The organism is Desulfovermiculus halophilus DSM 18834 (genome assembly GCF_000620765.1).
GTDB classification, from domain to species: Bacteria; Desulfobacterota; Desulfovibrionia; order Desulfovibrionales; family Desulfothermaceae; genus Desulfovermiculus; species Desulfovermiculus halophilus.
This window is the reverse complement of sequence record NZ_JIAK01000012.1, coordinates 1-56,270: the sequence shown is the minus strand read 5'-3', so window position 1 is coordinate 56,270 and position 56,270 is coordinate 1. Positions and strand designations below refer to the sequence as shown.

57 protein-coding genes (1 of these 57 running past the window's edge) are annotated in these 56,270 nt (G+C 54.7%); 30 read left to right on the top strand and 27 right to left on the bottom strand.

All coding sequences use genetic code 11. The features are described from left to right. From N902_RS0107440 to N902_RS0107425, 4 genes are all read left to right on the top strand, one after another. Positions 1–879 carry the 3' portion of a double-cubane-cluster-containing anaerobic reductase gene (locus N902_RS0107440; protein ID WP_051564415.1) on the top strand. The gene continues 288 nt to the left of window position 1, outside the view, so 879 of the gene's 1,167 nt are visible here — the last part of the coding sequence; the start codon falls outside the window, past its left edge; its stop codon occupies positions 877–879. Further along, positions 809–1,990, top strand: coding sequence for an ABC transporter substrate-binding protein (locus tag N902_RS0107435; RefSeq protein ID WP_244147388.1), 1,182 nt, complete (start codon positions 809–811; stop codon positions 1,988–1,990). Before N902_RS0107440 ends, N902_RS0107435 begins: the two co-directional genes overlap by 71 nt. Positions 1,991–2,224: 234 nt before the next feature. Further along, positions 2,225–2,899, top strand: a complete 675-nt coding sequence (locus N902_RS0107430) for an ABC transporter permease (protein WP_244147387.1) — start codon at positions 2,225–2,227, stop codon at positions 2,897–2,899. After that, positions 2,856–3,671: an ABC transporter ATP-binding protein gene (locus N902_RS0107425; RefSeq protein ID WP_208596281.1), complete on the top strand. Its 816-nt coding sequence runs from the start codon at positions 2,856–2,858 to the stop codon at positions 3,669–3,671. Before N902_RS0107430 ends, N902_RS0107425 begins: the two co-directional genes overlap by 44 nt. 78 nt (positions 3,672–3,749) lie before the next feature. Here the strand turns inward: N902_RS0107425 and N902_RS0107420 are convergent, their stop codons facing one another. After that, positions 3,750–4,181: a PIN domain-containing protein gene (locus N902_RS0107420; protein ID WP_027370424.1), complete on the bottom strand. Its 432-nt coding sequence runs from the start codon at positions 4,179–4,181 to the stop codon at positions 3,750–3,752. Beyond that, positions 4,171–4,392 (bottom strand): hypothetical protein, encoded by a 222-nt coding sequence (locus N902_RS0107415; RefSeq protein ID WP_027370423.1) that lies wholly within the window; start codon positions 4,390–4,392, stop codon positions 4,171–4,173. Before N902_RS0107415 ends, N902_RS0107420 begins: the two co-directional genes overlap by 11 nt. A 290-nt stretch (positions 4,393–4,682) precedes the next feature. On the opposite strand from N902_RS0107415, the gene N902_RS0107410 reads away from it, so the two are divergent. From N902_RS0107410 to N902_RS0107395, 4 genes are read left to right on the top strand one after another with little or no spacing between them, the layout of a single operon-like run. Then, a complete protein-coding gene (locus tag N902_RS0107410; RefSeq protein WP_027370422.1) occupies positions 4,683–5,522 on the top strand; it encodes a phosphate ABC transporter substrate-binding protein in 840 nt (279 codons plus the stop codon). Continuing rightward, positions 5,519–6,412, top strand: coding sequence for a PstC family ABC transporter permease (locus tag N902_RS16895; RefSeq protein ID WP_051564413.1), 894 nt, complete (start codon positions 5,519–5,521; stop codon positions 6,410–6,412). The genes N902_RS0107410 and N902_RS16895 overlap by 4 nt, the downstream gene beginning before the upstream one ends. Beyond that, positions 6,399–7,271, top strand: a complete 873-nt coding sequence (locus N902_RS0107400; RefSeq protein WP_027370421.1) for a PstA family ABC transporter permease — start codon at positions 6,399–6,401, stop codon at positions 7,269–7,271. The genes N902_RS16895 and N902_RS0107400 overlap by 14 nt, the downstream gene beginning before the upstream one ends. After that, the gene (locus N902_RS0107395; protein ID WP_051564412.1) at positions 7,262–8,023 is read left to right on the top strand and encodes a phosphate ABC transporter ATP-binding protein; all 762 of its coding nucleotides are present in this window, start codon (positions 7,262–7,264) and stop codon (positions 8,021–8,023) included. The genes N902_RS0107400 and N902_RS0107395 overlap by 10 nt, the downstream gene beginning before the upstream one ends. Before the next feature lie 23 nt (positions 8,024–8,046). Here the strand turns inward: N902_RS0107395 and N902_RS19655 are convergent, their stop codons facing one another. Together N902_RS19655 and N902_RS16890 are read right to left on the bottom strand one after the other, a co-directional pair. After that, positions 8,047–8,619, bottom strand: a complete 573-nt coding sequence (locus tag N902_RS19655) for a hypothetical protein (RefSeq protein WP_153304165.1) — start codon at positions 8,617–8,619, stop codon at positions 8,047–8,049. Between the two features lie 213 nt (positions 8,620–8,832). Beyond that, positions 8,833–9,459, bottom strand: coding sequence for a PHP domain-containing protein (locus N902_RS16890; protein WP_051564411.1), 627 nt, complete (start codon positions 9,457–9,459; stop codon positions 8,833–8,835). Between the two features lie 326 nt (positions 9,460–9,785). Here N902_RS16890 and N902_RS0107385 point away from each other — a divergent pair, with 326 nt between their 5' ends. After that, positions 9,786–10,370 (top strand): nucleotidyl transferase family protein, encoded by a 585-nt coding sequence (locus N902_RS0107385; protein ID WP_034622160.1) that lies wholly within the window; start codon positions 9,786–9,788, stop codon positions 10,368–10,370. A 31-nt stretch (positions 10,371–10,401) separates the two neighbouring features. Continuing rightward, positions 10,402–11,733 carry a BPG-independent phosphoglycerate mutase family protein gene (locus N902_RS0107380; RefSeq protein ID WP_027370418.1) on the top strand — a complete coding sequence of 444 codons (1,332 nt, stop codon included), beginning with the start codon at positions 10,402–10,404 and terminating at the stop codon, positions 11,731–11,733. 148 nt (positions 11,734–11,881) lie between these two features. On the opposite strand, the gene N902_RS0107375 is transcribed toward N902_RS0107380, so the two are convergent. Then, entirely contained in the window at positions 11,882–12,457 is a 576-nt protein-coding gene (locus N902_RS0107375) for an outer membrane beta-barrel protein (RefSeq protein WP_027370417.1), read from the bottom strand. An 852-nt stretch (positions 12,458–13,309) separates the two neighbouring features. On the opposite strand from N902_RS0107375, the gene N902_RS0107370 reads away from it, so the two are divergent. Next, positions 13,310–13,495 (top strand): hypothetical protein, encoded by a 186-nt coding sequence (locus N902_RS0107370; RefSeq protein ID WP_027370416.1) that lies wholly within the window; start codon positions 13,310–13,312, stop codon positions 13,493–13,495. Between the two features lie 76 nt (positions 13,496–13,571). Next, entirely contained in the window at positions 13,572–14,309 is a 738-nt protein-coding gene (locus N902_RS0107365) for a hypothetical protein (protein WP_027370415.1), read from the top strand. A gap of 83 nt (positions 14,310–14,392) precedes the next feature. On the opposite strand, the gene N902_RS20575 is transcribed toward N902_RS0107365, so the two are convergent. Together N902_RS20575 and N902_RS0107355 are read right to left on the bottom strand one after the other, a co-directional pair. Then, positions 14,393–14,806, bottom strand: coding sequence for a CD3072 family TudS-related putative desulfidase (locus tag N902_RS20575; RefSeq protein WP_341830623.1), 414 nt, complete (start codon positions 14,804–14,806; stop codon positions 14,393–14,395). 34 nt (positions 14,807–14,840) lie between these two features. After that, on the bottom strand, positions 14,841–15,590 hold the full coding sequence (locus N902_RS0107355; RefSeq protein WP_027370414.1) for an acyl-CoA dehydratase activase: 750 nt from the start codon (positions 15,588–15,590) through the stop codon (positions 14,841–14,843). A gap of 84 nt (positions 15,591–15,674) precedes the next feature. On the opposite strand from N902_RS0107355, the gene N902_RS0107350 reads away from it, so the two are divergent. Both N902_RS0107350 and N902_RS19160 read left to right on the top strand, forming a co-directional pair. Continuing rightward, on the top strand, positions 15,675–15,917 hold the full coding sequence (locus tag N902_RS0107350) for a DUF4160 domain-containing protein (protein WP_027370413.1): 243 nt from the start codon (positions 15,675–15,677) through the stop codon (positions 15,915–15,917). Beyond that, positions 15,901–16,149 (top strand): DUF2442 domain-containing protein, encoded by a 249-nt coding sequence (locus N902_RS19160; RefSeq protein WP_084287988.1) that lies wholly within the window; start codon positions 15,901–15,903, stop codon positions 16,147–16,149. The genes N902_RS0107350 and N902_RS19160 overlap by 17 nt, the downstream gene beginning before the upstream one ends. Positions 16,150–16,204: 55 nt before the next feature. Here N902_RS19160 and N902_RS0107345 read toward each other — a convergent pair whose 3' ends face one another. Next, positions 16,205–17,482 (bottom strand): double-cubane-cluster-containing anaerobic reductase, encoded by a 1,278-nt coding sequence (locus tag N902_RS0107345; protein WP_027370412.1) that lies wholly within the window; start codon positions 17,480–17,482, stop codon positions 16,205–16,207. A gap of 600 nt (positions 17,483–18,082) precedes the next feature. Between N902_RS0107345 and N902_RS0107340 the strand changes: the two genes are divergently transcribed. Beyond that, on the top strand, positions 18,083–18,553 hold the full coding sequence (locus N902_RS0107340; RefSeq protein ID WP_027370411.1) for an HAD family hydrolase: 471 nt from the start codon (positions 18,083–18,085) through the stop codon (positions 18,551–18,553). Between the two features lie 33 nt (positions 18,554–18,586). Here N902_RS0107340 and hmcF read toward each other — a convergent pair whose 3' ends face one another. From hmcF to N902_RS16875, 10 genes are all read right to left on the bottom strand, one after another. After that, positions 18,587–19,972, bottom strand: a complete 1,386-nt coding sequence (gene hmcF, locus N902_RS0107335; RefSeq protein WP_027370410.1) for a sulfate respiration complex iron-sulfur protein HmcF — start codon at positions 19,970–19,972, stop codon at positions 18,587–18,589. A 51-nt stretch (positions 19,973–20,023) separates the two neighbouring features. Beyond that, a complete protein-coding gene (gene hmcE, locus N902_RS0107330; protein ID WP_027370409.1) occupies positions 20,024–20,701 on the bottom strand; it encodes a sulfate respiration complex protein HmcE in 678 nt (225 codons plus the stop codon). Positions 20,702–20,722: 21 nt separating this feature from the next. Beyond that, a complete protein-coding gene (hmcD, locus tag N902_RS20500) occupies positions 20,723–20,854 on the bottom strand; it encodes a sulfate respiration complex protein HmcD (RefSeq protein ID WP_279614652.1) in 132 nt (43 codons plus the stop codon). A 4-nt stretch (positions 20,855–20,858) separates the two neighbouring features. Next, on the bottom strand, positions 20,859–22,031 hold the full coding sequence (gene hmcC, locus N902_RS0107320; protein WP_027370408.1) for a sulfate respiration complex protein HmcC: 1,173 nt from the start codon (positions 22,029–22,031) through the stop codon (positions 20,859–20,861). Then, positions 22,031–23,077 carry a sulfate respiration complex iron-sulfur protein HmcB gene (gene hmcB / locus N902_RS0107315; RefSeq protein ID WP_027370407.1) on the bottom strand — a complete coding sequence of 349 codons (1,047 nt, stop codon included), beginning with the start codon at positions 23,075–23,077 and terminating at the stop codon, positions 22,031–22,033. Before hmcB ends, hmcC begins: the two co-directional genes overlap by 1 nt. Before the next feature lie 17 nt (positions 23,078–23,094). Further along, positions 23,095–25,014: a sulfate respiration complex hexadecaheme cytochrome HmcA gene (hmcA, locus tag N902_RS0107310; RefSeq protein ID WP_084287985.1), complete on the bottom strand. Its 1,920-nt coding sequence runs from the start codon at positions 25,012–25,014 to the stop codon at positions 23,095–23,097. A gap of 113 nt (positions 25,015–25,127) precedes the next feature. Next, positions 25,128–26,072, bottom strand: a complete 945-nt coding sequence (locus tag N902_RS0107305; RefSeq protein ID WP_027370405.1) for a universal stress protein — start codon at positions 26,070–26,072, stop codon at positions 25,128–25,130. A gap of 115 nt (positions 26,073–26,187) precedes the next feature. Then, on the bottom strand, positions 26,188–26,577 hold the full coding sequence (locus tag N902_RS16880; protein WP_034622172.1) for a response regulator: 390 nt from the start codon (positions 26,575–26,577) through the stop codon (positions 26,188–26,190). 378 nt (positions 26,578–26,955) lie between these two features. Beyond that, a complete protein-coding gene (locus N902_RS0107295) occupies positions 26,956–28,053 on the bottom strand; it encodes a sensor histidine kinase (protein ID WP_027370404.1) in 1,098 nt (365 codons plus the stop codon). 12 nt (positions 28,054–28,065) lie between these two features. Beyond that, the gene (locus N902_RS16875) at positions 28,066–28,578 is read right to left on the bottom strand and encodes a universal stress protein (RefSeq protein ID WP_027370403.1); all 513 of its coding nucleotides are present in this window, start codon (positions 28,576–28,578) and stop codon (positions 28,066–28,068) included. 218 nt (positions 28,579–28,796) lie between these two features. Between N902_RS16875 and N902_RS0107285 the strand changes: the two genes are divergently transcribed. Both N902_RS0107285 and N902_RS0107280 read left to right on the top strand, forming a co-directional pair. Further along, on the top strand, positions 28,797–31,358 hold the full coding sequence (locus tag N902_RS0107285; protein ID WP_027370402.1) for an APC family permease: 2,562 nt from the start codon (positions 28,797–28,799) through the stop codon (positions 31,356–31,358). Between the two features lie 200 nt (positions 31,359–31,558). Beyond that, positions 31,559–31,846, top strand: a complete 288-nt coding sequence (locus N902_RS0107280) for a hypothetical protein (RefSeq protein ID WP_208596279.1) — start codon at positions 31,559–31,561, stop codon at positions 31,844–31,846. Positions 31,847–31,944: 98 nt separating this feature from the next. On the opposite strand, the gene N902_RS0107275 is transcribed toward N902_RS0107280, so the two are convergent. The 4 genes from N902_RS0107275 to N902_RS0107260 all read right to left on the bottom strand — a co-directional run bounded on the left by N902_RS0107275 (position 31,945) and on the right by N902_RS0107260 (position 35,331). Beyond that, positions 31,945–32,862 carry a glycine betaine ABC transporter substrate-binding protein gene (locus N902_RS0107275; protein WP_027370400.1) on the bottom strand — a complete coding sequence of 306 codons (918 nt, stop codon included), beginning with the start codon at positions 32,860–32,862 and terminating at the stop codon, positions 31,945–31,947. A gap of 92 nt (positions 32,863–32,954) precedes the next feature. Then, positions 32,955–34,517: a BCCT family transporter gene (locus N902_RS16870; protein WP_084287982.1), complete on the bottom strand. Its 1,563-nt coding sequence runs from the start codon at positions 34,515–34,517 to the stop codon at positions 32,955–32,957. Positions 34,518–34,527: 10 nt separating this feature from the next. After that, positions 34,528–34,860, bottom strand: a complete 333-nt coding sequence (locus N902_RS0107265; RefSeq protein ID WP_027370399.1) for a helix-turn-helix domain-containing protein — start codon at positions 34,858–34,860, stop codon at positions 34,528–34,530. Between the two features lie 144 nt (positions 34,861–35,004). Further along, entirely contained in the window at positions 35,005–35,331 is a 327-nt protein-coding gene (locus N902_RS0107260) for a hypothetical protein (protein ID WP_027370398.1), read from the bottom strand. Between the two features lie 243 nt (positions 35,332–35,574). Between N902_RS0107260 and N902_RS0107255 the strand changes: the two genes are divergently transcribed. Then, positions 35,575–36,087 carry a hypothetical protein gene (locus N902_RS0107255; RefSeq protein ID WP_027370397.1) on the top strand — a complete coding sequence of 171 codons (513 nt, stop codon included), beginning with the start codon at positions 35,575–35,577 and terminating at the stop codon, positions 36,085–36,087. A 27-nt stretch (positions 36,088–36,114) separates the two neighbouring features. Here N902_RS0107255 and N902_RS0107250 read toward each other — a convergent pair whose 3' ends face one another. Next, positions 36,115–37,194 (bottom strand): NAD(P)-binding domain-containing protein, encoded by a 1,080-nt coding sequence (locus N902_RS0107250; RefSeq protein WP_027370396.1) that lies wholly within the window; start codon positions 37,192–37,194, stop codon positions 36,115–36,117. Positions 37,195–38,050: 856 nt separating this feature from the next. Between N902_RS0107250 and N902_RS0107245 the strand changes: the two genes are divergently transcribed. Beyond that, positions 38,051–38,431 (top strand): hypothetical protein, encoded by a 381-nt coding sequence (locus N902_RS0107245; RefSeq protein ID WP_153304163.1) that lies wholly within the window; start codon positions 38,051–38,053, stop codon positions 38,429–38,431. A 99-nt stretch (positions 38,432–38,530) separates the two neighbouring features. On the opposite strand, the gene N902_RS18690 is transcribed toward N902_RS0107245, so the two are convergent. Together N902_RS18690 and N902_RS0107235 are read right to left on the bottom strand one after the other, a co-directional pair. Continuing rightward, positions 38,531–38,989 (bottom strand): MarR family winged helix-turn-helix transcriptional regulator, encoded by a 459-nt coding sequence (locus N902_RS18690; RefSeq protein ID WP_051564408.1) that lies wholly within the window; start codon positions 38,987–38,989, stop codon positions 38,531–38,533. Positions 38,990–39,587: 598 nt separating this feature from the next. After that, complete coding sequence (locus tag N902_RS0107235) at positions 39,588–40,688, bottom strand: class I SAM-dependent methyltransferase (protein ID WP_027370394.1); 1,101 nt, start codon at positions 40,686–40,688, stop codon at positions 39,588–39,590. Between the two features lie 597 nt (positions 40,689–41,285). On the opposite strand from N902_RS0107235, the gene N902_RS0107230 reads away from it, so the two are divergent. Continuing rightward, entirely contained in the window at positions 41,286–42,347 is a 1,062-nt protein-coding gene (locus N902_RS0107230; protein ID WP_034622154.1) for a 3-deoxy-7-phosphoheptulonate synthase, read from the top strand. Between the two features lie 1,166 nt (positions 42,348–43,513). Next, positions 43,514–44,542, top strand: coding sequence for a 3-dehydroquinate synthase (gene aroB, locus N902_RS0107220; RefSeq protein ID WP_027370392.1), 1,029 nt, complete (start codon positions 43,514–43,516; stop codon positions 44,540–44,542). 133 nt (positions 44,543–44,675) lie between these two features. Here aroB and N902_RS0107215 read toward each other — a convergent pair whose 3' ends face one another. After that, positions 44,676–46,247 (bottom strand): acyl--CoA ligase family protein, encoded by a 1,572-nt coding sequence (locus N902_RS0107215; RefSeq protein WP_027370391.1) that lies wholly within the window; start codon positions 46,245–46,247, stop codon positions 44,676–44,678. A gap of 80 nt (positions 46,248–46,327) precedes the next feature. Next, positions 46,328–47,110: a TrkA C-terminal domain-containing protein gene (locus tag N902_RS0107210; RefSeq protein WP_027370390.1), complete on the bottom strand. Its 783-nt coding sequence runs from the start codon at positions 47,108–47,110 to the stop codon at positions 46,328–46,330. Positions 47,111–47,303: 193 nt separating this feature from the next. On the opposite strand from N902_RS0107210, the gene N902_RS18685 reads away from it, so the two are divergent. From N902_RS18685 to cas2, 9 genes are all read left to right on the top strand, one after another. After that, positions 47,304–47,795 (top strand): four helix bundle protein, encoded by a 492-nt coding sequence (locus tag N902_RS18685; RefSeq protein WP_279614651.1) that lies wholly within the window; start codon positions 47,304–47,306, stop codon positions 47,793–47,795. A 51-nt stretch (positions 47,796–47,846) separates the two neighbouring features. Further along, positions 47,847–50,012 carry a CRISPR-associated helicase/endonuclease Cas3 gene (locus tag N902_RS0107200; protein ID WP_027370389.1) on the top strand — a complete coding sequence of 722 codons (2,166 nt, stop codon included), beginning with the start codon at positions 47,847–47,849 and terminating at the stop codon, positions 50,010–50,012. A 27-nt stretch (positions 50,013–50,039) separates the two neighbouring features. Beyond that, positions 50,040–50,696 carry a type I-C CRISPR-associated protein Cas5c gene (gene cas5c / locus N902_RS0107195; RefSeq protein ID WP_027370388.1) on the top strand — a complete coding sequence of 219 codons (657 nt, stop codon included), beginning with the start codon at positions 50,040–50,042 and terminating at the stop codon, positions 50,694–50,696. Beyond that, a complete protein-coding gene (cas8c, locus tag N902_RS0107190; protein WP_027370387.1) occupies positions 50,693–52,432 on the top strand; it encodes a type I-C CRISPR-associated protein Cas8c/Csd1 in 1,740 nt (579 codons plus the stop codon). Before cas5c ends, cas8c begins: the two co-directional genes overlap by 4 nt. A 3-nt stretch (positions 52,433–52,435) precedes the next feature. Beyond that, positions 52,436–53,311 carry a type I-C CRISPR-associated protein Cas7/Csd2 gene (gene cas7c / locus N902_RS0107185; protein ID WP_027370386.1) on the top strand — a complete coding sequence of 292 codons (876 nt, stop codon included), beginning with the start codon at positions 52,436–52,438 and terminating at the stop codon, positions 53,309–53,311. A 92-nt stretch (positions 53,312–53,403) separates the two neighbouring features. Continuing rightward, positions 53,404–53,910 (top strand): four helix bundle suffix domain-containing protein, encoded by a 507-nt coding sequence (locus N902_RS0107180; RefSeq protein ID WP_153304162.1) that lies wholly within the window; start codon positions 53,404–53,406, stop codon positions 53,908–53,910. Beyond that, a complete protein-coding gene (gene cas4 / locus N902_RS0107175) occupies positions 53,907–54,536 on the top strand; it encodes a CRISPR-associated protein Cas4 (protein WP_034622153.1) in 630 nt (209 codons plus the stop codon). The genes N902_RS0107180 and cas4 overlap by 4 nt, the downstream gene beginning before the upstream one ends. Beyond that, on the top strand, positions 54,533–55,564 hold the full coding sequence (gene cas1c / locus N902_RS0107170; RefSeq protein ID WP_027370383.1) for a type I-C CRISPR-associated endonuclease Cas1c: 1,032 nt from the start codon (positions 54,533–54,535) through the stop codon (positions 55,562–55,564). The genes cas4 and cas1c overlap by 4 nt, the downstream gene beginning before the upstream one ends. Positions 55,565–55,567: 3 nt before the next feature. Next, on the top strand, positions 55,568–55,861 hold the full coding sequence (cas2, locus tag N902_RS19150; protein ID WP_084287973.1) for a CRISPR-associated endonuclease Cas2: 294 nt from the start codon (positions 55,568–55,570) through the stop codon (positions 55,859–55,861). Positions 55,862–56,270: the final 409 nt, after the last annotated feature.

The following is a 56,270-nucleotide window of genomic DNA, read 5'->3' as shown; positions in this document are numbered from 1 at the left end:
GCGGCTTCTGATTTTGTTGTCGGTGAAACAACTTGTGACGGCAAAAAAAAGATGTACGAGTTCCTGGGGCGCATCAAGCCTGTGCATCTCATCCATCTTCCATACACCCAAGAACTGGGTCTGGATTTTTGGCATGCGCAGCTGCGGCAGTTTCAGGAATTTCTGCAGCAAAGAACCGGGGTACACGTCACAGAGCATGCCCTGTGCCAGGAAATGGCCATCAACAAGGAAATCCGAGGAACATTGTATACCATAGCCCAGCTCTGGTCTGCCAATCAGGATCCTTTGCCCGGGGCAAAGCTTCTTCCCGTCATGGAGAGCAAGGGATTTGTTGTGGATCAGGAAAAATATCTCAAGGATCTGCATGCCCTGGAAAATGAGTTGCGAGATTTGCGCAGTCAGCAGGATGATAGAGTGTATGGGCCAAGAAAACCTCGAATATTACTTACCGGCTGCCCGGTGGGCAAAGGTTCGGACAAGGTGGTGCACATTATTGAAGAACAGGGCGGTGTGGTGGTTGCTTCTGAGAATTGCTCCTCCTTAAAACCGTTGTCCTTGGCTGTTGACGAGCAGGAAACCGATTCCCTTCGGGCTCTTGCCGCATCCTATCTGCAGCTTCCATGTTCCTGCATGACCCCGAATGAACAACGATTTTCGCTTCTTTCCCAGTTGGTGGCTGATTTTGATGTGCAAGGAATTGTGGATCTGACCTGGACCGGATGTCATACGTACAATGTTGAGTCTGCCGTAATCGAGGAATATCTCACAGAGATCCTGGAACTGCCTTTCATCCAGGTGGATACAGATTATGCAACAGCGGATACCGGCCAGCTCCAGACCAGGCTGGGAGCCTTTCTGGAGCTTGTCACTGAACAATAACCGCGTAGGAGTATTCATGAAAAAGTTGATACAGTTTGGATGTCTTTTGGCAACAGCAGTGTGTTTTGCGTTTAACGCGGAAGCAAAACCGCTGAAGGTGAATATGGGGTACATCTTTACCACCCATCACACACCTTTTATTGCCGCCATGTCTGAAAACGAAAACTTTGAAAAATTCGGGGTACACCTGGAATCTGTGGTTCCAAAGCAGAAGTATGATCTGTATCAGGCTGGAAAGCGACTGGCCCGGCTGAACATAGTGGTTTCCAAAAGCGGTTCGGAAACAAGTACATTATTCGCCCAAAACAGGCTGGATATAGGGTTGGCCTCGATTACAGCCATGCTTACCGGCATCGATCGGGGCAATGGGGTCAAGATCCTATGTCCTACGCATGTGGACGGCATGGGGCTGGTGTTTCCCAAAGGATCCAAAATCAAGGGATGGGATGATGTCTCGGCCGTTATTGAGAGTTCAAAGCAGCCAGTAAAAGTCGGATATCACTCCCCTACCTCGGCTCCCCGGATGGTGATCGAGGGAGCTTTACGCCAGGCTGGCTTGACTGTGACCCAGGATTTCAGTCAGCAAGATGCCGATGTTTTGCTGGTTGATCTCAAATCGACGTCCAATCTTATTCCGGCCTTGGTCAGCAAGCAGGTTGACTGCTGGGTCGGCCCCGCTCCTTATCCAGAAGTGGCCGAAATCAAAGGAGTGGGACATATAGGTTTGGATCTGCGCAATCTTTCGCCCCAGGGACAATGGCACAATTTCCCCTGCTGCGTCATGGCTGGCACTGAGCGCATGATTGCCAAGCATCCTGAGGTGGTCCAGGCCCTTGTCCAGCTGATGACCAAAAGCGCTGCCTGGTGCAACGAGCATCCGGCCAAAGTAGCCCAGATTATGGCCAACTGGATTGGAGTTCCAGCTGAGGCTGTTAAACGTTCGAGTATCATTTACACCACTGAGCCAACTGAGCATTGGAAGCAAGGCGTTGATATGTTTCTGGACATGCTCAATTCAATGGATAAGTTCAAGGCAAAACTCAAGGATAAGAATTTATCGCAAATTGAGGATGTTGTTTTTGATTTTCGGTTTACCGAAAAAAATAACTAAGCAACCCGAGAGCATCCCCTTTTCGAAAAGGGGATGCTCTCGGGTTAAAATGCACAGTGGGTTTCCACAATTATGACTCGAACTATTTCCTCACTTGCGCTGCACATTACAGTGCCCTTGAGCTTTCTTTTGCTCTGGTCTTTTGCGGCTGTGATTATTAATAATGCCGTTATCTTGCCTACAGTCTCCGAAGTTGCAGGTCTCTTGGCCGCCCCTACCGAGGAATTGATCAGCATGGGATCGTTGCTGAGCAATGTTCTGGTCAGCCTGATCCGGGTGCTCATGGGATACTTTGTAGCTGTAGCTCTGGCCATCCCTTTGGGAATTGTAATGGGGACATATGGACGTATCTATTCAATGCTCAACAACTTCTTGAGCCTCTTTCGGCCCATTCCACCTCTAGCTTGGGTCCCCTTGGTAACGGCCTGGTTCGGGGTCTCCAGCCTGGCTGGACCATTGGGCCTGGAACAAGGCCAATGGTATATCTATTTGAGCAACCTGAAGTTCTCTATGTTGTTCATTATCTTTATCGGAGCCTTTTATCCAATTCTGACCTCAACCATCTATGGGGTGAAAAACGTCAATCAGACCCTGATTGAGGCCAGCCGGGTCCTTGGAGCTGATGAGTGGACCATCTTTCGGAAAGTTGTTCTTCCGGCGGCAATGCCATCCATTGTCACCGGACTCCGGATCGGGCTGGGCATAGCCTGGATGTGTCTGGTTTCCGCCGAAATGCTTCCCGGCAGTCTCTCCGGTATCGGCTATCTGATTACCCATGCCTATACCTTGGCTTCCACAGACATAGTTATTGCTGGCATGGTGTGTATAGGGTGTGTGGGAGCTTTCATGGATCTCATTTTCCGCTATGTTGAAGAAAAAAAGTTCACGTGGCAAAGAACGTCACGATAGGAATGCTCACAATATGATTCGGATCGACAGGGTAAGTAAAACCTTTCAAACAGCTGATGGCCGACAAGTTGAAGCTGTACGCACCTTTGATATGTTTGTAGAAAAAAACGGGTTCGTGTGTATTGTCGGCCCTTCTGGATGTGGTAAATCAACCCTGTTGCGGATGATAGCTGGATTGGAACGGCCCAGCCAAGGGCATATCCTGTTTCAGGAGCGGGAGATTGTACGTCCGGACCAGGAAATAGGTATGGTTTTCCAGGAATATTCCTTACTGCCATGGCGATCGGTTCTGGAAAATGTCTGCCTGGGGCCTGAATTTGCCGGCCATTCTGCCCGGGAATGCAAAGACCAAGCTTGGCGCTTCGTTGATCTGGTGGGAATGAGAGATTTTGCCGGTTCCAAGCCGCACGAACTCTCTGGTGGCATGCGGCAGCGAGTGGCCATAGCCAGGGCATTGGCCAATGAGCCTCAGGTCCTGCTTATGGACGAGCCCTTTGGAGCTTTGGACGCCTACACTCGTATACTTATGCAGAGAGAACTCTTGAAAATCTGGGAAAAAGATACAACCACTATTCTCTTTGTCACCCACAGCGTAGACGAGGCGGTCTTCCTGGCTGACCGCATTGTGGTCATGTCCGCCAGGCCGGGTCAACTTGAAGATATTATTGATGTTGATTTGGACAGGCCAAGAGACCGGGGGCAAGCAGAATACGCGCAACTGACCGCCCGCATCCTGAAAATGCTGGAACAGCCCGAGGGAGTTATCGGCTAGTCAGGCGAACTTTGAAGACCTTGTACCGTGTGATTCGTCAACTGGGGGCGGAGAGGAATGATCGTTAGAAGAAACGACTTATTGTTCAGCCAGGAAAGGATTTTCAATGGTCAACCCCTCTATACGTTGCCTGTGCTGCAAGTCTTCACTATACAGTCGGTTACAACCAGCCTGTAAGGCGGCAGAGACAATCAAAGAATCATAAAAGCCGAAATGATACCGATCCTGGATGTCTAAAGCCCGAAGATAGAGTTTTTGAATCGGCATAATGCTCCACAATGGGAAGAGTACTGCTTCCAAATATGTACGTGTTTCAGCTTGTCCGAGTGGAATTTCAGCCTTACGTCTGATAGTATTCAGGCATTCCTGAATAACCTGAAAGCTAATACACGCATTCCCGTTGGCGATACCTTGAGTAATAATGCTTTCAGCAATGCTTCCTTTCTGCTCATCCAAAAATTCAAGCTGATAAATGAACAGATTGGTATCCAGAAAAAAATCAGCGCTCATTCATTTCGTCCCGGGTCAGCTTACAGCCAATGCGAACCTTTCCTCGTAATTTACGCAGCGTAGATTGGGCCAGTTCAGCTTTTTGTTCCTGGCCAACATAGCTTTGCAGCCAGCGCCGGAATTCGTTGTTCAATGTCGTATGTTCCCTACGGGCGCGGTCGCGGGCGGATTCGATCAAGTGTTCGTCAGCACTGAGGGTAATATTTTTCATAGAGACCTCCTTCACGAGAAACGTGTACACTATAATAGTGTTGATGCATTTAAGTGTCAACTGAGCGTACAGTTTTCTTCATGTTCTGACAGATCTTATCAGGTCTTCTGTAGTCACCCAGTGTTCTGAAGAAAAAGAATCCTCCCCTTCCACTCTATCCATTTTCTCCACCCATCAGTTTTTCCGATACGATAACTCGTTTTCAATCAGAAAATCGAATTGGAAGGAAAGACCTGGGGTATGCTATATATAGATGTTGATGTGTACCCATAAACCGACAGGGGGCTTGTATGAAACGTGTTCTGTCCATTGGAATTTTCTGTCTCGGCCTGCTGGCTCTCAGCGTCCAGCCTAGTCTGGCAGAATCATCGCCTCTTTCTGCGTTCGACAGCCTGTCCGGAAGCCTGAGCATTGCCGGAGGAACGGCCCATATCCCGGTCATGAAGGAGGCGGCCAAAAGGATTATGACCCGCAATCCTGACATTTCCATCACTGTGGCCGGAGGCGGCTCCGGAGTCGGGGTGCAGAAAGTTGGCGAAGGGCTGGTGGATATCGGCAACACCGGCCGGCCGATCAGTGCCCAGGAAAAGGAAAAATATGGCCTTTTGTCCTATGCCTTTGCCATTGACGGGGTGGGCTTGGCCGTGCATCCGGACAATCCGGTTGGGGACTTGAGCAGTGATCAGGTGCAGGCTGTATTTGCCGGGGAGATCACCTCCTGGAAAGAGCTGGGCGGACCGGATAGGGCCATCAATCTGTATACTCGGGATGAGGCCAGTGGCACCCGGAAGGTCTTTTGGAAAAAGGCCCTGGACAAGGGACCGATTGCGGTCAAGGCCAACGTGGTTCCTTCCAACGGGGCCATGAAGGTGGCCATTTCCCGGGACAAGGCAGCCATTGGATACTTGAGCATCGGGCATATGGACGACTCCATCTCCCGGGTGGCCATCAAAGGTGTGCTGCCCACGCAGGAAAATGCAATTGATGGCTCCTACACCGTGCTCCGCAAGCTGTATATGAACACCAAGGGAGAGCCAATTCCCTTGGCTCAAGCCTTTATCGAGTATGTGCAAAGCCCGGCAGGCGCAGAGATTGTTTCTGAAAGCGGATTCATCCCCTTGGGGAAATGATTTGTAAGACCCTCGTGCACACAAAGCCTCAATCAAATCACTTCAGCCGGCTTTTGCTTTTCAGCGCGGCCGGCATCAGCATGTGCCTGGTGCTGGCCGTGTTTGCTTTTTTGATGGCTTTTGCCTGGCCGGTATTTGCCGGCCAGGAGTGGAAAGCCCTGTTGAGCATGGATTGGAGGCCTTTTCAGGGCCATTACGGCATCCTGCCCATGATCCAGGGCTCCCTGGCCCTGACCGCCACGGCCATGCTGGCGGCCTATCCCCTGGGGATCGGCCTGTGTCTGTTTTGCTCCGGTATTGGCCCGGACTGGGCTGCTCGATTTTTACGCGGGCTTGTACAGTTCATGGCCGGAATCCCCACAGTGGTGTACGGGTTTGTGGCCGCCTTTACCCTGGTCCCTTTTCTGCGCCATCACTTTTCCGTGGGTACAGGGTATTCCTGGCTGGCCGCCAGTATCGTCTTGAGCTTCCTGGTCCTGCCCACCGTGGTCCTTATCGCCTTAAGCGCCGTGCACAGGGTGCAGCAGGATTTATCCCTGACCTGCTCGGCCTTGGGCCTGTCCAAGGTCCAATCCCTGGTTTCGGTCATATTCCCTGCCGCCTGGCCCGGTCTGCTGGCCGCCGGACTGCTCGGATTCGGCCGGGCTGTGGGCGATACCTTGATTGCCCTTATGCTGGCCGGCAACGCTCCCCAGACCCCGGATTCCATACTGGACTCCATCCGGGTTCTGACCGCCCATATCGCCCTGGTTGTGGCCACAGACAGCCAGAGCCCGGCCTATCGTTCCGTTTTTGTGGCCGGGTGCCTTTTGTTCGCCATAGCCGCTGTGATCAATGTTTCTGTCTTTTGGGTCCTGAAAAAATACAGTCGAACATATGCCCCGGAGTAAGGAGCGGATAATCATCATCTACGCCTGGGGGTGCGCCTTGGCTACTTTGGTGGTCATCGCCAGCCTGTGCGCTTTTCTCCTGGTCCAGGGCAGCTCGGCTCTGAGCCCCAGTCTCTTTTTTGGGGAGGCACCGGTGTGGCCGGCTCTGATGGGGAATGTCCCGGTTTGGGAGGGCATTTGGCCGGCCTGTGTGGGGACCTTGACTTTGGTCTTTCTGGCCACCGGGATTTCCCTGCCTTTGGGCCTGGGGTGTGGATTGTACCTGGCCCTGATGGCCACGGGGCGGACCAAGGATGTGTGCAGCATTTTGATCAATCAGCTGGCCAGCATACCCTCCATTATCATGGGCCTGTTCGGGTTTGCCCTGATCCTTTTTTTGCGCAAAACGTTTTTTCCCCAGGCCAATACCTGCCTTCTCCTGGCGGCTTCATGCATGGCTGTTTTGATTCTGCCCTATATTGTTCGTTCCACCCAGAACGCTGTGCAGGCCATTCCCCTTTCGCAACGGCTGATTGGCCCCAGTCTGGGATTGACCCTGGGCCAGAACATTGTGCACATTATTCTGCCCCAGGCCGGCAAAGGCATTCTGGGCGGCGTGATTCTGGCTGTGGGCCGGGCGGCGGAAGATACAGCGGTTATTCTGCTCACCGGAGTGGTGGCCAACTCCGGCCTGCCCCAAGGCCTTTTGGGAAGCTTCGAGGCCCTGCCATTTACCATCTATTTTCTGGCCGCGGAGTTTCGTACACCCCAGGACCTGCTGGTCGGTTTTGGGACTTGCCTGGTCCTTTTGCTGTTGACCTCGTCCCTGTTTGCCCTGGCCCATCTCATTCAGCGAGGACTGCACAGACAATGGAGCTGAGCAACCCCGCCCTTTTTCTTGAAGCCCAAGCCCTGACAGTGGATTTCGACCGGCAGCAAGCCCTGGATAGGGTAGATTTGCAGGCAATTCAGGGTGAAGTTACCGTTTTGCTGGGCAGGTCAGGTTCGGGCAAGACTACCTTCCTACGCAGCTTGAATCGGCTCAACGATGAATTAGGGGCTCAAACCAAGGGTTCGGTACGTTTGTTGTTGGATGGACAGTTGCGGGAGATCTTGGCTTCAAACATGGACCCTAACTGGCTGCGGCGAAGGGTGGGCATGGTTTTTCAAACCCCGAATCTTTTGCCCACATCCATTGCCAAAAATATCCTCACCCCCTTGAAGCTGGTCTCCAAGATGGACAAAGCGACCCGGGAAGAACAAATGCACAAGGTGCTCAAGCAGACCCGGCTCTGGGATGAGGTCCGTGATCGGCTCAAGACTCCGGCCCTTTCTCTGTCCGGCGGGCAGCAGCAGCGCCTGTGTCTGGCCCGGACCCTGGCTTTAAAGCCCCAGATTCTGCTTCTGGATGAGCCTACAGCATCTCTGGATTTTCGAGCCACCAGGCATATAGAGGAGCTGCTGCTGGAGCTGGCCGAGACCTATCCCATGATTATTGTCTCCCACAGCCCCGGACAGGCGGAGAGGCTGGCCCATGCAGTGGCTGTGTTCAGCCAGGGCCGGGTGGTGCAGGAGCTGAAGAAGGGGGAGATATCTTGTGCCGAGCTAAAGAAGTGTATTGATTACTCATGATACAGTTCGCAGCATGGATTTGACTAAATATTGTGGCATGTTGAACAGTTCTGAGTGTGTGGAGGGGGATGTGGGGCTTCAGAAAAGATTTTCCTGCTTTTCTTCTGCTCATGACAGCTTTGGCACAGAGGTTGCCCATTCAAAGATGACCGAACATTTTTTTCCGCCGGTGTTACTTGACGGACCTCTGATTCCCTTGTCTCAGGAGTCTTTTGGGTCTTCTCTGCTTTCTGATTTATACAATTCTCTGGGGCATGTTGTAATCGTACTCTGTGTTCAGTCCCACTAACGACAACGAGAAGCTCACATGGAATCTGACTTGGAGAATATATCTCGATTTCTATTTCATCATGGTCTCGCTCATAACGAAACTGACCTTGAACTTCCTCCATTGACCATGGATTTACAATTGATATATCTTTGAAAGATACGTTGTTAACTGATGTACCCTCGAGTTCAATTTCCAATTCTTTTTCATCTTCTTCCCATTTTGATTCGATCTTGAAAGTTTTTCCCCCGAAACCCGGGTTGAATGCCAAAAATACACTGAGAAGAATCAGGGCCAAGACACAGAAAGCACAACTCAGCTTATTCATAGTGTATACTCCATGTTTACATTATTTCCTACCAAAATGGTAGTTTATTTGGTTTCATGTACCCTTGTCAAGCTTGGCCGGGAAATACGAACACTGCCGAAAGGACTTTAAAAAACTGGGTATCCACTAAAGGTGTAGTGAAAGCTCAGGCTTAGCCTATCATTGTTAGCCCACTAAGGAGGACGTGTTGCAGAATGAGATTGCTTCTCAAAGTCACGCGCAAGAGGCCAATGCCGGGCTGAAGCTTTTCGATGCGACAGGAACCGGAATGCCCCGGCCGGAAATCAGGGCCGAGACAAGGTCCATACGGCTGTGGATTGGACTGGGGAAGCGGACTGGAAAGCGGCCCAGCTCCTCCAGGCTGTGGGCATCGCTTCCGGCAACCGGAATAAGCGGATAGCGAGTAAACCAGGTCCGGGTCTGAGCGTTTTCCAGGGCCGTATTCCGGCCGTTTTCCTGTTCAAGGATGGGGCAGAGCCCGGAGCGGATCAAATCACGATCAACACCGCGTCTGTTGCGGAAGGGATGGGCGCCTATGGCCGCTCCGCCGGTGGCCCGAACATGTCCCAGCACCTTTTCGGCGCTGAGTCCGAGGGGGAGATTTTCATACGGGCCGAAAAGCAGAAAGTCTCCTTGCCGGGTGGTGTATTCCTGGCCGATAATCACCACCAACCCGTTGCCCTGCACTCCCTCGGTTACCAGTTGCCTTGCGGCCATGGTATCGTGGTCGGTGATACACACCCCGTCCAGACCATTGTCCTGAGCATGATGTACTATGTCTTGCAGGGGAAGATTGCTGCACGAAGAAATAGTGCTGTGGACGTGGAGATCAAATAGCATGCCAAAGTAATCCTTCAATCAGGGTAAATTGTGATCAAAACCTACCCTTTTTCCCGAGGGAAAACAAATCGAAAATTATAATCCAAGCCCAGGTTTGAAATAGCGTTTGGTAATATAATCTAAAGGAAGCCTGTGCTTGACGGTTATTCCTGCATTCAATAACTTAGGTGGTCTTATGGTTCCCACGCTCTGCGTGGAACTCTTCTGGGCCGCTCCGCGGTCGATTGGTGACGCGGGAGCGTCCCGCTGTCGTTTTTTCGCAGAGCGCGAAAACGACACCAGCGATCAATGCAATTGCAACCAAAGCATGTCACGAGAGTTGTAACATGAGCTTCGCCCAGACCATTCTTTCTCGAAAAACCGGGGTTATCCACGGCCGGTTCCAGATTTTGCACAATGATCATATGGCCTATCTACTGGCCGGGAAGGATGAATGCGAGCATCTGGTGGTGGGAATCACCAACCCGGATCCCAGTCAGACGGCAAAGGATGATACAGATCCGGAACGCTCCGATTCCCGGGCCAATCCCCTCAGCTATTTTGAACGTCTTCTTCTGGTCAAGTGTGCCTTGGTGGATGCCGGTCTGGGGGAAGCAGATTTTTCGGTCACGCCCCTGCCGATCAATTTTCCGGAACACTATTCAGCCTATGTACCCATGCAGGCCACGTTCTTTCTGACCATTTATGACCAGTGGGGACGGCGCAAGCTGGAATATTTTCATTCCCTGGGGCTTACAACCAAGGTCCTGTGGGAGCGTTCCCCTGAAACAAAGGGCATCAGCGGCAGTCACATCCGGCAGGCCATGGCTGTGGGTCAACCTTGGGAGCATCTGGTGCCGGAGAGCACGGCTGTTCTGTGCAAGGCTTGGGGGCTGCCGGAGAAGCTGCGGACGGAATTGGCAAGGAACTAGATGAACCTGGAGCTGAAAAACCATTTTCCATATGTCTCCCTCCAAATGCCTATTTATCATCCTGGACGGTCTGGGTGACCGGCAATATCCCGAGCTTGAGGACCAAACACCCCTTCAGGCCGCGCATACTCCCAATCTGGACCGATTAGCGCGCCTCGGAGGCAATGGCCTGTATCATCCCGGGCGCCTGGGAGAGCCATTCCCCAGCGAAAGCGCTCACTTCGCCCTATTCGGCTACCCCCAGGCCCTGTTCCCCGGCCGGGGCCCGCTGGAAGCCATTGGTGCGGGGATTGAGCTGGCTGAGGGCGAGGTGGCTGTCCTAACCCATTTCGTGAGTGCCGAAAAAAGGGATGGTGTGCTGTTTGTGCGCTGGGATCGTCCGCAAGAGGTTGACGAACACGAGATCCAGGCCGTGTTTGATCAGGCGGCGGCCGGATTTGAGCACCGGGGGGTCGAGATCAGCCTGCATCGAACCAGGGGGCTTTTCGGAGTTCTGGTCCTCCGGGGAGAGGTCAGCCCACGGATTACGGACAGCAATCCTATGCGGGACATGGCCCCGGCCTCTGATGTCGTTCCCTGGAGCGAGGCTGGGAGCAATGTTCAGGCCGAAGCGACGGCCGAGGCTTTGCGGACCTATCTGCGCCGGACGTTCCATGCTCTGGAGTGCTGTGAGGTACAAATCTCCCGCAGACAGCGGGGACTGGCCCCAATCAACGCCCTGGTCACCCAGCGGGCCGGGCGGATGAGAGCTGTGCCGTCCTTTCCATCCCGCACCGGCCTGAAAGGGGCAAGTATCGCCTCCGGAGCCATGTTTGGGGGCTTGGCCGGGCTGGTCGGCCTGGATGCGCATGATGTGCAAAAAGTCAGGGATGTGCAAGCTGACTTCGCCGCCCGCCTGCGTTTGGCTGGCGAGCTCCTGCCGAGGTACGACTTCATTCATGTGCATACCAAGGCCCCGGACCAGGCGGCCCACAGCAAGGACTGCCGGGCTAAGCGGGAGGTTATTGAGGCCCTGGACCGGGCGCTCGCTGCCCACATGCCCATGCTGGCCCAGGATCCGAACATACTCACGGTCATCGCCTCGGATCACAGCACTCCGAGCAGCGGACCCATGATCCATTCCGGGGAGCCGGTGCCGGTGATAATGCGCGGGGAGACCATCCGCCGGGACCAGGTGCAGGCCTTTGATGAGATCTGTGCTGCCGGCGGCTGCTTGGGCCTGATGCGGGATACGGAGCTGTTTCAAACCGTGCTCAACGGGCTGAACAAAGCCAAACTGCAAGGGATTCGGGAATCGGCTGAGGAGAGGCTCTTTTGGCCTGGTCCGGCTTCGGACTTGTTGTTGGATGAAGGGGATTGGTAGGCAGTGGCGGCAGAGCAGTTGACGATTTTCATATCTCCATGAATAGACTCACGTATCTTGGGGCATATCGTAATCCACAACAACCTGTTAAACGAGGGCAGCCCCATTCCGTCATCCCTATGGGAAGGGGCTGCCCTGCCTGCAGCGCCTAGAAATTATAGTTGATGCCGGCGTTCACACCAAAGCCATCCATGTCAATATCCCCGCCTCTTCCATCGTCATCTGGTTCCAGCCACATATATTCACCTTCTACAAACAGGGATAAGTTTGAGGTGATCTTTTGATCTAGGCCGACCAAGGCAGAGTATGTATATTCGTCGTCCAGGTTTCCGTCGTCCTCATCGAACCAGACATAGCCTACTCCACCCCCTCCATAAGCGCTCAGTCCATTCGTAAATTGTGTTCTGAGCAACAGATTGGCTTGTATCGGGTACATGTCAGTATCAATATGCCCGCTGTCCAGATCTGTGATGTATTCACCCCGCAAATCTAAGCCCAGATCCACGCTTTTCAGGAGTGAGACTCTTGGTTTGGCCACAGGAGTGAAGACTGCATAGTGAAGTCCCCCACCGTATCCTTCATCAAGATCATCAGTGTCCTGATACACACCGTAAACACCAACCTGCTGTTCGAATTCAGAGAACGTTCCGTCAGCGGCCTGTGCACTGCCAATCATGGCCCAGCTGACACCAAGTACCAGAAAGAGATACCATACCTTGTTCATAAAACACCTCCTAGTCCAATTTGAAGTTGTCAGTTCTTCCAATCTGCATTTGTAGATTTTGTTAGCATTTCGGATGCCAATGTTGGATATATTTTTAACTATTTGAAATAAATTGCTTTAAAAGGTCAAGTACGTGCAAGTGCTTGTTGTTTGGAGTGTAGTTTAACATTTTTTATTTACAGCTGTTTTGCATTTCTTGACTTATGCCAAGGGTTTTAAGAAATAGCCAGCCGTTTGTGCCTCAATAACACTTTGCAATGTGCAGGCTCCCAGCAAATGGAGAACGAATTCAAGGAATGCAAAAGGAGGGAAACGCACGAGGTTTTATTCATTGTGTTCATACATATTCCTGCTCCTCAAACACCTATTAATTATTTTTTCAGCATCTGTCAACCAGGCAGGGATGTCGGTGTAGTCTTTACAACCGCAGATGCCTTATCTGCGAAGTTTTGCGGGATCTGCGGTTTCATTTTCTTTTCTGCCGCTGGTGGCGTATCTGCGGTTCCCGTCTTGCGCCATGCCCGCGCTGGCCTGTTCCCGGGAAGACGGGGAACCCTCATCCCGGTCCCTGATCCGGGCAATACCACGAGGGCATGTGGCATACATATTGCTATTTTTTATGCAAATACCGTGTGTTCCGCAGACGTTGGGGACAGCCACAGGGGCCCCTGGTCCTGGCAAATGCAGGCCCGCTGAAGCTGACACATTCACAAGAAGCATGTTATGCCCCGACAAAAGGAATTGGTCTGATCAAGATCGGCAAGATCATGGAGATCTTGTCCAGCGATACCAGAATCAAAGACGATCTACCGGCGTGGGCAGCCAAAGTCGGCCACGAGTATCTTCCTGTATGTGGAATGCCTGTCCCGGCAGGGCAATCTGGACAAGACCAGGTATGTATTTGAAAAAATGTTCGGTTTTGCCAACTACCTGGGGCTCTATGCCGAGGAGTTCGGCCCGCAGGGGCAGCACCTGGGCAATTTTCCCCAGGCCTTCATTCATATAGGCGCTGATCAGCGCGGCCTACGACCTGAATAGGAGGCTTTCGGCCGCCGGGGAGAGGGCTTAAGAAGCGTATTTCGAGGTATTTACCTTATGTGCCGACGAGGAGGTCATGCAAGTGTTCACCAATGAAGAAACAAGAAAAGATACGCAGCTTTCCAGGATTGATCCGGTCCTGAAGACCATGTTCCGCATACTTCTCTACACTATTGCCGTTTTTTTGTTTACATATAGTCTGCCTTATGCCCTGGAGCACGGGGATATTGCCGCCTTTAAGGAAGACGGTTTCATTGAATGGGTTCAAGTCCTTATACTTCTCGGGGCGATATTTATGTTCTTTCTCACCGGGGCATTGAATAAAGCCGTGCGCATTGTTTTTGCCGTGCTTTTTTGTTTCACAGTCTTTGCGCTGATCAGAGAGCTGGACGCCCTGCTTGATTCCCTGGTTCCCTTTGTCGGCTGGAAGTTCGGGTATCTGTCTCTCGCATTTATGGCTTTCCTGCTGTTTCGGCACTGGCGCGATTTTCTAAACCAGCTTCGTATCCTTCTCAGTTCCAGGGCAGGAGTAATCCTTTGGGCCGGCTTCATCGTGGCCGTGCCCATCGGGCAATTGATAGGAGACAGCCAATTCTTGGAAAGCCTGATGGGCGACGACTACTCCCGGGACTACAAACGGGTCATAGAAGAAATACTGGAGCTTATCGGCTATCTCTTGGTAATAATTTCCAGCATCGAATCCTACGTAGAGCTGATTCAGGAGCGGAGCTTCTCTTCCCTGGCCTTTTGGATGGCCCGAATGCCTTCTGCCCTCGAACAACCAGAGCATTTGAATATATCAAAAGAACATTAGATTTCGGCTCTTCCGCAAAGGGCAAACATGCTTAAAACACCTATACTGGAACGGTTAAATGGAAAAAATCTTGATCATTGGCTTCAAAAAGGCCATGGACGATGTGTGCCATTCATCTGGTGCACAACCTGATCAACAGAGCCCAGCTCGCCTCCTGTATATCCACGACAGGTCAGATTCAGACCGCAATTGGGACTCTTGTCCATGCCCAAGACTCCGACGATTTCGTATCCGGCCTGCACAGAGGCCTGAATATGAACCATGGGATAGATCAAAATTTCCCGGCAATGCCGGCGAAAATTGGGGTGGTCGTATTGTTCCTTGGTCATGCCCCATCGGTTCATGCCCAGATAGGTGACTTCCGGACAGGGCAGTTGCAGGAAGCCGCATCCAGACTGAATGTACTCAGAGACCGAGTCTGTGAATACGCCCCCAACTGTGGCCAGAGGCGGAACCTTGGCGTTGGCGTTTATTACGCAGTGGCAGGTGATAAGTATCTTTCGACTCCGATATATGCACCACCTTCCTCTTTTAGCTTTCCCGGGCCAGAAGAGCCGCCCCCAGGGCCCCGGTCATCTGCGGTGTCTCCGGGACCTGGACATCGACTCCCAAGCTGTCGGCCAACAGCTCCCGCATGCAGGGATTGTTGGCCACGCCACCGGCAAAGACCACACTGTCCAGGTTGCTGCTGACCCGGCGCAGCATGCTTACCGCCCTGCGGACCACGGCTGCATGCAGCCCAAGGGCGATTTCCCTGGGATCTTGGCCTTTGGCGATCAAGGAAGTGACCTCAGACTCGGCAAACACTGTGCACATGCTGCTGATGTTTAGAGACTTTTCAGCCCTTAAGGCCTCAGCTCCGAAATCCTGCAAAGAAAACCCCAGGGCCGATGCCATGATCTCCAGAAACTTGCCGGTTCCGGCCGCACAGCGGTCGTTCATCTCGAATTTTTTGACTCTCCCTTTGTCAGTCAGGGCAATGGCCTTGCTATCCTGGCCGCCGATGTCCAAGATGGCCTTGTGTCCCGGCAAGTGGTGCCATACGCCTCGAGCATAGGCCTTGATCTCGGTCACTGTGGGTGTTTCATATGAAACCTCGAACAGGTTGCGGCCGTAGCCGGTGGCCAGGATGCAGTCGTATGCTTTGCCCTGAAGCACTGTCGTGACCCCGCGTAAGGGATCAAACCCGGTATCCGTCTGTTCCTGATCCACGATCCGTCCGTTTTCAACAATAACCAGCTCAATACTCCGGGAGCCGATGTCTATTCCTGCACAGCGCATAGGTGATATCCAGTGTGTATTGACGAGGATTTGAGAATAATTTAGATCTATAAACAGTATGGATGCTGGTTTCTGGAGATATACATGCCTGTCGTGCTTCGCTTTGAAGGTTTAAAATTCTTTTTTTACTCCAACGAAGGGCTGCCTCCGGAACCTGCACATATTCATGTCAGACAAGCGGATGCTGAAGCAAAGTATTGGTTGTCGCCACAGGTACAGTTAGCGAACAATGATGGCTTTAATGCCCCAGCTCTGCGCAGAATTGCTCATTTGATCATTAAAAACCGCGAACAATTACTGGAAGCGTGGAATGAATATTTCTCCTAGATCAGTCACAATTGATCAAGATCGTTTTTGGGTTGAGCTCAACGATGGTCGGACTTTAGGCGTTCCGTTGGCTTGGTTCCCTCGCTTGCTCAATGCTTCTCCAGACCAACTTGAAGACTTTGAGCTTACCCCAAAAGGAATTCATTGGGATGCTTTGGACGAAGATATTTCCATCAAAGGTCTTTTGCTTGGGCAAGGTGACCTCACACATCGTCACGGTGAAGTAGCCTGAGAAAGCCCGTTAATACCTGACAATCAGTACGCCAGGGGGGGCTCTCACCTGGCAGCTACTTGAGCACCTCCAGAAAGGCCTCGATCCTGGTTGAAAGCTGCCCGGCGTCCTCCATGCTGTAATCGGTTTCCACCCGCAGGCAGGGGATGTCCTCTGCCTCCAGGGCCTTCTCCACCGGGATGGATTCCATAATGTAGGGCTGGCAGAACTGGATGCTGTAGTGGATGACCCCGTCGGCTTTGGAATCGGCGTACATCTTCTTGATCCGTTCCAGGCGGTCCGGATTGGGGGTAAAGATGGCGCATTCGATCTGGAAGTAGCGATCCACAATGGCCTCGATCAGTTCATCCAGGGTTTCTCCGGAATCATCCACCAGGTTGCGGTTGCCCCGCTCGCCCACGCAGGATTCTTCCCCCACAATCACTCCGCCGGCGGATTCCACCAGATAGGGCATCTTCCAGTTGGGCACGGCCATTGGGCACCCGGACATCAGGATTCTGGGAGTGCCCTGGGGCATGACGCCTTCCTTGTTTTCCACCCGTGCTTCCAGTTCATCGCACAAGGTGTTCACCGACTTGGTGAACCGCTCCGGGTTGTCGTAGAAAAAGACCTGGCTGGCCAGGAGCCCGTCCAGGCCGGAGATGGGAGCAGGGTCAGCCCAGCGCAGGCGCTGCAGCCTGGCCATGGCTTGGCGTTTGGCATTCACGGTCTGGATTCCCTGCCTTAAGCCGGTCACATCTATGCTCGTCCCGGTCAGCTCCTCCACCGCCTGCAGAAAACGCTTGTACTCGCTGCGCAAAAGGTCCCGGCCCTCTTCGGTCTTCATCTGGGGCATATCCATAACGTACATGTTGTCCACTAGATCCCGCAGCGTCTCGTAGGACTTCTTTTTCCCGTCGCAGGTGTTCTCACCCACGACCATGTCCGATACCTCCAGAAAGGGGCAGACCTTGCCCAGCTTGAAGCCGAAGGAGGATTTGATCAGGGCGCAGGTATTCCGGGGCAGGACCTTTTCCACTTCCTCCATGGCGAAATCAGCTCCGGAACACAGGCCGACCAGGGTGGCGTTTCCAGCCAGGACGATCTCTTCCGGGACAAACACGCAGTAGGAGCCGATTATCTTGCGCCCGGCCTGGTGTTCTTCCCGCAGTTCCTGGATGCGCTGCCCGTGCACCTGGCCCAGGACAAAGTCAAAATAGCGCATACCGTGGGGACGGTTCTTCTGGCTGAGATAGATATCCCGGTAGCCCTGGTTCAGGGCCTCCAGAAGGGCATCGTGGGCATCAAGATCCATGCCCAGCTCGGCCCACATCCGGCGGAAGTCTGTATTCATTCTCTCCTCCATATCTGCATTTCGGGCCCATTTTTTTACTCACCGAGCACACGTACCATATGAATTGCCTGCCATTCCAATTGGTTTTTGTAATCAACTGGTCGCTAAGAGATCAGGAAAGGTAATGGATGGGGACAGCTTGGAACGCAGCTTCACGGCTGGGAATCAGGAAAAGGCTTTATGACCGCTTGTGCTTGCACTGGCCGGCAGTTTGTTGATACTAGACAAGGACTGGATGATCGGGTCAGGAGGCTCGGCCGGGCTTCTAGCCTTGAGGGATAATGAACAGGGGAAAACAGGTTCTTGGACGTAGCCTGTGGACTTTTGGCGTTTGCCATCTCTTCTGTGTGCCCGCTTTCGGCCCGGTATTTTCTAAGCCCCGCCAAAGGGGGATCCCTGCCCCCTCCAGGCACTCACATGATGGACATTGTTTTCAGATGGACTGAGCATATCATGCATGTGAGTGCCTGGTTTCCCCCTTTTGGCGGGACCAAGAAAATGTGCGGGCCTGCCGCTTACGGCACACAGAAGAGACGGCAAACTCTTATAGATGCAATTCCACTTTCTGTGTCGAAGAGCCGGAAAATAGAGGAGAACAGTATGCTGCGGATCGACATCCCGGATTTTGGGGAGCTGAACCTGGAGCACGTGGTCATGGACTACAACGGGACCATGGCTGTGGACGGCGAGCCGGTCCAGGGCATCCGGCGGCGGGTGGAGAAGCTGGCCGAGCAGGTCCAGGTGCATGTGATCACCGCGGACACCTTCGGCAAGGTCCAGGCCAAGCTCGAGGACTGGGCCTGTTCAGTGAAGATTTTGGGCCAAGAGGATCAGGTCGGCCAGAAGCTGGCCTTTGTCCAAGACCTGGGAGCGGACAGATGCGTATGCGTGGGCAACGGCCGCAACGACCGGATGATGCTGGAGGCTGCGGCCCTGGGGCTGGCGATCATGCTGGAGGAGGGAACATCCAGAGAGAGCCTGCTTTCAGCAGACATCGCCCTGCCGGGCATTATCCCGGCCCTGGATCTGCTGCTCAATCCCTTGCGCCTGACCGCTACTTTGCGTTCCTAAACAGTTATTTCTAGGAATACGCAGAGGAAGCCCTTATTCCTCTTTTGGCTGCAGGTGTTCCGGGATTTCGACCATTTTCAAGAGCAGGGGCTTTAAGAACGACCAGCTGATGCCGGCCTTGTATTCCTCTTCCATGTCCCGGATGGCGTCCCAGCAGTTGTGACAGGGAGCCACCACCTGGGTGGCTCCGGTCTTTTTGATTTGATCCAGCTTGCAGCGCAGGCCCACGTTGCGCTGTTCCCGGTAGCGCCCGATGCCGTTTAAACCCCCGCCGCCCCCACAGCAGAAGTTATGCTCCTTGTTCGGGGTCATCTCCCGGAAATCGTCGGCCAGATAGCTCATGATCTCCCGAGTGGCCTGAGTCAGTCCGTGGTTGCGGATGTAGTTGCAAGAATCCTGAAGGGTTATCGGCTCTTTGATCTTTTTGGCCGGATCGATCTTCAGCTTGCCGCTTCGCAGGGCCTCGGCCACCCATTCCACATAGTGCAGGGAAGGCACCGGAGGCTGCCCGTCCCGGCGGCCGGCCCAATACGGCCCCTCGGTCACCGTAGCCCGGAAGGCGTGTCCGCACTCGGTGCCGACCATTCTTTTGGGCCGCAGCCGTTCCATGGCTTCATACACCGTATTCACTTGCATGGTGCAGGCCTCCCAGTCTCCGGCGAACATGGACAGGCTGGTCATGTCCCACCCGGTGCTGGAGACGGTCCAGTTCTCGCCGGCGATGTGGAACAAAATGGCCGCCTCGGCGATGTCGTCCGGATAGTGCATGGGCTCCCGGGCGTTGACCAGATACAGGATGTCCGCGTCTTCCTTGTCCACCGGGATCTGCAGAGAGGGCCAGTCGTCTTCGTACTCCTCGCACATCCAGGAGCAGGTCTCCACCCAGTCCTCAGAGGTCACCGCCATCTGGGCCCGGTACACCCGGTGCATGCCCGAGCCGATCTTCATCTCCCAGGGCACGAATCCCTGACTGAAAAGCAGGCCGCGCAGATAGCTGAACATAACCCCCATGTCGATGCCGTAGGGGCAGTACATCCCGCAGCGGTTGCAGCAGGTGCAGCGGGACCAGGCGTAGTCCATGGCCCGGATCATGAAATCGGTGTCCACCTTGCCTTTGCGCCTGACAATCTCGCCCAGGGTGGACTGGATCTTATAGGCCGGGACCTGCTTCGGATCCCGGTTATTGGTCAGATAAAAGAAGCAGCTGTCCGCGCAGAGTCCGCAATGGGCGCAGAGATCGAGCCAGGTCCGGATGCGTGACTTGCAGGTCTTGTCCAAGGCTGCCTTGAGTTTGGCGGTATCCACTGGCAGGTGCTTCATCTCTTCGTAGTACTGTCTTCCTCCTGTATCGGCCAGAAGGGCGTCCAGGTCTTCCTTGGATTGAACAGGTTGCGGAGAGCAAAGCTGCAGTTCGGACATATGGGTGACTCCGCTGTGAGGTTTTGGATCAAATGCTTTGGATTTCATCATCTACCAACTGATTCCCCGGCCCTTCATCCCGCCCCGCTTGATGCCGAAGTCCATCCCGATTTGGGCCCTGGTCAGGAAGAAAAGCACAATATGGGACAGCTTGGTCAGGGGTATGGCGATGAGCAGGGCCTCGCCCAGGATGATGTGGGCATAGAGCCAATACACATACCCGGGTGCGTTCTGGACGGCCAGCAACCCGGTGACGAACGGAGCCAGGGTCAACAGGAGAAGGACAATATCGTATCCAGTGGTCAAAATCCTGACTTCGGGCAGGACGAGGCGGCGGACCAGGATAATGCCGCCGGTGATGAGCACGGCTATGGTCAAAGCATCGGCTAGGGCCATGGGAATTGCGGGCCAGGCCAGGCCCAGGCGCTGGTGGGCAATGACTGCATGGCCCTGCAGAAAGAGGGGGGTGATGATCAGCCCGAGATGAAAGGTGAAAAAGACCAGGGTAAACAATGGCTTTACCCGCCAGTTCCGGGATCCGAAAGGGAGAATCCAGTGCCCGATGGAGCGCAGGGCTCCCTTGGCCCCCTGCTTTGGATACTGGGCATATGCCACCCGGTCCAGGCGCCAGTCCAGTCCTTTGATGTACACAGCTGCCCTGACCAGCAGGCCGATGATGCAGAAGGCAAAGGCCAGAACAAAGACGGGTCCGGTTAAGAGATCGTACATGCACTCCTCCTCACATAGAGCCTACTCGTCTTCATCCCTGCTGGTCAGAAAAGCCCACACACCGCCCAGAGCAACCAGCATCACTCCCATCAGGACATAGGTCAGGCCCTTGGTGAAGGACATGAACTCGTGAAGGGTGGAAAAATCCTGCATGGCCTTACTCCTCTGCGTATTCCGGATGTTCGAACAAGACAGGCATTCTGGTGACCACGAAGGTATACGCCAGAACGCCGAGGGTGACCAAGAAGATGGAGATGGAAAACTCCATCCAGGAGGGGAAGTATCGCTGGTCCGGGGCCAGGTGCCAGTTAAAGGCCACCAGGGACACATTGAACCGGTTGAGCACAATGCCCAGCACGGCCAGGACTGCAGTCCAACGTATAAGCCGGACGTTTTTTTCCCTGGCTCCCAGAGCGAAAAGCAGGCAGGGCAGAGCCACGAAGCCCCCTATTTCCAGAAGGTACCAGGCCCCGTAGCCGGTGCTCAGATAGGCCCAGTCATTGTCTGCGGCCAGGCTGGAGAGCTGAATGAAAAAGTAGCCGGCCAGGACCACGGCTCCGGCCTTGGCAAACCCAATGGCCAGGTCGTCTTTGTGCCTGATGTGCTCCGCGTCCATTTTGTGCTTCATAAATCTGGAGGACAGGGCGCCTTCGAAGATGACCATGGAAAGCCCGGCCACTATGCTGGAGATGAAAAAGCCCAAAGGGAGATAGGCGGAGTACCACAAGGGATGCAGCTTGGACGGAGCAATCAGGTACAGCCCACCCAGGGAGGATTGGTGCAGGGTGGATAAAATAACGCCGAAAATGGTCAGGACCAGGGTCATTTTGACCACGATGCTCCGCAGGCGGCGTTTTCCCAGCCACTCCAGGGCTGCCGGAGAGATCTCCAGGAAAAGCACAGTCAGATACAAGGCCACGCACAAGCCGACCTCAAAGAGAAAAGAGCTCGGTCCGGGCTGGACGATAAAGGGATACGGCAGACGCCAGGGGATGCCCACGTCATAGGTCAGGGCCAGGACCACCAGGGCGTATCCCAAAAATCCGGTGAGCACGGCCGGGCGGACCGCGAAGTGATACTTGTGCAGGCCGAATATGTACACTGCGGCGGAGGTAACAAAGCCTCCGGCGGCCAGGGCCACACCGCAGAGAAGATCGAAGCTGATCCACAGGCCCCAGGGAGTGTTGTGGTCCAGGTTGGTCACTGCCCCCAGCCCCTGAGTGAAACGAAGGAAGGTGACAATCAGCCCAAGAAGTATGATGCACCCGACCAGGAGGCGGCCCGGGGTGAGCTGAAGACGACTTCCTGCAGCCGTGCTCTCTTGAGACATCAGGAATCCTCCTTCTTCTGTTCGTCTGCCGCCCGGTCCAGGGCCTTTTGGACCTCTTTGTCGATGGCCGCCTGCTTTTCCTTCTCCGCTTTTTCCCTGACTTTCTTCAGCTCGGCCCGATGCTCTTCTTGAGCCTTTTCCAGGGCTGAGGCCACAGCCTCTTTTTTCGCTCTGGAGGCGAGAAGGTCTTTGCGCTTGGTGATGAAATACACCCCACCGAGCAGAACGGGCCATAAAGCGGTGACCATGGGTACGGCGGCCAAGGCCCCGGAGGTCAGCTTCGGGGCCGGGGTCGTTCCCAGGTCTTCCCGCAGGCCGAGCCGGTGGAATGGGACTCCGGAGAGATACATCCAGCTTGTCCCGCCCATTTCACGTTCCCCGTAGATGTGATCGATGTACCGGTCCGGATTCCGGCGGATACGCTCCTTGGCCTGGTACAGGACCTCTTCCCGGAGACCGAAGGTCAGGGCCTCTTTGGGGCAGGCCTGGACGCATCCGGGAAGCTTGTCCTGGGCTATTCGCGGGGCGCACATGGTGCATTTCATGATCCTGGGGCTGACCGGACGGTCATAGGTGTAGGCCGGGATTTCAAAGGGACAGGCGATCATGCAGTAGCGGCAGCCGACACAGACGGACTGATCATAGATTACAGCCCCTTCCCGGGTCTTGGTGTAGGCGGCGACAAAGCAGGAAGAGGCGCAGGCCGGCTCAAGGCAGTGGTTGCACTGGGTTTTGATGTAGACAGGCTGTTCTGCCTCTTGCGGCGTGTACTTATTCACTACGGTATAGGCCTTGTCATCCGGCCTGCGCTGGGCATTCAGGACTGAAAGATCGTCGAACGGCTGCTCCGGCTGGGGCAGTCCGTTGACTTCAAAGCATGCCTGTTCGCATCGCCGGCAGCCGATGCACCGGGTTGCGTCGAAGACAATACCCATCTGCCGCGCAGGTCCTGGAAAATCAGAGTGTGTTCCCGCCCCGGCCTGGCCGGGGGCCATGGTTCCCGCTCCGGCTGCACCGAGCAGGCCCAGGAATGTTCGTCTGTGCATATTCCAGCTCCTCGCCTTTACTTTATGTCCCTGATAATGCGGGATTTATTCTGCGCATGGCAGGCAGAACAGTCGGTGTTCGTCGGTTCGTCTATCTCCATCCGGTCGTGGCAGTCCATGCACATGCGGTGATAGGCAGCCTTCAGACCCGGGCGGTCCGGGGTAGTGGGCCCAAAGGGCCGGGCATGGCAGCTGGCGCAGGACGGCGGGTTTGCACTGGGCGGAGACTGGTGGTGACATCCCTGACACAGGGTAAACCGGTCCTGGTGAAAGGCCTGAGCCAGGGAATCGGGCTCAATTCCTTCCAGGAGGGCGAGCGCTATCCTGGCGTGCGGTAAGCTCACTGGACCATATTGGTCGGACAACCGATCAATAGTTACTTCCCGAGGCATGTTTTGGATCAGCTGCTGGGTGGTTTCCTTTTCAGAGGCTTTGGTCAGTCGATCCCGCAGTTTGGCCATGTCCCTGGAGGACAAGCGGACCGGGAAGGTCAGGGAACCAAAGGCTTCAGAGTCCAGCTGGATGGTGAATTCCTGGGGCAGAGGCTTGAGTTCGGGGTCTGGCGGCATTTGATCCCGGAGCGTACGCATGCTGTCCGCCCTGCTGGAGCGTTCCGTGGAGGACATGTCCAAAAGCTCCTGGTGGTCCGGGCTCCTGGGATCATGGCAGATTCGGCAGGTGTCTGTGTCTTGGCCCCAGGATTCTGTGCGAAAGACATGACATCCTGCGCATTCTGGCCTGCTTTTGGCCTGCTGGCGATGACAGCCCACACAGCTTTGCTCTGAGCCAGGGCTGTGCATTGCCTGGTCCAGGGTGATCATCCCTCCTTCTTCCGAGGCCTGCAGACGGTGACACTTGGTGCAGGGTTCCAGCCTGGATTGGTGATGGCATTTCCGGCAGGTGTCTGCTGATTGCTCATGGAGCTTGTGATCAAAAAGCACCGGTTGCATCAGGTTATGTTCCCCAAAATCACTGCCACCGGCCTTCACATCGGCCGGAACAGGGGCAATAAATGTTGCATCCGGCTGTCCCCGCTCCAGGCGGGGGAAAGTGTGGGTATCCTGGGCCGGTTTCTGGGTGCTGCTGTGGCATCCCCGGCAGGATACAGGTGCCTGAAGATCATGGTCAGAGGCGGAGTTGCGGGCTTGCACATGACAATTAAGACAGGAAAGATGTGCGGCCTGGCCCCAGGAGGGAGGTTGTCCTCCGGCCAGGTACTCCGGAGAAACCCGGGGTGTGAACAAAGATTCGGCCGGGGCCTGAGACAGCGAGGACAGGGCCGTGCGGGTGTCCTCTCCGTGGCATGCCCGGCAGCCGAGCTCTCGGCCTTTGGTATGGATCAGCTTCTGGCTCTGAGGGTCATAGGTATGATGGCAATTGCCACAGCCTTCGTCTTGGTTGGATATGGAGGCAATATGATCGGCATGCAGGACGAGATCCATGCCGGCCTCGGCCTGTTCAGGTCCGTTCCGGGGGCCGGATCGGTGGCAGCTCCGGCATTCGCCCTCCAGGGGGCCTGAGTCACGGCCCTTCTTGTTCTGGGTCCGATGACAGGACACGCACCGGTCGTGATACAGGGCCTTGGCATCTTCTTTATCCGCAGCCTGAACCTGGGAAAAGGTGAATACTAAGCTGCCGTTGACCCGGGGATGACATGCTGTACATGCGTCCCCCTGGCCGGCCAGGGCATCGGTGTGCAGATCATGGGCAAAACGCACTGGAGGAAGCTCTCGTTCACCAAAAGCCTGCATGGAACGGATCTGAATGAGCCCCGGGCGATTGGCGGTTTGCCGCTCTGCGTTTCCGGCCCGGACAAACCCAATGGCTCCAAGGACCACAACAAGGCCCAGACATATCGCGGCTGTACCCCTAAGGCCTGTTACCGGGTGTGAGCCGTCTCCTCTGCCTTCACTCCTGGGTCGCCGACTCCTGAACATGAAATCCGATTCCTTTGGTCAAGGTTTGAGCCCAGGCAGGCTGTCCTGCCGTTTGGTGCCGCAGCTGTCCGAGTTCGGGCAATACGTCTTGTAGGACCTGAGAGAGTTCAAATTCAGTGCTTATGAGTCTGCTCGGGACTGGCTTCTCTTCCCGGGCTGCGGTTGACATTGGCTACTGGACAGGCGGAGCGGAGGACCACTTGCTCGACGGTACTGCCCATATCCGCCTCATCCAGGTCCGCATCCTTGGCATGGTGGGCCATAACAATCAGGTCGGCCTCCTTCTCCCTGGCGAACTTAAGAATTTCCACAAATGGAACCCCCTCCCGGATATCGTAGGTAGCGTCCTCAAAGTCCCCCAGTCTGGAAAGGTAGTGGTACTCCAACTTTTTTTGGGCCCCTGCAATCGCCTTCTCAATAGTCTCCTGATCCGGAACTATACCCGGGTGAAGGTGGTTGAGGTCCAAGGCATGGAAGATGTGCAGGCTGCTTTGGAGGTCTTTTGCTGTTTGCAGGGCGAACTGAAAGGCCGCATCCGAAGGCTTGGAAAAATCCACCCCGACCACGATGTGGGTGAAGTAGTTCCAGCAGGTCATGCATGGACGATTAACGATGAGTACCGGACACTTGGCCGCCTTGCTCACCTTGCGCAGGGTATTGCCCACAATAGATCTGTATTTGGAGATGGCCACGTCTTCATCGCTGGTATGTGCGCCCAAAATGATGCAGTCGGCATCGATTTTTCGGGCCATGCGCAGTATTTCCCGGGACGGGATGCCGGTTGCGACCTCAAACAGACAATTGGTGTATGTCTTTAGCTGCTTTTCGTACAAATGGCGCAGTTCTTCCAGGACCCAGTCCGTATAGTCCGAGCTGAGCACCTCCAGGTTTCCGGATCTATAGTCCTGGACTCCTTGGCTGAAACCGTGGCTGGGGATGCCCAGGACATGAAATACCGTCAATTCAGCCTCATGCACCCGGGCCAGATCAAAGGCCACCCGTGCCGCATTGTCGCAGGCCGGGGAGGCGCTGGTGGCGAAAAGTATCTTTTTAAACATGGGCGAACTCCTTGGTCGCTCCTTATTGCCGGGTTTCCTGGAGCGGGCAGCACGGACATAAGCATACTTATTCAGTATGAAATTTGACCGCAAAAACCAGTGGTGGATTCGGGCCTTAGCCCAGCAAATCGTTCATGGTTTTGAGCAGGGCCTCTTTGTCCACCGGCTTGTCGAAAAAGGCGTCCGGGCTGAAGTATTCGCTGTCCCTGTCCTGATCGTACTTGATTCCCAGCTCGTCCTTTAAGCCGGAAATGCCTATGATGGGAATATCCTTGAGCCCAGGGTCGTTGCGCATGAACTTGCAGACGTCAAAGCCTGAATACAAAGACTCCATCATCACATCGAGCAATACGATGTCCGGAACCTCTTTGGAGATGAGTCTGATGCCCGACTCCCCATCCGGGGCTGTCAGTACAGAGAATCCTCTTTTGGTCAAAAAAGTTTTCATGGCCAACACATAGTCCTGGTTATCGTCGATAATCAAAACATTTTTAGCCTTTTCCATCTCGACCTCCCCCTGGCTGGTCATGTTAACCCCTATGCCTGCCAAAGGGCAGGCACGCTTTAGCTAACGAAGCACGAAAATAATGCCTTAAAAAAGGCCATTAGAGCATAATTTTCATGTATCCATTTTCATGAGAGATTCTTCGCTCGCAGGCTCGCTCAGAATGACAAACAAAGGCTGTTCGACACAGAAAGTGGAATAGCCTACAGAAGAGATGGCAAACTCCAAAAATCCACAAGCTACGTCGAAGAACCCAAACAAAAGAATGGCGGCCTGCCCGATGGTTCTGATGCCTTCTTGTCATTCTGAAGGAGCGTAGCGACTGAAGAATCTCTTGTATTGTCTATACGTGTCTGGTCCGTGTGTCCACATAAAGCTTCATTGCATGCGCAGATTGCTCATAAAGGCGCTGAGCTGGATCGGAAATATGATTCGAAACAGGCTTCCCTTCTCCGGTTTGGCCAGAACCTCGATTTTTCCGTGGTGATTTTTGACGATCCTTTCCACAACCATCAATCCGAGTCCTGTGCCGGTGTGGCCTTTCGTAGAGTAAAACTCGGCGAATATATTTTCTTTTGTTGTGGAATCCATGCCCCTGGCATTATCTTCCACCTCGAACATAAAATGAAAGTCGTCGTAAAAGTCCAGGCGTAAGTATACAGAGTGCTTGCTTTTCTCCATGTCCTGCTGGCAGGCCTGCAAGGCATTCCAGACCAGGTTGCTCAAGGTCCTGGAGATCCCGGCCGGATCCATCTCCTGGGCCGGGACATCGGGATTGACCTGGAGCTGAAGCTGAACCCCTATGGATTGAGCCTTGTCCGCATACAGCTGTCCCGCCTGCCGGGCGAGATCTGCGGGCAGAATCTCCTGAAAGGCGGGTTGTCTGTCTTTGGCCGAGTAGAGGATGTTCTGGGTGATGCGAGTGATCTCGGTTACATTCCGCTTGACCATGTCCAGCCCGTTCCGGGAAAGCTCCTGGTCCAGATCATGGATGCCCTCCTCCATCAAATACATCCCCCCGTGCAGCCCCTCCAGGATATTTTTGATGTCGTGGGAGAGCAGGGCAATGGACTGGCCCAGGGTCACCAGTTCCCGATGCATGTTCTTGATGGTGCCCACATTGGCCAAAAGCTTTATGGAGGCTGCAACATCGCCGACCACATCAAACAACGGTGCGGAAAAAGCCAACATTTCGAAAACAGTTCCGTCCTGAAGGTAAATCATCTCCTCCGAGACATGGAACCCTTTATCCCGGAAAGTGTCCCGGACCGGACAGTCGGGGCACTGATGGTGAACGCCCTTGAGCACGGCATAACACTGTTTACCCAAGGCATTCGCACCGAAATCGCTTTGAAAGCTGTGGTTGGCAAACAGAATATTGAAGTTTTTGTCCTGAATCATCAGGTAGCAGGGCAAGGCATCAATGATGCTTTTAAAGGTTAGGTCATGGAGGCCGCTTCTTTGGGAGATATCCATACGGTTCCCGCTTTAATCGATCTGATCAGTTGCTGCTTGGGGCATGAACTGTATTTGCGGACTGCCGATGGTTATTACCTGACAGTTGGCGAACTTGGAAACATTGGCGGCTGTCTTGATGTAGACCCGCCTCTTTTTTTCTGATCGTCCGGCTGTGCCCATGATGATCATATCAATAGCATTTTCATCAGCATATTTTATGATTTCTACATCAGGAGAACCCACCCGGACGATGAAAAAATATTCTTTGAGATCTTGGCAACGCTCACGGTATACTTTTTTCAGGGCACCCAGTTCCTCCAGTCTCCTGCACTCATCTACCCTATCTGATTCCTCGCGGCATTTATGGTGCCCCAGGTTCTCATCAAAGCAGATATCGCATGGGTTTACCGAGGGAATGACGTTCATTATGTGCAATGCAGCCTTGTGTTTTCGGGCCTGATCAAAGGCGTGCTCGAACGCTGACTCTGCATCATCAGAGTAATCAGTACAGTACAGAATATTGCGATACGTTCTTTTGCTCACAATGCCGCCTCGAGCTTCTTCCTTCGGACTTTTTATCTTTTATCTAGCCGGGAATGGAAAATGATGTCAATACCTCCTTGAAAGGTAGGGAATGTCTTTGAGTGGATTATATGGATATTCAAATAGATATAGGATAAAATTTTTATCAGATTAGGCTTGCCTCTAGCGGAGTCGGCGCACTATGCTGGCAGCACCGGGTAGATACAAGGAGCAGGAGCATGCAGAATTCCAATCGGGCCACAGGCTCCCTGGGGACCTTCGGCGGGGTGTTCACCCCCAGCATTTTGACCATTCTGGGCATCATCCTTTTCCTCCGCCTGGGATTCGTTGTGGGCCAGGCCGGATTGCTCCGGGCCCTGGCGATTATCTGCCTGGCCAATGTTATTTCGGTCCTGACCTCCATCTCCCTGGCGGCCATAGCCACCAACCTCCGGGTCAAAGGCGGAGGGTACTATTATATCATCTCCCGCACATTGGGGCTGGAGTTCGGGGGGGCCCTGGGCATCGTCCTGTTCCTGGCCCAATCGGTGTCCATCGGCTTTTATCTCATAGGTTTCGGCGAGGCCCTGTCCGTCCTTTTGCCCCCGGGCCTGTGGACCTCGCCCCAGCTTCTGGCCCTGTACGCACTGTTGCCTCTTTTTCTTCTGGCCTGGCTGGGGGCGGACTGGGCCACCAAATTCCAGTACCTGGTCATGGGCTGTTTGGTCCTGGCCCTGGGCTCCTTTTTTCTGGGCGGAGGCCTGAAGTGGGAAATGGCCACTGCTGCTGCCAACTGGAGCGCCCCGGCCGGGGGCCTCGGGTTTTGGGCTGTATTTGCCGTGTTCTTCCCGGCAGTGACCGGCTTCACCCAAGGGGTGAACATGTCCGGAGACTTGCGGGACCCTACCCGCAGCCTTCCATTGGGCACTTTTGCCGCGGTTGGCCTGTCCATGCTGGTGTACGTCCTGGCTGCCGGGGTCCTGGCCGGCAGCCTGCCGGCCGGAACCCTGCAGACGGAATATGCGGCCATGCAGACAGTGGCCTACGGCAGCTGGCTGGTCCTGATCGGGGTAATCGCCGCCACCCTGTCCTCGGCCATGGCCTCCTTTCTGGGAGCTCCCCGCATCCTGCAGTCCCTGGCCTCGGACCGGATCTTTGCCTGGCTTCTGCCTTTTGCCCAGGGAGTCGGCCCGATGAACAACCCCAGGCGGGCGGTCCTGCTCAGTGCGGGCATTGCTCTGGGCGTGGTCGGAATGGGAAAGCTCAATGCCATCGCTCCCCTGGTTTCCATGTTTTTCCTTCTCTCCTACGGCCTGTTGAACTACGCCACCTTTTATGAAGCACGATCCCAAAGCCCGTCTTTTCGGCCCACATTCCGGTTCTTTGATTTTCGGCTCAGTCTGATCGGGGCCGTGGCCTGCCTGGGAGTCATGCTGGCCATCAGTCCGGCCAGCGGAGTGGCTGCTGTGGCCGTGCTCGGCGCCTTATACCAATACTTGCGCCGGACCAGCGGTCCAGCCAAATGGGCGGACAGCCAGCGCTCCTATCATCTGCAGCAGGTGCGCACCCATTTGCTGGCCGCTGCCCGGGAAAGCGAGCACCCCAGACATTGGCGGCCTCAGATCCTGGCCTTTTCCGACAACCCGGACCGGAGGCCGCAGCTGTTGCGGATGTCCCAGTGGCTGGAAGGCGGAAGCGGCCTGACCACAGTGGTCAACATCGCTGAAGGCCAAGGAGCCAAGGCCTTGAGAGACAGCAAGGAGCAGCAGGAGGCACTGGCCAAGGACATAGCTGCCAATGAATCCCATGCCTTTGCCCTGGGCGTTGCCGCCCCGGATCTTCGAACCGGGATACACATTCTGCTTCAGTCTTACGGGGTCGGACCATTGCGGGCCAATACCGTCCTTCTGCACTGGCTGCACAATGCCAGCCATGCCGGTCGGGTAAGCGAAGATCCGGCCTTGAACCTGCGCACCGCCTTTCGTCTGGGGCACAATATCCTGATGCTGGATGCCGGGGAGAGCAAGTGGCAGGCCCTGGTTGAGGATGCAGACCGGCAGCTGCGCATCGATATCTGGTGGTGGGGAGAAGCTACCAGTCGGCTCATGCTCCTGCTCGGTTACCTGCTGACCAGGGATTCCTTTTGGCAAGAGGCCACCATCAATGTCCTGGGGGTGCAGGGTGCGGCTGAGGCGAACACCCAAAGCAAGGACCTGCAGGAAGTGCTGGACAACTACCGGGTTCAGGCCGAGTCCTCCTGGGTGGAGGCTGGGGATGCCTCGGCTGTGGTCAAGCATTCTGCGGATGCGTCTCTGGTCTTTCTGCCTTTCGGCCTGCGCCGTTTTGAGATCGTGGATCCGTTCGGCGGGGATGTGGACTGGCTTCTGCCCCGGCTCCCGGTCACTGTGCTCTGTTTGGCTGCGGAGGATCTGGATCTGGATGCGGAACCGGAAGAAGGTCCGGCTGGGGAGGCGGGCAAGGCGGTGCATGCCTATGAGGATGCCCGGGCAAAGCAGGAAAAGCTGGAAGATGAAGAGAAAAAGGCCGCTGCCAAGGCCGATGATCTGCATCAAGAGCTGGAAGCGGCCAAGATCTCCGGAGCAAGCGAAGAAGAGCTCGCGGCCAAGCAGGATGCCTTCAAGGAGAGTGCCGGGCACAAAGATCAGGTGGTCAAAAAGTCCGCAAAAGCCCGGGCCAAGGCTGAGGCGGCCAAAAAGAAGGCAGAAGAGCTGGGAGGCTTGACCCCTGAACCTGAGGAAGGGGAAGGGGACGATAAGAACGGCCGCCAGGATGCCGGGTAGAGGCCCGTTGACTATGGCCGGAGCTGTCAGGTACGAGATATTGTCTGCACTCAGGATAAAGATGCCGGTGGGTGATGTCAGAGACGGCCTTCCGCTGATTGCAGGCAAACCCGCGTGCCTACCAAAACGCAGGCACGCTAGCGCTAACCAAGCATGAAAATGATGGCTCCAAATAATGCCGGGGGGAATGTATGGACGTTATGAGTTTGGATTCCCTAACAATAGAGACCATGTCCCATTGCGAGGCCGAGGTGATCGCCAAGGATATCCAGGGTGACGACTGTCTGCAAAAGACCCTGGATATTCTGGAGCGGATGCGGTCAAACGGTTTTCAGGCGGTGGTCTGGGCTGACGGCGAATATCTGGGCGGTATCTGGTACAATCCCATTCATGAGAAGTGGACCGCCGAGCTGGTGGAAATGGAGTGGAACGATGCCCCAGGAGCCGCCCAGGTCAAAGGGCAGCTCCTGGAAATGGTTGAGGAATGATGATTCTTCGACGAAGCCTGTGGATTTCTGGAGTTTGTCATCTCTTCTGTATGCAATGTCCACTTCCTGTGTCTAAGAGCCGGAGTGATGAGGTCAGCTTATGGAAGCCATGAGTTTACCTGGTCTGGGTGGGTGCGGATGTAGCGCAGGGCCTTTTCATAGGGATAGAGCCCCTTGTCGTCGTGAATCCAGACCATGAGCTGGCCCATGTCCTCCGGTTCCCAGTAGAAGTTGTCCAGGAATTCGGCGACGTCCGGCATATCCTCGGCCAGCCCCTCGCGGGCGATTGTATTGATGTGCTCCTCGCCCCCGAAGACACCTTTGGGATCCTCTAAGAACTTGAGTTCCCACCGGGCGAACATCCAATGGGGCACCCATCCGGTGACCACTATCCATTCCTGCTTGCTGATAGCCCGGCCCAAGGCGCTGGTCATGGTCTGCTCACTGCCCTGGGTCAGGGTGAACCGTTCCAGCCCATACGCCCGCATGGCCTCCCGCGTATTGTGCATCACCCCTGCTTGGGGATCGATCCCCACGATCATCCGGTGGAACTTGTCTGCGTACTCGGAAAGGTCGGCTATGGACTCCGCCTTGATGTACGGCTTGTTCCGCAGCCCGGTGGCCGCAGTCTGCCGGCCCAGGGTCACGTTGGGCACCACCAGTCCGGTCTTGGCCCCTTCCAAATTGGGCCCCAGGTCCACGCACTGATCACTGTACTTTTCGTAGTATTTCTTCTGGGTTTCCGGCAGCCAGGCCGAGACCATGGCATCCACTTCGCCCTCGGCCACGGCCTTCCACATCTGATCCGCCTGCATGGGCACAATCTCGCAGCTGTGCCCCAGCTTTTCCTGGATAACGGCCCGGACCAGGTTGGTGCTGGCTATTTCCGAGGACCATTCCACATAGGCCAGCTTGACCGGTCCTTTGTCCGCCGCCTGGACCGGTGCGGCGATCCAGGCCAGCAGAACGGCAAGGAGCAGAATGGGCCATATTCGGGTGTCTTTTACAGAAAACATAAAGACTCCTTTGAGTTGGATGAAAACTGTTATCAGCTTCTTGATCCCGACCGGATAACTGATAACGCATCACTGTCCATGTTCCGAAAAGCCTAATCGTCCCAGCCGTACTTGTCCACATAATTGCGCAGGCCGCGCAACACCGCCCAGCACATCATGAGCACAATGACGGCAAATGGCAGTCCGGTGGTGATGGCCGCAGTCTGCAGGGCCACCAGCCCGCCTCCCATGAGCAGGACGGCAGCAACCAATCCCTCGGTAATGGCCCAGAACAAGCGCTGGGGCTTGGGGGGGTCCGGGTTGCCCCCGGCGGTGATGATGTCGATGACCATGGAGCCGGAGTCGGAGGAGGTCACAAAGAAGGTGATGATCACCAGGATGGCCAGCAGGGAAGTAATCATGCTGAAGGGAAAGTTTTCCAGAAAGACGAACAGGGAGACGGGAATGTTTTCCTGCACCGCCTTGGCCAGTCCGCCCATCCCGAACTGTTCAATGAATATGGCGCTGTTGCCGAAAACGGTCATCCACAGGAAGGTGACCACCGTGGGGACCAGGAGGACGCCCAGGAGGTATTCCCGGATCATACGGCCATAGGAGACTCGGGCGATGAACATGCCCACAAAGGGGGACCAGGCGATCCACCAACCCCAGTAGAACACGGTCCAGCCGTTCTGCCAGGTCCCTCCGGTATAGGTCTCGTTCCAAGTGGACAGGGTGGGGAAGTTCTGGATGTAGCTGCCTATGTTCTGGATAAATCCGTTACAGATAAACAGGGTCGGGCCCAGGATGAGGACAAAAAACATGAGTATGGCCGCAACGGCAATGTTCACCTGACTCAAGAACTTAATTCCGGAGTCCAGTCCCCGGACCACGGACCAGGTGGCAACTGCGGTAATGCCGGCGATGAGAACCACCTGGACCCAGGGAGTCTGGGGGATGTCGAAGAGGTGGGCCAGTCCGGCGTTGACCTGCTGAACGCCGAGCCCCAGAGAAGTGGCTACACCGTACAGGCAGGAGACTGTGGCCAGGATGTCGATGACATTGCCCAGGGTGCCGTAAATCCGGTCCCCGAGCAGGGGGTAGAATATATTGCGGATGGACAGGGGCAAGTCTTCAGAGAATCCGAAAAAAGCCAAGCCCAGGCCGACCAGGGCGTAAATGGCCCAGGGGTGCAGCCCCCAGTGCAGAAAGGTCAGATCCATGGCTTTTTGTGAGTTTTCAGCTGTTCCGGCTTCCGTAAAAGGGTTGCCCACAAAATGGAACATGGGTTCGGCTACCCCGTAGAAGAGGATGCCGATGCCCATCCCGGCGCTGAAGAGCATGGCGAACCAGCCCAGGGTGCTGAACTCCGGTTCAGCATCCGGACCGCCGATGCGCAGGTTCCCGTAGCGGGTGAACAGCAGGCCGAAGCAGAAGAGGAGGACCACATTCATGACCAGGACAAAGAACCAGCCGGTGAAGTTCGAGATCCAGCTCTGAACACTACTGAACATGGCATCCGCTGTGTCCCCCAGGACCAGGGTGAACAGCACCCCCAGGATGATGATCCCGGCCCCGCCGAAAAACACCCAGGGGTGGATGTCGTATTTGAAGATCTTATTGTCCAGATTCTGGAGGGTGTGCGACATGCGCCGCGAAGAGTTTGTATCGGTCATGGAAACTCCTTTAGTTGAGTTTGGTCAAAACAGTCCTGCCGTCCTCTTCTTCGGTCATTTCAAAGGCATCGGCAGGTCTGAAGTTGGGCAGGCACAAAGTGGCCGGGGAGCAGACATATCCCCGTCTGCGGCGGAGAGTGCGGAGGAAGGCTTCCTCTTCCTCCAGAAGCCCCGGTATTTCGTAGTAGTGCTTATCCCTGCGCTGCAACAGAAGAAGATGCTCCTTCAAGGTGTATCTGGAGATGCCCAATTCCTTCATGATCTGCCTGGCGGTCTTGCCTTGGGCGATCATGCCGCGCAGACGATCGGGGCGAAATTTTGTTGAATAATCACCTGTGGCCATGCAGTTCCTCCCGTGGGATGCTCTGAGGAAAAGTGCGGTTTATGCATTTTATATGCGGCGGGCAAAAAAGCGATCGCGGCCTGGATGAATCACCCTGGGTGGAGGGCTGATACGAGGCCTGGGGCACAACGGAAAGGAGGCGGATTAGGTGATTTTAGTCAGGATGATCTTATCCTTTTCCACGGTCATTTCAAAGCGATCACCGGGCTTAAATCCCGTCTTGTCCAGCATCTTGGGGGAGAAGATGATTCCTTCCCGGGTATAGGAGGGGTGCGGATCCCGGCTCTCGTCGTGAAGCCCGGGAATTTCGTAATACGCTTTGTCCCGGTGCTGGAGCATGAGGAGATGTTCCTTTAAGGACCACCTGGAGATGGACAGCTCTTTCATGATTTCCTTGGCCGTCTTGCCTTCCTTAATCAGCTCTCTGAGCTTATCCGGACGATAATTGTGGCTGAAGCTTCCATAACGCATGTCGCGTACTCCATTCGTTTGCGCGGCACTGGAGCCGAGATGCCCTCATCCCGCAGTTGTCATGGGAAATATTATCACATCTCCTACCAAAGAAGCGGTGCAAGGTCAAAACTTGGATTGTGTTGTCCAGCGAAACATTCTGCGCTATGTTCGCCCGACCTTGTACTGCAAGGGTCCTGGACAACTGCACGAGTCAAAACGTGCTGAAATCCCAAACTCTTTGGGCCTTAAGCCGGAGGATATATGGAGACCTGGCTCCTCGCTGCATGTACAATTTTCATCATCGGGATTGCGGTCATTGTCCTTCGTTTTGGGCGGCCGGCTCCGGAGAACCGGGGGCAGGCCAGGCTGGCCTCCAAGCTGGACGATGCCTTGTCTGTGCAGACCCTTGCCCGGCTGGACAGCGGTTTCGATGTCTATTATGCGGGCCAGGCGGTTATCCCTTCGGCCCTGTTGTTCGTCCCCCGGGAGGACACCCTGTCCTGGAAGCTCAGAACCGGATCCAAGGGCTGGAAGCCGGTCCAGGACCAGGAGAAGCTCAACGATCTATTTCTGCGCATTCGCCGGGAAGACTCGGCTAAGGCCTACAAGCTGTGGGTTCTGCTCCCCCCCTCCTCCCTGACCCATCTTGCCCCCGGCTATGCATACCTGTTCTCTCCCCGCCCCCTGCCGCCCCAGAGGGTCGCCGACTCCCGCAACCAGGTCAGCGTGCACCCATTGCCCGAGTATAACAGCAGTCTCTACGGCTCACGCTGATCCGGATTCGATAGTAGATGCGCAGGGCTACACAAAGCTGCTTGTGTCCACGTCCAGGAGGACGCTGTCCTGTATCCAGGACGGCAGGGCATTGATGGCTGCGTACAGGGACTTTTCCGGAGAGGAGAAGTCCAGTTTGTCCTGGACAAAACCGTCGATATCCGGAGCGTTGCCCGCGACCAGCTCCCGAACCACGGCGTGGGTGGCCAGAGGGGCCCCCTGGTGCTTGTCAAGCACGAAGGCGAAGGAGAGAGCGGTGCACAGCATGGGCATGACCGTGAGTGAGGAAAGCCCCTGCTCCAGACAGAGGTGAGCTGCATAGATGGCATCCACGGCCGCGTGCTGAAGCATGAAGCCCTGATCCCAGGTATTATCCCTCACCCCCTTGCTCAGGGCCACATCCCACTGTCGGGTCCCGCCTGCCCCGTTATTCAGAAAGTCGAAGAACTGGGCTTGGGACTGTCCGGTGAGCGGTTCCTGGAAGCACTCGGACTTGAGGGCCGCTCCGGAGCAGATCCCGGTCAATCCATTGAAGACCATGAGCTGGCCGATGAGTTTGACCTCCGCTCCGGCGGTGACTCGTTCTCCAAAGAACTGCGGGTTTCCAAGCTGCTGCAGGATCGGCTCCAGTCGTTTGTACAAGGCCGGATCGCCGCTGGCCAGGATAAGCATGGTTGCGGCCTCGGCCCCGGCCGGACCGCCGGTCAGAGGATAGTTGACGTAGGCAATGCCCTGCTCCTGCAAGAAAGAGTGGGCGGACAGGGCAAAGCTGGAGCTGACCGTGGACAGATGCAGGACAAAGGGCAATGGATCGCACCTCTGCTGGATGATCGGAGCCAGGGTACGCAGGATCCGGCAGTCGTCCCCGTTTTTACCGGCACAGATGACCACTCCGTCCAGGTTGCCGTCTCCGATCACGGCCTCCAGGTCCTGGACCAGCTCGGCCCCATGGTCAGACCAGGCTTTCCGGCACCTCTCCCGGCGCTCATCCCTGGTCCCCCGGTCGTGAATGCGAACGAATTGCGCGCTGTCTGAACCGGACAGATGTCTGGCTGCCGGACTGAGCATGAGCCCCAGTCCACCTATGCCGACGAGTCGCATAGTCATGGCTGTCTCCTCACTGCGTTTGGTTCTTCGACGTAGCCTGTGGATTTTTGGAGTTTGCCGTCTCTTCTGTGTGCCCACTTTCGGCCCGGTATTTTCTAACTCCCGCCAAAGGGGGATCCCTGCCCCCTCCCGGCTACTCACGCGCAGATCACTGCTTTCTGTGTGACTTAAGCTTACCATACACGTGAGTGCCGGGTGGCGGGACCAAGAAAATGTGCGGGCCTGCCGCTCACGGCACACAGAAGAGACGGCAAACCCTTATGTAGGCAATTCCACTTTCTGTGTAGAAGAGCCCTGCATTTCTAGTCGTTGTTCAGCTTTACAAACCGAATAGTAAGAGGGGGATAAAAAATCATATTATTTTTCTTGACAAGGGATGCCCTTGGTCCTAACAATAAATGTGAATGACGTGAAGTTACATTGCACATGAATCGAAAGCTTCATCCTGAGATAGTGCAGGTATAAAAGATTGCTGTAAAAATAAGTATGAAAGATCTGCATACAGTTAATCTTTCCAGGTCCTTCTTCGAATAAAAACCATGTGTAATTTGGTTAAAATGTGTTGTTTTTAAGTCAATTCTTGTTCTTCTGAAATCAAGATATCTAGGCGCTATAAGCAAAAAAGAGTTTGGTTATGTCCTGGTTGATGTTTGCCGCTCTCATGCTGTCCCCCTTGGCTGCTTTTCTTGTATGGAAAAAAGGCGCGTGGCTTGGAGGGTCTGTTCCTGCTGTACTCACTAAGCCAGCTGAGTCAAAGGAAACGCATGAAGATTCGTCCCCTGTTGCCGTTTCAGTGTATCGGGAAAAGAAGCACGCTGAAGCTCAGGAAGCCAGGATCGTCAATGACCTGGACAGAATGATCGAAGCATTGGAGTACGAGGAAAAGCCGGTTGACCGGCATCTTTTGTATCGGGACATAATCGCCCACACCTTCCCCAAGCGGCATCAGGATCCGAAGGCCCGGGACATTTTCATGACCACCGCCCAGGCTCATCTCAAAGAGATTCCAGGGATTATAACTGAGCTTATGGACCGGTTCGGGGCAAAACCCTACTTCTTCACCTTCAGCTATTATGCCATAGCCTTGACCGAGGCCTTGGAGTTCGACAGGGCCATGGAGGTCTGTCGCCTGGCCCTGGCCTATGGGGCCAAGGACGCTCTGGGCGTGGGGTTTGACCGGCGCATCGAGCAGATTGCCAAACGCAAGGCCAGGATTGAGGCCAGCAAGGCGGCATAAGGCGTCCCCCATGCCCCACCGGCTTGGTTTGTTCCGCTGTTCGTGTCGAACCAGGCGGCTCGTGGGCCGGTCTCGCTCTGATCCCGGGGCAGCCTCCGGCTACAGCCGGAGCTTTTCGATGTTGTTGACGATCCCCTGGGTGAGGCGTTTGGCGTACTCCATGTCCTGTTCGGAGAAGTCCTGAAACACTTTGGCGGTGAAGTCTTCCACCAGCCTGGTCAACGGCTCCTGCAGTTCCCGGCCCTTGGATGTCAGATACAGGTTGGTCCGCCGTTTGTCAGTTGGATCGGGGCGGCTTTCGACCAGCCCTTTCTTGGCCAGGAGGTTGACGATCCTGGAGATGGTGTATTTGTCCCGGCCGGTCTTGTCCGTGACCTCGGTCAAGTACAGACCTTCCTTTTCCCACAGGCAGCACAGCACAGACCACTGCTCCGGGGTGACCCCTATTCCGGACTGATGCAGGGAACGGTACAGTGCGGTTTTCATGTGCATGGCGGTGCGTACAATGAGATAGTACGTTGACTCGTGCAGGGGGAAGGCTGTGTGGTTCGCGGTCATAAGCTCCCTGAAAACGGGTATGCGGTCTTGAACATTCTTGGTTCCTCTTGGTTGTCCCAGTCCAGCCGGATCAAGAATAAATGAGATACCCCGATCGGGGCAAGCCCTTTCAATACGGCTTTGCGCATTGGGGTTCTTCGACGTAGCCTGTGGATTTTTGGAGTTTGCCGTCTCTTCTGTGTGCCCACTTTCGGCCCGGTATTTTCTAAGTCCCGCCAAAGGGGGATCCCTGCCCCCTCCCGGCTACTCACGTGCAGGTCACTGCTTTCTGTTTGACGAAAGCATATCATGCACGTGAGTGCCGGGTGGCGGGACCAAGAAAATGTGCGGGCCTGCCGCTTACGGCACACAGAAGAGACGGCAAACTCTTATGTAGGCAATTCCACTTTCTGTGTCGAAGAGCCCGCATTGGTTAGGAGAATCCAAATCGAAATCGGGATCGCTATCGAAATCGAAAGGATATGTCATTCGGTGCAGGAGGCAGCCTCAGCTTATGGATATCGATCCCGATCCCGAAGAAAGAAAATCTTAACAAACGGATGCACTGGACGCTCATTCTTCGCGCCAGTGATCCTAAGTGTTCAGAGGGTATCAGCACTTACGGCTTTGCGGCCTGGAAGTGCAGATTGAAGGGATCGCCGGGAATCTCCCGGACGGAAATATCCGTGAAACCGGCCTGTTCCAGCATGGCCACTGCCTTCTGCCGTCCCCACATCATGCCCAGCCCGGCGCCGTTGTCCGTGAGTCCCACCGGCATGCAATGCATCAGGCTGACCGTGTAGAGAAAAGGCCCCAGGGGATGATCTGCGTTGTCGGCCAGGCGGCTGCTGGCGGCAATGTCCACCATGGACAGCAGGCCTCCAGGCTTGAGCATGCCCAGGATCCCCTGCAGCGTCTTTTCCGGATGGGGCTGGTCGTGTATTGCGTCGAATGCGGTGACGTAGTCGAAGCAGTCCATCCACTCCTGGTCTCCGGCAATGTCTGCTGCGTCCTGGTGGATAAACCGGATATTGCTCAGGCCCAGCCTGGCGGCTTCATTTTGGCCCATGGCCAGGGCCTGGGGGTCGATGTCCAGAGCGAGGATGCGGCTGGCTGGAAACGCTTGGGCCATAAGCAGGGCGGCTGTGCCCCGGCCGCACCCAACGTCGCAGACCTGAATCCCGTTTTGCAGGGCGGCCTGTATCCTTCCTTCCGCGACTGAGGGCAGAAAGGATTCCACCAGGGTCTGTCTGTGCTTGGCATCGGCCAGCTGAGCCATAAAGGCTTGAAAATCCGCGTAGTTCTCGTAGTCTACGCCCTGGCCGGTGGCAAACCCCTGGGCCACCCGGTCGTAGGCAGCCTGGGCCAGCAGAGGTGTTTCCTGGGTGTACACCCCCATGTTCGCCTGTCCGGCCCGCCTGGTTATCAAACCGGCGTGTTCCGGGGGCAGAAAGAAAAGATCCCGGCCGTCCCGGTCCCGGCTGAGCTCGACAATCCCGCCGCAGACCATGACTCCAAGCCATTCCTGGATATAGCGCTTGGACAGCCCGGCCTCCTCGGCGATGTGCTCTGCCGTGGTCGGCTGGGCAATGCGGTCCAGGACATCGAAGAGTCCGGTTCGGTAGCCCAGGCCCATGGACAGATTCAAGGCGCCGTAGTTGAGGATCCCGGTCATTTTTTGGGCAAAGGCCTGGGCCTTGGATTCCGAGAAGTCGTTCATAGCAGCTCCGTATCCGTTTGCATGGGACCTTGCCAGCGAGGCGCTGAAGGCCTGATCCCGGCCGTTGAGGTGTTTGGGTAGATGACCAAGCTGTCGCTTTCGTCGTGGCCTGCATCTGTATCCCAAGTAGAGGCCGAAGAAAAGTCCGTAAAAAAATCGGGTGCAAACGAGTTTTTGGGGCTTGACTGATCGGTGTAGATTGGGCTACGCTGATCACAATTTGAACATGAGAAAAACTCCAAACAGGAACACACTGCGATGAATCTGCGTACAGGCACCTGGTCCATCTATTTTAGCTTTTATTTTTATTTTTACGGACCTGGTCTGCCTGGCGTTCGCTGAGGAGTAGTCAACACATTATCCCAGAAGCCGTGGCAGACCACACAGGTCTCCACGGCTTTTTCTTTCTGGGCCGTGGGGAGAACCTCACGGCCCTTTTTCATGTCCAGGCCGGGAGTCAAAGCATGATGTCCACAGCACAACGGAAGAGGAGGAAAGGATGAGCATTTCGCGCGCCCAAGGGTATATCCGGTGCGGCAGCCGAAATGACCGCACCTTTAGCTGGTCCACACAACATATTGAAGAAAGGAGGAGATGATGCACGCAACCGACGACATACGAATTCAGGGGTACACGGCCATGCAGACACCACGGCAATTAAAGCACGAGCTGCCTCTTTCTGCTGGGGCAGGGGAATGTGTGCGCACCGGGCGAAAGACGATACAAGACATTCTGGATAAGAAGGACCGCAGGCTGCTGGTTATATCCGGTCCCTGCTCCATCCACGACGAGGAGGCCGCTCTGGAGTATGCCCACAGACTGGCCCGGCTTTCCCGGGAAGTGGACAGGACCATGGTCGTGGTCATGCGGGTCTACTTTGAAAAGCCAAGGACCACAGTGGGCTGGAAGGGCCTGATCAACGATCCCAACCTGGACGATACCTGCGACATACAGACCGGTCTGTACCGGGCCAGGAGACTGCTGCTGCAGATCAATGAGCTCGGCCTGCCGGTGGCGACCGAGATGCTGGATCCCATAACTCCCCAGTACGTTGCCGATCTGGTCAGCTGGTCGGCGATCGGGGCCAGGACAACAGAGTCTCAGACTCACCGCCAGATGGCCAGCGGCCTGTCTATGCCGGTGGGGTTTAAAAACAGCACAGACGGCAATCTGGGCACAGCGGTGAATGCCATGCAGGCCGCCCGGGCCCCGCAGACCTTCCTGGGCATCGATCAGGACGGCCAGACCTGCGTGGTTAAAACCGGGGGCAACACATACGGACATGTGGTCCTGCGTGGCGGGGAAAAGCCGAACTACGATCCCATAAGCATCGAGGAAACCAGGCTGAATCTGATCAAGAAAGGGCTTCCGGAAGCCGTGATTGTGGACTGCTCCCACGCCAATTGCCACAAAAAGCATCAGGGCCAGGGCAATGTGTTCAAGAATGTCCTGGAGCAGATCCTGCAGGGCAACGAGGCGATCCTGGGGCTCATGCTGGAGAGCAATCTGCATGAAGGAAGCCAGAAGTTCTCCGGCGATCCTTCGGCCCTGGAGTACGGGGTGTCCATCACCGATGAATGCATTTCCTGGGAGACGACAGAGGAGCTGCTGCATCATGCGCATCGCCGGTTAAGTCGAGTCAAGCTGCAGGCGGCGTAAGACGGAAGACAGAAGACAGAGGACAGACGTCAGAGATCAGAGGTCAGAAGACAGTGGTCTGTAGTCAGAGGGCAGAAGACAGGGGAAGAAGAGAGTCTCTGTGGAATGCTGCTTTGATCTGCGGATCACGCTGTAGGGGCGGATAATCATTCGCCCTTTTTCGACCGTGCGGCGAGGCGATCCGGGCCAAAGGCAACACCCCCCGTAGCCCCCCTCAAGGGGGGACAGACAGAAGACAGAAGACAGATGTCAGATGTCAGAGGTCAGAGGTCAGAAGACAGAGGACAAAAGACAGAGGAAGAAGGGAGTCTCGGTAAAATGCTGTTTCGATCCGGGGGATCACGCTGTAGGGGCGAATAATCATTCGCCCTCTTTCGGCCGTGCGGCGAGGCGATCCGGGCCAAAGGCAACACCCCCCGTAGCCCCCCTCAAGGGGGGACAGAAAGAGGGCAGAAGACAGAAGACAGACGTCAGAGATCAGAGGACAGGAGACAGAAGACAGAGGAAGAAGGGAGTCTCGGTAAAATGCTGCTTCGATCCGGGTGATCACGCTGTAGGGGCGAATAATCATTCGCCCTCTTTCGGCCGTGCGGCGACGCGATCCGAGCCAAAGGCAACACCCCCCGTAGCCCCCCTCAAGGGGGGACAGAAAGAGGACAGAAGACAGAAGACAGAGGACAGACGTCAGAGATCAGAGGTCAGACGTCAGAGATCAGAGGTCAGACGTCAGACGTCAGAAGACAGAGGGCAGAAGACAGAGGAAGAAGGGAATCTCGGTAAAATGCTGCTTCGATCCGGGTGATCACGCGTAGGGGCGAATAATCATTCGCCCTCTTTCGGCCGTGCGGCGACGCGATCCGAGCCAAAGGCAACACCTCCCGTGCCCCCCTCAAGGGGGGACAGACAGAATACAGAGGACAGAAGACAGAGGACAGAGGACAGAAGTCAGTAGGCAGTGGACAGTGGTCTGTAATCAGAGGGCAGAAGACAGACGTCAGAGATCAGAGGTCAGAAGTCAGAGGTCAGGGGAAGAAGGGAGTCTCTGTGGAATGTTGCTCCGATCTGCGGATCACGCGTAGGGGCGAATAATCATTCGCCCTCTTCGAACTCTTTTGCTTGTGGGTTGGTATTTCAGGAACATTTATCTCCATCATCCAAGGCTTACCATGCACGAAACCATCGTCCGAACCCAGGGGCATACATCCCGTATACGTGTCGGCCGGCATGAAGATGACCTGGCCGCCCTGCTCCCCACCCAGCGGACGGCCATCATCACGGATGAGCGAGTCTTTGCCCTCTACGGCCGCAGATTTCCGGACTTTCCGGTCCTGCGCATGGGCACCGGAGAGGGGGTCAAGACCCTGGACACCGTGGCCCGGCTGGCCAGGGAACTCATGGACCTGAACGCTGACCGCTCCTGGTTCATCCTGGGGATCGGCGGGGGGATCGTCTGCGACACTGCCGGGTTTGCGGCCTCCATTTATATGCGGGGGGTGCGTTTCGGGTTTGTGCCCACCACCCTTCTGGCCCAGGTGGACGCCAGCGTTGGGGGAAAAAACGGAGTCAATCTGGACGGGTACAAGAACATGCTCGGGGTCTTTCATCAGCCGGAGTTCGTGCTCTGCGATCCGGGATTCATGTCCACCCTGGAAGACGAGGACTTCTCCTGCGGCTTGGCCGAGGTGATCAAGCATGCGGCCATTGCCGACCCGGACCTGTTCGCATTCCTGGAGTCCAACCGGCAGGATGTTCTGGCCAGGGAGCCCCGGGCAGTAAAGCGCCTGGTTGCCGATTCAGTCCGGATCAAGGCCAAAGTGGTCGGCCAAGACGAAAAGGAGGGCGGGCTGCGCCGGATCCTCAACTTCGGGCACACCCTGGGCCATGCCCTGGAAAGACAGACCGGGGTCTCCCACGGCCGGGCCGTGAGCCAGGGCATGGCTGCTGCGGCCGAGCTTTCGGTCCGCTTCGGCCTGTTGTCCCGGTCCGAATGCGACCGGTTGACCGCCATGCTTGCAGCCTACGGCCTTCCGACCCGGATGCAGGCCGATCCCGCTTCTCTGACCCAGGCCTTGGGCCGGGACAAGAAACGGGAGGGCGGGGATGTGCATTTCGTCCTCCTGCAGGGATTGGGCCGGGCCGTGATCCGGACTTTGCCTCTGTCCGAGGTGGAAAACGCCCTGTGCAGCATAAGCTGACCTGTTGGGTAGCCACTCCCAGTCGGTATCGAAATCGTGCCTGCGCCTTGGCAGGCATGTGGGTTTGTTGTAAAAAAGCCCGCTCTTTATAGACAAGAGCGGGCTTGCAGTCAGTTCTTGGTGCTGGGATGAGCTATTTCCCGGACCGCAGCTTGTGCTTCTGGATCTTGCCGGTGGCTGTCTTGGGCAGCTCGCCGAACTCGATCTCCTTGGGCACCTTGAACTTGGCGATCCGTTCCTTGCAGAAGTCCTGGATCTCCTGGGCCGTGACCTGGGTCCCTTCCTTGAGCTTGATATAGGCCTTGGGCACCTCCTGCCACTTTTCATGGGGCATGCCGACAACGGCAACCTCCAGGACCGCCGGGTGTTCATAAATCGCGTTTTCCACTTCCACAGAGGAGATGTTTTCTCCGCCGCTGATGATAATGTCCTTGAGCCGGTCCTTGATCTCCACATAACCGTCCGGATGGGTCACGGCCAGGTCCCCGCTGTGGAAGACCCCGCCCCGGAAGGCCTCGGCTGTTTCCTCGGGCTTGTTGTGGTAGCCGAGCATGACATTGTTTCCCCACATAACGATCTCGCCGATGCTTTTCCCGTCATGGGGCACGGGCTCCATAGTATTGATGTCCAAAACATCCATATAGGTGGTGGTGACATAGGGCACACCCTGCCTGGCCTTGATCTTGGCCCGCTCTTCAATCGGCAGGTCATCCCATTCTTCTTTCCAGGCACAGAAGCTGTGCGGTCCGTAGACCTCGGTCAGGCCGTAGCTCTGGGTCACGTTGCAACCGATGGCCTCCATCTGGCGGATGATGGATGGAGAGGGCGGTGCGCCGGCGGTGTTGATGACGAACCCGTCCGGGACGTCCACCGGGTTACGGTTGGCATAATCGGCCATGGCCGAGAGGACCACCGGGGCTGCGCACAGATGTGTGGCTTGGTTCTTGGAAATCGCGGCAAAGATGTCTTCCGGGACGACCTTGCGCAGGCAGATGTGCGTGGCCCCGGGGGCGTTGATGCCCCAGGGGTGGCACCATCCATTGCAGTGGAACATGGGCAGGGTCCAGACGTACTTGGAACGGTGATGGATGTGATACTCATAGACCTCGCTCAAGGCGTTCAGGTACGCCCCTCGGTGGGAGTAGATCACGCCCTTGGGCTGGCCGGTGGTCCCGCTGGTGTAGTTGATGGTGATGGGCTGTAGCTCGTCGTCCACTCCAAAATGAAAAGACTCCGGCTGCACATCCAGGAACTCCTCGTAGTCCGGTCCGTCAAAGGCCTTGCCCTGCACATCGCAGACATTGACGATCTCAATGCCTTTGATCTCGTCCATGATGGGCTCAATGGAAGGTGCGAATTCAGTATCGATAAACAAGATCTTACTTCCTGAATCCTGTAGGATATAGGAAATCTCCCGGGACGAGAGCCGGATGTTAATGGTTACCAGCACGGCGGAAAGCAGGGGCACGCCCTGATGGGCCTCCAGGGTCGGCGGGGTATTGGGGCAGAAGAAGGCTACTTTGTCGTCCTTGCCGATCCCCCGCTGCTTGAGGGCTGTGGCCAAGCGTCTGACCCGATCCTTGAACTGGGCGTATGTGTACTGGGTATCGCCGTAGACAATGGCTGTTTTTTCCGGAAATGCGTAGGCGCTGCGTTCCAGAAAGTGCAAGGGGCTTAAGGGTTCATAGTTGACGCTTCGATTCATGGGACCTCCTTGGGTTTGATCGGGCCTGAAAACCTCTCTTTGCATACAAAACAATGTTTAGACGAATCGTCAGTACGGTGTCAATCCGCCCTTTTGCCGCTTGAAGCGTCCTTTTCCGCTTCTTCCTGCAGGACCTCCTCCTGCTCCCGGACCGCTTCTTTGTGCTCCTGGTCTCCGGCAAATCCGGCCTTGCGCCGATCCAGCTCCTCAATGGCCTCGATCCGTCCGTACAGGACCAGGGCGTCTCCCCGCTGCAGCAGGGTATCGCCCACGGGATTGCCGATGAATGTCCCGTCCGGCCTGCGCACGGCCAGGACATTGATCCCTTCGTTTCTAAGCCGGGAATCTTTGATCAGCCTTCCGGCCAGCCAGTCGCTTTCCCGGATCTTCAGCTCTGCCAGCCGGTATTCGCCGGTCAGATGGAGCAGGCTGGCGTAGTCGGTGATGTTCAGCCTGGTGAACCGGTTGAGCATGCCGTCGATGATCCGGGAAAGCCATCTGTCCACCCAATGGCTGGAAGCAAACCCCCACAGGACACAAATCCCCCCGATGAGCAGTCCGATTCTCAGGGTCAGGCTGGAAGCGTCTCCGCGCTGCACAAAGCCCAGGATCAGGGTGGACACGGCGGCCACGATCCCGGCGTTTCCGATCAGAATGAGGAGCATGACGATTCTGCGCCGGACCGGATGGTTGACCACCATCTCGGATTCGCTGGTGGTGAACCCGGCTCCGGAGAACGCGGACCTGGCCTGGAACTTGGCCGACTCCCTGGTCAGGCCGGTATGAGTCAGGGCAATGGTGGCGATGCGGGTGATCAGAATGGACAGAAAAATGACCACCAGCAGGGAGACAATGGAGATCACTGGCCGGCTCCTGGCACGGGTTGGACAAGCATTTCCATATCACGTCGTGCGATCTGGCGCAGGGTGCACTCCTTCCATAATGGGCATCAACCTATGCCCTCCCAGTCTTCCAGTCAATCGAGACTCCCGGGTGAAGCCGCATCGAATCCATGGAGATTCTGATCCGCTCCGAGAGCAATGAAAAAAATATTGCTTGCCCCTTGCAGGACAAAGTGAGTGTCGATATGTTGACGCCAAAAAAGCAGACGAACTGTACACCATGACCGAGAGCAGGGAGTGGAAAGGCGGCTGGAGCCTGCGGGATCAGATCGAGAGGGCCGCTTTGTCTGTACTCAACAATATCGCCGAGGGTTTTGAACGGGGGACCACAAATGAGCTGCTCGCGTTTTTGTATATCGCCAGGGGCTCTGCCGGAGAGGTCCGCTCCATGCTCTGCTTTCTGGAACGCCGAGCTGCTTTCAGCAATTTCAAATCTCAAATCTCAAATTTGAGATCCACAGCCGAGAGCTGCTCCCGCCAGCTCAGGGCCTGGGCCGATCATTTGCAGAACTCGGAGATCAAAGGTCAGAGGCATCTGAATGAGAAATCCAGGAAGGGCTACCAAGCCAGGAAAGAGCAGGCCGACTTCCGGCAGGAGCTTCTGGAGAAACTGCCTGCTGGGCATCCGCTGCGGAGGAAGGGGTGAAGAATATATCACGCCAATGTTCAGATAAAGTAAGCCAATCATGAGGGCCAAATGACGTACTATGCACATACACTTGAAGGTAGTCCTCCCAGTGAATGGCAGTTGCTTGAAGATCATCTTGAAAAGGTTGCTGAACTGACAGCCAGGCATGCTTTGGCTTTTAATGCTTCGGACTGGGGGCGCCCCCTTGGGAAAGCCCACGATGTTGGCAAATATCGACTAAAGTTTCAGGATAAACTGGTCAAGCAGTCCAGTCGCAGGGTGGACCACAAAGGTGTAGGGGCCAAGTTGGCATGGGAGTCGTGGGGGCAACCCGGAAAACTCCTGAGCTATTGCATTGCTGGACATCACGGCGGACTTCCCAATTACGGGCACTCCCAGACGGACAACAGCATATCTCTCAGGGATCTCCTGGAACAGGCCAGCTCATTGCCGGAAGAGACTCCCGACCCCTTCCAGGATATTTCATTGCCAAGCGCATTGCCTTTTCAGCCGAAAAATGCCTTCCAGATTGCCTTTTTTACCCGCATGCTCTTTTCCGCCCTTGTGGACGCTGATTTCTTAGATACTGAACGATTCATGGATCCGGAAAGATATGCGGCCAGATCTTCCGGCCCACCGCTGGTAAAATTGCTCCACTCCCTGAATGCCAAGCTTGCCGGTTTTGATTCGCAGGGACGAATCAATCAATTACGCAGGGATATTTTGGACCTGTGCCGGGAAAATGCAGACCTTGAACCTGGGCTGTTCACTCTCACTGTGCCCACTGGAGGGGGCAAGACGCTGAGTTCCATGGCCTTTGCACTGGAGCACGCCCAAAAGTATGGTCATCGTCGTATTATCTATGTTATTCCTTATACTTCGATTATTGAACAAAATGCCAAGGTGTTTCGGGATATTTTCCCACCTGATGCAATTGTTGAGCATCACAGCAATTTTGATCAGCGTTCGCTGCCGGAAGACAGGGACCAATTCGGGGCGGGTTTGAGGCATCGCTTGGCCTGTGAGAACTGGGATGCCCCGGTAGTGGTGACCACCAATGTCCAGTTTTTTGAGTCACTGTACGCATCCAAGACCTCCAGATGCCGGAAGCTGCATAATATGGCAGGATCGGTAATCATTCTGGATGAAGCCCAAATGTTGCCTGTTGAATATCTCAAGCCCTGCCTGCGTGCCTTGGAGGAATTGACAGAGAATTATCAGGCTAGCGTTGTGCTGTGTACTGCCACCCAGCCGGCATTGAAAAAGCGTGATGAGTTCAAGCATGGTCTGGCGGGAGTACGGGAAATAGCCCCGGACCCCAAGAGAATGCACCAGGAGTTTTTGCGCACTCGACTTGAGGATGCCGGAACCCTGGCCCTTGAAGACGTGGCCGAATTGATCCGGGACAAAGAGCAGGTGTTGTGCATCGTCAATACCCGGACCCGGGCCAGTGACTTGTTTGACCTGGTGCATAGGGAACCTGGAGCGCGGCATCTAAGTGCTTTGATGTGCCCGGCTCATAGATCGCAAGAGCTGAAAGAGATCAGAGAAGCGTTAAGGGCTGGTGGACCATGCCGAGTGGTGAGCACCCAGTTAGTGGAAGCCGGCGTGGATGTGAGCTTTCCGGAAGTGATTCGTGAAATGGCTGGCCTGGACTCCATTGCCCAGGCGGCAGGACGCTGCAACCGCGAGGCTGAGCTAAAGGATTTAGGCAGAGTGACAGTGTTTACTCCTGAGGAAGGGCTGGCTTCAGCCTTTAGGCAAGCTGCTGGAAGTGCCCAAAGCACCCTTCGGCATTATGGAGATGATCCTTTTGCCCCTGAGGCTGTGGAGTTCTTCTTCTCTGAGACCTACTGGCTTCAGGAGCAGCTTTTGGACAAAAAGCAGATCCTGGAGGAATTCAAGGTGCCCCTAAACTGGGCCTTTCGGGATGTAGCCAATCGGTTTCGCTTGATAGAAAATATCATGTGCCCGGTCATCATCCCCTATAACCAGGAGGCGGAACAGCTGATTGAACGGCTGCGTTTTGCCGCCGCACCAGGAGGTGTTCTCCGGGAACTTCAGCACTATACGGTCCAGATTTATGCACATCAACTTGAAGCCTTGGATGAGGCGGGAGCCATAGAATTTGTTGATGAGCAGTATCCTGTGTTGATCGACAAAGAACTTTACAGTACCCAGCAAGGTCTCAAGGTCCCAAAAGAACCAAGAAAATCTGAGGAGTTTATTTGCTGATAGTCAGTATTCAGCAAGGAGGAAGCCGTGGCACAAGGAGTTCAGTTGCGAGTGTGGGGGGATTATGCCTGCTTTACTCGCCCGGAGATGAAGGTAGAGCGCGTCAGTTACGATGTCATGACCCCTTCGGCCGCTCGGGGCATTCTGGAGGCCATATATTGGAAGCCAGCCATTCGCTGGGTGATTGATCGGATCCACGTTATGAAACCCATTCGTTTCGACAATGTGCGGCGAAATGAAGTAGAGTCCAAGATTCCAATTAAGGGAGCAACCGGGGTGAATGCAGCCATGAAAGATGGGAAAACACCCCTGCGGCTGAATGTCGAGGACAGTCGTCAGCAGCGGGCAGCCATGGTGCTCAGGGATGTGGAGTACATCATCGAAGCGCATTTTGAGTACACCAATGGGGAAGATAAAAATGACGGAAAGCACTTGGAAATGTTTAATCGACGTGCATCCAAGGGGCAGTGCTTTCATCGTCCATATCTGGGTTGCAGGGAGTTTGCCGCCTTTTTTGAGCCGGTACAGGGACAGATCCCGGAGTCTTTACTGTCTGGTGAAAGGGATCTGGGCTGGATGCTTTATGACATTGACTACCAGGAAGACATGGCTCCGATTTTTTTCCGGCCAATCATGAAAAACGGCATTATTGATTGCCGCAATCACAAGGCGGTGGCCAAATGATACTGCAAGCACTCAATGATTATTATGAGCGGTTGCGGGCTGATCCAGATCAAGAGGTGTCTGATTTTGGGTTTAGCTATGAAAAGTTATCTTTTTCGTTGGTGTTATCGGAGCACGGAGCTGTGATTCAAGTTAGGGACTTGAGACGGTTTGAGGGGCGAAGAGTTTTTCCAAGACCAGCGGTGGTTCCAAAGCTTCCAAAAGAACGTTCAGGAAAAAATGCTCCGTCCTACTTTATGTGGGATAAGTCAAAATATGTATTGGGATGTGAATTAGATAATGATGGCAAAGAAGATTACTATAAAAATCAATTTTATAGCTTTGCTGAAGTGCACCATGAGATATTAGACGCTAATAAAGATGTCGGTGCAAAAGCGCTTTTGAGTTTTATTGATCAACGGATATTTGGCCAGATTCCGGAATGGGCTACGAAAGATTTATTAAGTACTGGGTTTATAGCCTTTGAACTTGATGGAGAAAATGGTTTTCTTCATGAAAGACAGGAAATAAAAGATTCTTGGCAAATATATCTCAGAGAAAACCAATCTGAAGTAAGAGGGCAATGTCTTATAACAGGTAAAAAATATTGTCCTATACCACGATCACATCCACAAATGAAAAATGTACATGGAGCACAGTCTTCTGGGGCTGCGTTGGTTTCCTTTAATGCACCTGCGTTTGGATCATATGGAAAAGGGATTTCTAATCTCAATGCCCCTGCCTCTGAACAAGCCGCCTTTGCCTATACCACAGCCTTGAACACTTTGCTTGCCTCAGGAAGCCGTCGCAAGGTGCAGATAGGAGATGCCACAGTTGTCTTTTGGACAGATGTTCCCGTGGCTGCTGAGGATTTTTTTGGTTTGGCTGTGGGCGGAAAAGAATCCGAAGACCAGAATATGACCAAGGAGATAGAACAACATTTACGAGCTGTAGTCAAAGGCCATTATCCCCACGAATTGGGGAAAAGAGATACAGCTTTCTACGTGCTTGGGCTCTCACCAAACGCAGCCCGGCTTTCAGTCCGGTTTTGGTATGTTGGGACTGTGGGCACAATGGCCGAAAATATCGGTGCTCACTACAAGGCACTTAGCCTTCAGCGCAGCTTTGAGAATGATCCTGAATATCCCCGTCCATGGTGGCTGTTAAAAGAGTTGGCTCCTCAGCGTGATTCCAGGCATATTCCACCTCTTTTGGCCGGGCAATTCGTCCGGGCTATTGTCCACAATCAGCTGTATCCAAGGACACTTTTAACCACGGTCATGGGACGTATCCGGGCCGACAAGCAGGTCAATTATTTACGAGCCTGTATTATTAAGGCGTATCTCACCAGAAATGCACGAAAGGAGATAGCTATGGGTTTGGACAAGGAAAATACTGATATTGGATATAGGCTGGGAAGACTGTTTGCCATTGTTGAATACATTCAAAATGACGCTGTCCCTGGGGCAAATGCCACGGTACGTGATCGTTTTTTTGGTGCGGCTGCTGCTACGCCCCGGCGAATCTTCCCGGTCATTTTGAAGAACGCTCAACATGGGCTAGCTAAAATCCGAAAGGAAAAACCGGGCTGGGCAGTTACTTTAGATAAATCCCTGCAGGATATTCTGGCCAGCGTGGAACCGCAAAAGGGGTTCCCAGCCACCATGCCGTTGGAGAAACAGGGCATGTTTGTCCTCGGATACTACCATCAGCGTCAGGACCTGTATACCAAACACGAAGACAAAACAGAGGAGTAAAACATGACAGCCATTCAAAACCGCTATGAATTTGTGTATCTGTTTGACGTTGAAAATGGAAACCCCAACGGAGACCCGGATGCTGGAAATATGCCCCGTATCGACCCGGAGACCGGTCATGGTCTGGTGACAGATGTGTGTCTTAAGCGTAAAGTCCGAAACTTTGTAGACATTGCCAAAAGCGATAATGAGGGCTTCAATATATATGTAGCTGAGAAGGCAGTCTTGAATCAGACCAATGAGATGGCCTACAAGGCTTTGGAATTAAAGCCTGAAAAGAAGAAATTGCCCAAGAAATGGGAAGACGCCCGAAAAGTAACACGTTGGATGTGTGATAACTTTTATGATATCCGCACATTTGGTGCGGTCATGACCACGGAAGTCAACTGCGGCCAAGTTCGTGGACCTGTACAACTCACGTTTGCTAAAAGCATTGGACCAATTGTTCCAGCTGAAGTCAGCATTACCCGGATGGCTGTTACCAATGAGCGAGACCTGGAAAAAGAGCGAACCATGGGCCGCAAGCACATCATACCCTATGCCCTGTATCGCGCTGAAGGGTATATATCCGCCCATCTGGCCGATGGAGACAAAGGGACCGGCTTTTCCGAGGCTGACCTCGATCTCCTCTGGCAGGCCCTGGAAAATATGTTTGATCATGATCATTCCGCAGCTCGGGGCAAAATGAATGCACGGGGCCTTGTAGTCTTCAAACACGATTCCAAGTTGGGCAACGCCCCGGCCCACAAGCTCTTTGATCTGGTCAAAGTAGAGAGAGCTACTGATCCCAATATCCCGGCCCGTTCTTTTTCTGACTACCAGGTCATGGTCGATGAAGCCAGTGTTCCTCAAGGAGTCACCTTGGAAAACAAGATTTAGGTTTGACCGGAGGTAGCCACGTGCCTGATGAACAAACGAATCCCCGGCTTGTACCACCGCATGGCGGTTACCAAAAACTGAAGTCCTATCAGATGTCAGAGCTCGTTTTTGATGGCACAGTTAAGTTCTGCGACCGGTTTATTGACCGGCGTTCACGCACCCATGACCAAATGGTCCAGGCTGCACGCAGCGGAAAGCAGAATATTGTGGAGGGCAGCATGGATTCAGGGACTTCCAAGAAATCTGAGCTAAAGCTTGTAGGGGTAGCCAGAGGCAGCCTGGAAGAGCTGCTTCAGGATTATCAGGATTTCTTGAGGACTCGGGGTCTCTCGCTGTGGGGAAAGGACAATCCGCTATCCAAGACTGTCCGCAAACTGTGCTACAAGAAAGATAGGTCCTATGCGACATATAAGACCTATATCGAAAATGCCCCGCCCGAGGTTGCGGCCAATACCATGATCTGCCTTATCCACCAGACCAACTTCCTCCTGGACCAGCAGCTGCGAGCTCTGGAAAAAGAGTTCCTGGAGGAAGGCGGATTCACGGAACGGCTCTACAGAACAAGGACACGGGCGCGATCCAAGGGGAAAGGCAAATGATGGGTGAAGAAGCCGAGATTCTGCCCCTCTCTGCCTTGCAGCATTTCCTGTATTGCCCTCGGCAGTGCGCTCTTATCCATATTGAAAAAGTATGGGAGGAGAACCGGTTTACTGCTGAAGGCCGGATACTGCACACCAGGGTGGATTCCGGGGATTCAGGAAAACGTGGCCAGGTATCTGAAGACAGAGCAGTTCCGATCCGCAGCCAACGCCTCGGTCTGTATGGGGTTGCGGATGTGCTGGAGATGCGGCCCGGCCCAGACGGGAAAAGTATTCCTTTTCCAGTGGAATACAAACGGGGCAGCCCGAAGATTGAGCCCTGGGACAGGGCTCAGCTCTGCGCCCAAGCCATATGTATGGAAGAGATGCTTGATGTGGAGATTCCGGAAGGGGCTATCTTTTATGGTACTCCTCGCCGACGGGAGAAGGTTGTTTTTAATCAGGAACTTCGGGAGCTTGTCCAGATAAACTGTCAGCAAATGCATGAGCTGATGAAGAATGGGGTTACCCCGCAGGCTGAATATGGACAAAGGTGTCGAGGATGCTCGCTGGTCCGGGCGTGCATGCCGAAACTGGGCAAGAAGCAAAAGGTGGAAACTTATCTCTTGAAAGGATTACAGGAGTGAAGAAGCTGCTGAATACCCTGTATATCACATCCCAGGGCAGCTATCTGTCCAAGGATGGTGAGTGTGTTGTGGTCAAGTCGGCTGAAGGACAGAAAAAACGCTTTCCGGTGCATGTCCTGGACGGTGTGGTCTGCTTTGGCAATGTCCTGTGCAGCCCATTTCTCATGGGCCATTGCGCTGAAAAAGGATTGTCACTCTCATTTCTGACCGAGAGGGGCCGCTACCTGGCAGCAGTCCACGGACCGCAAAGCGGAAACGTCCTCTTGCGGCGTGAGCAGTACCGCCAGGCTGATGATCCTGATGCTGCGGCCCGGGTTGCCCGAGGTGTTGTGGCTGGCAAAGTGGCCAATTCCAGGGCTGTTCTCAGGCGGTGCCTGCGGGATTATTCGGATCGAGTGGATGTTGAAAGGGTGCAGGGAGCCGTTGGTGTTTTAGATGGTTGTGCCCGTCGCTTGCGGTCTCCGGTTAGTCTTGACGAAATTCGCGGTTTGGAAGGATTGGCTGCAAATACCTACTTCGGCGTATTTGATGAATTGGTGTTGAGCAAAGAACAGGCCTTTGGTTTCAATGGTCGGGTTCGCAGGCCGCCCTTGGACAATGTCAATTGCTTGCTGTCTTTTGTATACACCCTTTTGGCACATGATGTGCGTTCAGCACTGGAAGCCGTCGGGTTGGATCCTCAAGTCGGCTTTCTGCATCGTGATCGACCGGGCAGGCCTGGTCTCGCCCTGGACATGATGGAAGAGTTCCGCTCCTTTTTGGCTGATCGCTTGGTGCTTTCCCTCATCAATCGAGGCGAAGTCGAAACCAAAGGATTCACGAAAAAAGAAAGCGGAGCTGTATTCATGGATGATAACACCCGCAAAACTGTGCTCACAGCCTGGCAAAAACGAAAAACAGACGAAGTAACGCATCCTTTTTTAAGTGAAAAGATTCCCCTTGGCCTAGCATTTCATGTTCAGGCCCGGCTATTGGCTCGTTACCTGCGGAAAGATCTTGAAGGCTATCCACCATTTTTCTGGAAGTGATGTATGATGGTACTTGTCAGCTATGATGTAAGCTTTGAGGATCCAAATGGAAAACACCGACTACGTAAGATTTCCAAAATATGTGAAAATTACGGCCAGCGTGTCCAGTATTCTGTTTTTGAATGCGTTGTGGATCCAGCTCAGTGGACGGCATTTCGACATCACTTGATGCAGGTATATGATGAAGAAAAAGACAGTCTACGATTCTATTTTCTGGGCAAAAATTGGCAACGCCGAGTTGAGCACCATGGAGTCGGAGTTGCATATGACCCGGAAAATGATGCCTTGATTCTATAAGCGCGAACCCCAAGTTGTCGACCTTTCCTTGGGATGTTCGCGGAATATTATTATTCAAGTATTACGATTAGTTAAAATTGTGGGTTTATGTTGTCAGGCAATAAAGTAAATCAAAAGCGGGAGGTCCGCGGAAACAGTGTTATAAAGCATTGCGGCCTCTGGCTTCAGGAGGCGGCTGTCGCCCCCCGCGCGGGGGCGTGGATTGAAACCTGTCCACCATCAAGCAGGACATCGAGGACGGCGGTCGCCCCCCGCGCGGGGGCGTGGATTGAAACCCTCGTATTGGAGACAATGGCATTGAAAACATGGGTCGCCCCCCGCGCGGGGGCGTGGATTGAAACATATTGATGCACAAGGCAATGCTTTGTGTCCTGAGTCGCCCCCCGCGCGGGGGCGTGGATTGAAACTT

Bases quoted from the DNA above. Each gene is read 5' to 3' on its own strand.
- N902_RS0107435 (WP_244147388.1), top strand. From the start codon at position 809: ATGCAACAGCGGATACCGGCCAGCTCCAGACCAGGCTGGGAGCCTTTC.
- N902_RS0107430 (WP_244147387.1), top strand. From the start codon at position 2,225: ATGGGATCGTTGCTGAGCAATGTTCTGGTCAGCCTGATCCGGGTGCTC.
- N902_RS0107425 (WP_208596281.1), top strand. From the start codon at position 2,856: ATGTTGAAGAAAAAAAGTTCACGTGGCAAAGAACGTCACGATAGGAAT.
- N902_RS0107420 (WP_027370424.1), bottom strand. From the start codon at position 4,181: ATGAGCGCTGATTTTTTTCTGGATACCAATCTGTTCATTTATCAGCTT.
- N902_RS0107415 (WP_027370423.1), bottom strand. From the start codon at position 4,392: ATGAAAAATATTACCCTCAGTGCTGACGAACACTTGATCGAATCCGCC.
- N902_RS0107410 (WP_027370422.1), top strand. From the start codon at position 4,683: ATGAAACGTGTTCTGTCCATTGGAATTTTCTGTCTCGGCCTGCTGGCT.
- N902_RS16895 (WP_051564413.1), top strand. From the start codon at position 5,519: ATGATTTGTAAGACCCTCGTGCACACAAAGCCTCAATCAAATCACTTC.
- N902_RS0107400 (WP_027370421.1), top strand. From the start codon at position 6,399: ATGCCCCGGAGTAAGGAGCGGATAATCATCATCTACGCCTGGGGGTGC.
- N902_RS0107395 (WP_051564412.1), top strand. From the start codon at position 7,262: ATGGAGCTGAGCAACCCCGCCCTTTTTCTTGAAGCCCAAGCCCTGACA.
- N902_RS19655 (WP_153304165.1), bottom strand. From the start codon at position 8,619: ATGAATAAGCTGAGTTGTGCTTTCTGTGTCTTGGCCCTGATTCTTCTC.
- N902_RS16890 (WP_051564411.1), bottom strand. From the start codon at position 9,459: ATGCTATTTGATCTCCACGTCCACAGCACTATTTCTTCGTGCAGCAAT.
- N902_RS0107385 (WP_034622160.1), top strand. From the start codon at position 9,786: ATGAGCTTCGCCCAGACCATTCTTTCTCGAAAAACCGGGGTTATCCAC.
- N902_RS0107380 (WP_027370418.1), top strand. From the start codon at position 10,402: ATGTCTCCCTCCAAATGCCTATTTATCATCCTGGACGGTCTGGGTGAC.
- N902_RS0107375 (WP_027370417.1), bottom strand. From the start codon at position 12,457: ATGAACAAGGTATGGTATCTCTTTCTGGTACTTGGTGTCAGCTGGGCC.
- N902_RS0107365 (WP_027370415.1), top strand. From the start codon at position 13,572: ATGCAAGTGTTCACCAATGAAGAAACAAGAAAAGATACGCAGCTTTCC.
- N902_RS0107355 (WP_027370414.1), bottom strand. From the start codon at position 15,590: ATGCGCTGTGCAGGAATAGACATCGGCTCCCGGAGTATTGAGCTGGTT.
- N902_RS0107350 (WP_027370413.1), top strand. From the start codon at position 15,675: ATGCCTGTCGTGCTTCGCTTTGAAGGTTTAAAATTCTTTTTTTACTCC.
- N902_RS19160 (WP_084287988.1), top strand. From the start codon at position 15,901: ATGAATATTTCTCCTAGATCAGTCACAATTGATCAAGATCGTTTTTGG.
- N902_RS0107345 (WP_027370412.1), bottom strand. From the start codon at position 17,482: ATGAATACAGACTTCCGCCGGATGTGGGCCGAGCTGGGCATGGATCTT.
- N902_RS0107340 (WP_027370411.1), top strand. From the start codon at position 18,083: ATGCTGCGGATCGACATCCCGGATTTTGGGGAGCTGAACCTGGAGCAC.
- hmcF (WP_027370410.1), bottom strand. From the start codon at position 19,972: ATGTCCGAACTGCAGCTTTGCTCTCCGCAACCTGTTCAATCCAAGGAA.
- hmcE (WP_027370409.1), bottom strand. From the start codon at position 20,701: ATGTACGATCTCTTAACCGGACCCGTCTTTGTTCTGGCCTTTGCCTTC.
- hmcD (WP_279614652.1), bottom strand. From the start codon at position 20,854: ATGCAGGATTTTTCCACCCTTCACGAGTTCATGTCCTTCACCAAGGGC.
- hmcC (WP_027370408.1), bottom strand. From the start codon at position 22,031: ATGTCTCAAGAGAGCACGGCTGCAGGAAGTCGTCTTCAGCTCACCCCG.
- hmcB (WP_027370407.1), bottom strand. From the start codon at position 23,077: ATGCACAGACGAACATTCCTGGGCCTGCTCGGTGCAGCCGGAGCGGGA.
- hmcA (WP_084287985.1), bottom strand. From the start codon at position 25,014: ATGTTCAGGAGTCGGCGACCCAGGAGTGAAGGCAGAGGAGACGGCTCA.
- N902_RS0107305 (WP_027370405.1), bottom strand. From the start codon at position 26,072: ATGTTTAAAAAGATACTTTTCGCCACCAGCGCCTCCCCGGCCTGCGAC.
- N902_RS16880 (WP_034622172.1), bottom strand. From the start codon at position 26,577: ATGGAAAAGGCTAAAAATGTTTTGATTATCGACGATAACCAGGACTAT.
- N902_RS0107295 (WP_027370404.1), bottom strand. From the start codon at position 28,053: ATGGATATCTCCCAAAGAAGCGGCCTCCATGACCTAACCTTTAAAAGC.
- N902_RS0107285 (WP_027370402.1), top strand. From the start codon at position 28,797: ATGCAGAATTCCAATCGGGCCACAGGCTCCCTGGGGACCTTCGGCGGG.
- N902_RS0107280 (WP_208596279.1), top strand. From the start codon at position 31,559: ATGAGTTTGGATTCCCTAACAATAGAGACCATGTCCCATTGCGAGGCC.
- N902_RS0107275 (WP_027370400.1), bottom strand. From the start codon at position 32,862: ATGTTTTCTGTAAAAGACACCCGAATATGGCCCATTCTGCTCCTTGCC.
- N902_RS16870 (WP_084287982.1), bottom strand. From the start codon at position 34,517: ATGACCGATACAAACTCTTCGCGGCGCATGTCGCACACCCTCCAGAAT.
- N902_RS0107265 (WP_027370399.1), bottom strand. From the start codon at position 34,860: ATGGCCACAGGTGATTATTCAACAAAATTTCGCCCCGATCGTCTGCGC.
- N902_RS0107260 (WP_027370398.1), bottom strand. From the start codon at position 35,331: ATGCGTTATGGAAGCTTCAGCCACAATTATCGTCCGGATAAGCTCAGA.
- N902_RS0107255 (WP_027370397.1), top strand. From the start codon at position 35,575: ATGGAGACCTGGCTCCTCGCTGCATGTACAATTTTCATCATCGGGATT.
- N902_RS0107250 (WP_027370396.1), bottom strand. From the start codon at position 37,194: ATGACTATGCGACTCGTCGGCATAGGTGGACTGGGGCTCATGCTCAGT.
- N902_RS0107245 (WP_153304163.1), top strand. From the start codon at position 38,051: ATGATCGAAGCATTGGAGTACGAGGAAAAGCCGGTTGACCGGCATCTT.
- N902_RS18690 (WP_051564408.1), bottom strand. From the start codon at position 38,989: ATGACCGCGAACCACACAGCCTTCCCCCTGCACGAGTCAACGTACTAT.
- N902_RS0107235 (WP_027370394.1), bottom strand. From the start codon at position 40,688: ATGAACGACTTCTCGGAATCCAAGGCCCAGGCCTTTGCCCAAAAAATG.
- N902_RS0107230 (WP_034622154.1), top strand. From the start codon at position 41,286: ATGCACGCAACCGACGACATACGAATTCAGGGGTACACGGCCATGCAG.
- aroB (WP_027370392.1), top strand. From the start codon at position 43,514: ATGCACGAAACCATCGTCCGAACCCAGGGGCATACATCCCGTATACGT.
- N902_RS0107215 (WP_027370391.1), bottom strand. From the start codon at position 46,247: ATGAATCGAAGCGTCAACTATGAACCCTTAAGCCCCTTGCACTTTCTG.
- N902_RS0107200 (WP_027370389.1), top strand. From the start codon at position 47,847: ATGACGTACTATGCACATACACTTGAAGGTAGTCCTCCCAGTGAATGG.
- cas8c (WP_027370387.1), top strand. From the start codon at position 50,693: ATGATACTGCAAGCACTCAATGATTATTATGAGCGGTTGCGGGCTGAT.
- cas7c (WP_027370386.1), top strand. From the start codon at position 52,436: ATGACAGCCATTCAAAACCGCTATGAATTTGTGTATCTGTTTGACGTT.
- N902_RS0107180 (WP_153304162.1), top strand. From the start codon at position 53,404: ATGTCAGAGCTCGTTTTTGATGGCACAGTTAAGTTCTGCGACCGGTTT.
- cas4 (WP_034622153.1), top strand. From the start codon at position 53,907: ATGATGGGTGAAGAAGCCGAGATTCTGCCCCTCTCTGCCTTGCAGCAT.
- cas2 (WP_084287973.1), top strand. From the start codon at position 55,568: ATGATGGTACTTGTCAGCTATGATGTAAGCTTTGAGGATCCAAATGGA.